The 57,384-nt window shown below is 41.8% G+C and carries 61 protein-coding genes (1 of these 61 only partly in view); 5 read left to right on the plus strand and 56 right to left on the minus strand.

Annotated elements, in window-relative coordinates:
* The 12 genes from BUA79_RS05070 to BUA79_RS05125 form a co-directional block, all read right to left on the minus strand.
* Window positions 1-209 (minus strand): ATP-binding cassette domain-containing protein (locus BUA79_RS05070; RefSeq protein ID WP_143147875.1); only part of this gene is annotated, 209 nt, incomplete at its 3' end.
* Window positions 209-949 carry an ABC transporter ATP-binding protein gene (locus BUA79_RS05075; RefSeq protein WP_094757319.1) on the minus strand — a complete coding sequence of 247 codons (741 nt, stop codon included), beginning with the start codon at window positions 947-949 and terminating at the stop codon, window positions 209-211. The genes BUA79_RS05070 and BUA79_RS05075, both read right to left, overlap by 1 nt.
* A 187-nt stretch (window positions 950-1,136) precedes the next feature.
* Window positions 1,137-2,357: a threonine ammonia-lyase gene (gene ilvA, locus BUA79_RS05080; protein WP_073993287.1), complete on the minus strand. Its 1,221-nt coding sequence runs from the start codon at window positions 2,355-2,357 to the stop codon at window positions 1,137-1,139.
* A 29-nt stretch (window positions 2,358-2,386) separates the two neighbouring features.
* Entirely contained in the window at window positions 2,387-3,322 is a 936-nt protein-coding gene (ftsY, locus tag BUA79_RS05085) for a signal recognition particle-docking protein FtsY (RefSeq protein ID WP_073993288.1), read from the minus strand.
* A 14-nt stretch (window positions 3,323-3,336) separates the two neighbouring features.
* Entirely contained in the window at window positions 3,337-6,897 is a 3,561-nt protein-coding gene (smc, locus tag BUA79_RS05090) for a chromosome segregation protein SMC (protein WP_073993289.1), read from the minus strand.
* Between the two features lie 10 nt (window positions 6,898-6,907).
* Window positions 6,908-7,579 (minus strand): ribonuclease III, encoded by a 672-nt coding sequence (gene rnc, locus BUA79_RS05095; protein WP_242941644.1) that lies wholly within the window; start codon window positions 7,577-7,579, stop codon window positions 6,908-6,910.
* A 79-nt stretch (window positions 7,580-7,658) separates the two neighbouring features.
* Window positions 7,659-7,892 carry an acyl carrier protein gene (gene acpP / locus BUA79_RS05100; RefSeq protein ID WP_073993291.1) on the minus strand — a complete coding sequence of 78 codons (234 nt, stop codon included), beginning with the start codon at window positions 7,890-7,892 and terminating at the stop codon, window positions 7,659-7,661.
* Window positions 7,893-7,909: 17 nt separating this feature from the next.
* A complete protein-coding gene (plsX, locus tag BUA79_RS05105; protein WP_073993292.1) occupies window positions 7,910-8,923 on the minus strand; it encodes a phosphate acyltransferase PlsX in 1,014 nt (337 codons plus the stop codon).
* A 175-nt stretch (window positions 8,924-9,098) separates the two neighbouring features.
* Window positions 9,099-10,331: a tyrosine-type recombinase/integrase gene (locus tag BUA79_RS05110; protein ID WP_094757320.1), complete on the minus strand. Its 1,233-nt coding sequence runs from the start codon at window positions 10,329-10,331 to the stop codon at window positions 9,099-9,101.
* A 65-nt stretch (window positions 10,332-10,396) separates the two neighbouring features.
* Complete coding sequence (locus BUA79_RS05115) at window positions 10,397-10,990, minus strand: hypothetical protein (RefSeq protein WP_073993293.1); 594 nt, start codon at window positions 10,988-10,990, stop codon at window positions 10,397-10,399.
* Window positions 10,991-11,001: 11 nt separating this feature from the next.
* Window positions 11,002-11,289: a hypothetical protein gene (locus BUA79_RS05120; protein WP_073993294.1), complete on the minus strand. Its 288-nt coding sequence runs from the start codon at window positions 11,287-11,289 to the stop codon at window positions 11,002-11,004.
* 247 nt (window positions 11,290-11,536) lie between these two features.
* Window positions 11,537-11,752: a helix-turn-helix domain-containing protein gene (locus BUA79_RS05125; RefSeq protein WP_242941645.1), complete on the minus strand. Its 216-nt coding sequence runs from the start codon at window positions 11,750-11,752 to the stop codon at window positions 11,537-11,539.
* 81 nt (window positions 11,753-11,833) lie between these two features.
* Here BUA79_RS05125 and BUA79_RS05130 point away from each other — a divergent pair, with 81 nt between their 5' ends.
* Together BUA79_RS05130 and BUA79_RS12470 are read left to right on the plus strand one after the other, a co-directional pair.
* Window positions 11,834-12,073: a helix-turn-helix domain-containing protein gene (locus tag BUA79_RS05130; protein ID WP_073993296.1), complete on the plus strand. Its 240-nt coding sequence runs from the start codon at window positions 11,834-11,836 to the stop codon at window positions 12,071-12,073.
* Between the two features lie 28 nt (window positions 12,074-12,101).
* Entirely contained in the window at window positions 12,102-12,326 is a 225-nt protein-coding gene (locus tag BUA79_RS12470) for a hypothetical protein (RefSeq protein ID WP_207647316.1), read from the plus strand.
* 171 nt (window positions 12,327-12,497) lie between these two features.
* Here BUA79_RS12470 and BUA79_RS05140 read toward each other — a convergent pair whose 3' ends face one another.
* The 12 genes from BUA79_RS05140 to BUA79_RS05190 form a co-directional block, all read right to left on the minus strand.
* Window positions 12,498-13,382 (minus strand): sigma-70 family RNA polymerase sigma factor, encoded by an 885-nt coding sequence (locus BUA79_RS05140; RefSeq protein WP_073993298.1) that lies wholly within the window; start codon window positions 13,380-13,382, stop codon window positions 12,498-12,500.
* A gap of 116 nt (window positions 13,383-13,498) precedes the next feature.
* The gene (locus tag BUA79_RS05145; RefSeq protein WP_073993299.1) at window positions 13,499-13,723 is read right to left on the minus strand and encodes a hypothetical protein; all 225 of its coding nucleotides are present in this window, start codon (window positions 13,721-13,723) and stop codon (window positions 13,499-13,501) included.
* Between the two features lie 460 nt (window positions 13,724-14,183).
* A complete protein-coding gene (locus tag BUA79_RS05150) occupies window positions 14,184-14,678 on the minus strand; it encodes a hypothetical protein (RefSeq protein WP_073993300.1) in 495 nt (164 codons plus the stop codon).
* Window positions 14,679-14,711: 33 nt separating this feature from the next.
* Window positions 14,712-14,930: a cold-shock protein gene (locus BUA79_RS05155; protein WP_073993301.1), complete on the minus strand. Its 219-nt coding sequence runs from the start codon at window positions 14,928-14,930 to the stop codon at window positions 14,712-14,714.
* A gap of 17 nt (window positions 14,931-14,947) precedes the next feature.
* The gene (locus BUA79_RS05160) at window positions 14,948-15,160 is read right to left on the minus strand and encodes a hypothetical protein (RefSeq protein WP_073993302.1); all 213 of its coding nucleotides are present in this window, start codon (window positions 15,158-15,160) and stop codon (window positions 14,948-14,950) included.
* A complete protein-coding gene (locus BUA79_RS05165; protein WP_073993303.1) occupies window positions 15,150-15,638 on the minus strand; it encodes a cold-shock protein in 489 nt (162 codons plus the stop codon). Before BUA79_RS05165 ends, BUA79_RS05160 begins: the two co-directional genes overlap by 11 nt.
* A gap of 4 nt (window positions 15,639-15,642) precedes the next feature.
* Complete coding sequence (locus BUA79_RS12475) at window positions 15,643-15,810, minus strand: hypothetical protein (RefSeq protein WP_178138539.1); 168 nt, start codon at window positions 15,808-15,810, stop codon at window positions 15,643-15,645.
* A gap of 209 nt (window positions 15,811-16,019) precedes the next feature.
* On the minus strand, window positions 16,020-16,451 hold the full coding sequence (locus BUA79_RS05170; protein WP_073993304.1) for a hypothetical protein: 432 nt from the start codon (window positions 16,449-16,451) through the stop codon (window positions 16,020-16,022).
* 270 nt (window positions 16,452-16,721) lie between these two features.
* Window positions 16,722-18,260: a DNA primase family protein gene (locus tag BUA79_RS05175; protein ID WP_073993305.1), complete on the minus strand. Its 1,539-nt coding sequence runs from the start codon at window positions 18,258-18,260 to the stop codon at window positions 16,722-16,724.
* 7 nt (window positions 18,261-18,267) lie between these two features.
* Window positions 18,268-19,047, minus strand: a complete 780-nt coding sequence (locus BUA79_RS05180; RefSeq protein ID WP_207647317.1) for a bifunctional DNA primase/polymerase — start codon at window positions 19,045-19,047, stop codon at window positions 18,268-18,270.
* 39 nt (window positions 19,048-19,086) lie between these two features.
* Window positions 19,087-19,293: a DUF6462 family protein gene (locus tag BUA79_RS05185; protein ID WP_073993307.1), complete on the minus strand. Its 207-nt coding sequence runs from the start codon at window positions 19,291-19,293 to the stop codon at window positions 19,087-19,089.
* 40 nt (window positions 19,294-19,333) lie between these two features.
* Window positions 19,334-19,531, minus strand: a complete 198-nt coding sequence (locus BUA79_RS05190; RefSeq protein ID WP_073993308.1) for a helix-turn-helix domain-containing protein — start codon at window positions 19,529-19,531, stop codon at window positions 19,334-19,336.
* A 170-nt stretch (window positions 19,532-19,701) separates the two neighbouring features.
* On the opposite strand from BUA79_RS05190, the gene BUA79_RS05195 reads away from it, so the two are divergent.
* Window positions 19,702-20,304: a helix-turn-helix domain-containing protein gene (locus BUA79_RS05195; RefSeq protein WP_073993309.1), complete on the plus strand. Its 603-nt coding sequence runs from the start codon at window positions 19,702-19,704 to the stop codon at window positions 20,302-20,304.
* A 267-nt stretch (window positions 20,305-20,571) separates the two neighbouring features.
* Here the strand turns inward: BUA79_RS05195 and gdhA are convergent, their stop codons facing one another.
* The 5 genes from gdhA to pta all read right to left on the minus strand — a co-directional run bounded on the left by gdhA (window position 20,572) and on the right by pta (window position 24,966).
* Complete coding sequence (gdhA, locus tag BUA79_RS05200; RefSeq protein WP_073993310.1) at window positions 20,572-21,906, minus strand: NADP-specific glutamate dehydrogenase; 1,335 nt, start codon at window positions 21,904-21,906, stop codon at window positions 20,572-20,574.
* Window positions 21,907-21,995: 89 nt separating this feature from the next.
* The gene (gene rpmF, locus BUA79_RS05205) at window positions 21,996-22,175 is read right to left on the minus strand and encodes a 50S ribosomal protein L32 (RefSeq protein ID WP_073993311.1); all 180 of its coding nucleotides are present in this window, start codon (window positions 22,173-22,175) and stop codon (window positions 21,996-21,998) included.
* Window positions 22,176-22,177: 2 nt separating this feature from the next.
* Complete coding sequence (locus BUA79_RS05210) at window positions 22,178-22,696, minus strand: YceD family protein (RefSeq protein WP_073993312.1); 519 nt, start codon at window positions 22,694-22,696, stop codon at window positions 22,178-22,180.
* A gap of 62 nt (window positions 22,697-22,758) precedes the next feature.
* Complete coding sequence (locus tag BUA79_RS05215; protein WP_073993313.1) at window positions 22,759-23,955, minus strand: acetate kinase; 1,197 nt, start codon at window positions 23,953-23,955, stop codon at window positions 22,759-22,761.
* A gap of 15 nt (window positions 23,956-23,970) precedes the next feature.
* Window positions 23,971-24,966 carry a phosphate acetyltransferase gene (pta, locus tag BUA79_RS05220; RefSeq protein ID WP_073993314.1) on the minus strand — a complete coding sequence of 332 codons (996 nt, stop codon included), beginning with the start codon at window positions 24,964-24,966 and terminating at the stop codon, window positions 23,971-23,973.
* A gap of 204 nt (window positions 24,967-25,170) precedes the next feature.
* Between pta and BUA79_RS05225 the strand changes: the two genes are divergently transcribed.
* Window positions 25,171-26,412, plus strand: a complete 1,242-nt coding sequence (locus tag BUA79_RS05225; RefSeq protein ID WP_178138540.1) for a nucleotidyltransferase — start codon at window positions 25,171-25,173, stop codon at window positions 26,410-26,412.
* On the opposite strand, the gene BUA79_RS05230 is transcribed toward BUA79_RS05225, so the two are convergent.
* From BUA79_RS05230 to nifJ, 17 genes are all read right to left on the minus strand, one after another.
* Window positions 26,409-27,773, minus strand: a complete 1,365-nt coding sequence (locus BUA79_RS05230; RefSeq protein WP_073993316.1) for a PFL family protein — start codon at window positions 27,771-27,773, stop codon at window positions 26,409-26,411. The two genes, BUA79_RS05225 and BUA79_RS05230, sit on opposite strands and share 4 nt — an antisense overlap.
* An 11-nt stretch (window positions 27,774-27,784) precedes the next feature.
* Window positions 27,785-28,057 carry an ACT domain-containing protein gene (locus BUA79_RS05235; RefSeq protein ID WP_073993317.1) on the minus strand — a complete coding sequence of 91 codons (273 nt, stop codon included), beginning with the start codon at window positions 28,055-28,057 and terminating at the stop codon, window positions 27,785-27,787.
* Between the two features lie 16 nt (window positions 28,058-28,073).
* Window positions 28,074-28,874 (minus strand): MBL fold metallo-hydrolase, encoded by an 801-nt coding sequence (locus tag BUA79_RS05240; RefSeq protein WP_073993318.1) that lies wholly within the window; start codon window positions 28,872-28,874, stop codon window positions 28,074-28,076.
* Between the two features lie 32 nt (window positions 28,875-28,906).
* Window positions 28,907-30,748: an asparagine synthase (glutamine-hydrolyzing) gene (gene asnB / locus BUA79_RS05245; RefSeq protein WP_073993319.1), complete on the minus strand. Its 1,842-nt coding sequence runs from the start codon at window positions 30,746-30,748 to the stop codon at window positions 28,907-28,909.
* A 33-nt stretch (window positions 30,749-30,781) separates the two neighbouring features.
* Window positions 30,782-32,221, minus strand: a complete 1,440-nt coding sequence (locus BUA79_RS05250; protein WP_073993320.1) for an aminoacyl-histidine dipeptidase — start codon at window positions 32,219-32,221, stop codon at window positions 30,782-30,784.
* A 70-nt stretch (window positions 32,222-32,291) separates the two neighbouring features.
* Window positions 32,292-32,930, minus strand: a complete 639-nt coding sequence (locus BUA79_RS05255) for a FliH/SctL family protein (RefSeq protein ID WP_073993321.1) — start codon at window positions 32,928-32,930, stop codon at window positions 32,292-32,294.
* Window positions 32,931-32,940: 10 nt separating this feature from the next.
* Window positions 32,941-33,441 (minus strand): pantetheine-phosphate adenylyltransferase, encoded by a 501-nt coding sequence (coaD, locus tag BUA79_RS05260; protein ID WP_073993322.1) that lies wholly within the window; start codon window positions 33,439-33,441, stop codon window positions 32,941-32,943.
* Window positions 33,438-34,004 (minus strand): 16S rRNA (guanine(966)-N(2))-methyltransferase RsmD, encoded by a 567-nt coding sequence (rsmD, locus tag BUA79_RS05265; RefSeq protein WP_073993323.1) that lies wholly within the window; start codon window positions 34,002-34,004, stop codon window positions 33,438-33,440. Before rsmD ends, coaD begins: the two co-directional genes overlap by 4 nt.
* Window positions 34,005-34,083: 79 nt before the next feature.
* The gene (gene rpsA / locus BUA79_RS05270; protein WP_073993324.1) at window positions 34,084-35,187 is read right to left on the minus strand and encodes a 30S ribosomal protein S1; all 1,104 of its coding nucleotides are present in this window, start codon (window positions 35,185-35,187) and stop codon (window positions 34,084-34,086) included.
* Window positions 35,168-36,022, minus strand: a complete 855-nt coding sequence (ispH, locus tag BUA79_RS05275; RefSeq protein ID WP_073993325.1) for a 4-hydroxy-3-methylbut-2-enyl diphosphate reductase — start codon at window positions 36,020-36,022, stop codon at window positions 35,168-35,170. Before ispH ends, rpsA begins: the two co-directional genes overlap by 20 nt.
* A 5-nt stretch (window positions 36,023-36,027) precedes the next feature.
* Complete coding sequence (gene cmk, locus BUA79_RS05280) at window positions 36,028-36,693, minus strand: (d)CMP kinase (RefSeq protein ID WP_330389192.1); 666 nt, start codon at window positions 36,691-36,693, stop codon at window positions 36,028-36,030.
* Window positions 36,694-36,709: 16 nt separating this feature from the next.
* The gene (locus BUA79_RS05285; protein WP_073993327.1) at window positions 36,710-37,939 is read right to left on the minus strand and encodes a BaiN/RdsA family NAD(P)/FAD-dependent oxidoreductase; all 1,230 of its coding nucleotides are present in this window, start codon (window positions 37,937-37,939) and stop codon (window positions 36,710-36,712) included.
* A gap of 19 nt (window positions 37,940-37,958) precedes the next feature.
* Window positions 37,959-38,528, minus strand: a complete 570-nt coding sequence (scpB, locus tag BUA79_RS05290; protein ID WP_330389193.1) for an SMC-Scp complex subunit ScpB — start codon at window positions 38,526-38,528, stop codon at window positions 37,959-37,961.
* A 16-nt stretch (window positions 38,529-38,544) separates the two neighbouring features.
* Window positions 38,545-39,279 carry a segregation and condensation protein A gene (locus BUA79_RS05295; RefSeq protein ID WP_073993329.1) on the minus strand — a complete coding sequence of 245 codons (735 nt, stop codon included), beginning with the start codon at window positions 39,277-39,279 and terminating at the stop codon, window positions 38,545-38,547.
* Window positions 39,280-39,282: 3 nt separating this feature from the next.
* The gene (locus BUA79_RS05300) at window positions 39,283-40,143 is read right to left on the minus strand and encodes a metallophosphoesterase (protein ID WP_073993330.1); all 861 of its coding nucleotides are present in this window, start codon (window positions 40,141-40,143) and stop codon (window positions 39,283-39,285) included.
* Complete coding sequence (locus BUA79_RS05305) at window positions 40,140-41,966, minus strand: LTA synthase family protein (protein ID WP_207647318.1); 1,827 nt, start codon at window positions 41,964-41,966, stop codon at window positions 40,140-40,142. The genes BUA79_RS05300 and BUA79_RS05305 overlap by 4 nt, the downstream gene beginning before the upstream one ends.
* Before the next feature lie 281 nt (window positions 41,967-42,247).
* Window positions 42,248-45,772, minus strand: a complete 3,525-nt coding sequence (gene nifJ, locus BUA79_RS05310) for a pyruvate:ferredoxin (flavodoxin) oxidoreductase (protein WP_073993332.1) — start codon at window positions 45,770-45,772, stop codon at window positions 42,248-42,250.
* 194 nt (window positions 45,773-45,966) lie between these two features.
* Here nifJ and BUA79_RS05315 point away from each other — a divergent pair, with 194 nt between their 5' ends.
* Window positions 45,967-46,704 carry a DNA alkylation repair protein gene (locus BUA79_RS05315; protein WP_073993333.1) on the plus strand — a complete coding sequence of 246 codons (738 nt, stop codon included), beginning with the start codon at window positions 45,967-45,969 and terminating at the stop codon, window positions 46,702-46,704.
* Here BUA79_RS05315 and BUA79_RS05320 read toward each other — a convergent pair.
* The 10 genes from BUA79_RS05320 to BUA79_RS05365 form a co-directional block, all read right to left on the minus strand.
* Window positions 46,686-48,017 carry a pyrimidine-nucleoside phosphorylase gene (locus BUA79_RS05320; RefSeq protein ID WP_073993380.1) on the minus strand — a complete coding sequence of 444 codons (1,332 nt, stop codon included), beginning with the start codon at window positions 48,015-48,017 and terminating at the stop codon, window positions 46,686-46,688. The genes BUA79_RS05315 and BUA79_RS05320 overlap by 19 nt on opposite strands.
* 16 nt (window positions 48,018-48,033) lie before the next feature.
* Window positions 48,034-49,209, minus strand: coding sequence for a phosphopentomutase (locus BUA79_RS05325; RefSeq protein WP_073993334.1), 1,176 nt, complete (start codon window positions 49,207-49,209; stop codon window positions 48,034-48,036).
* A 42-nt stretch (window positions 49,210-49,251) separates the two neighbouring features.
* Window positions 49,252-50,136: a site-specific tyrosine recombinase XerD gene (gene xerD / locus BUA79_RS05330; protein WP_073993335.1), complete on the minus strand. Its 885-nt coding sequence runs from the start codon at window positions 50,134-50,136 to the stop codon at window positions 49,252-49,254.
* Between the two features lie 148 nt (window positions 50,137-50,284).
* Window positions 50,285-50,860, minus strand: coding sequence for an NUDIX domain-containing protein (locus tag BUA79_RS05335; protein ID WP_242941646.1), 576 nt, complete (start codon window positions 50,858-50,860; stop codon window positions 50,285-50,287).
* On the minus strand, window positions 50,829-51,632 hold the full coding sequence (gene proC, locus BUA79_RS05340; RefSeq protein ID WP_073993336.1) for a pyrroline-5-carboxylate reductase: 804 nt from the start codon (window positions 51,630-51,632) through the stop codon (window positions 50,829-50,831). The genes BUA79_RS05335 and proC overlap by 32 nt, the downstream gene beginning before the upstream one ends.
* 18 nt (window positions 51,633-51,650) lie before the next feature.
* A complete protein-coding gene (locus BUA79_RS05345; RefSeq protein ID WP_073993337.1) occupies window positions 51,651-52,853 on the minus strand; it encodes a pyridoxal phosphate-dependent aminotransferase in 1,203 nt (400 codons plus the stop codon).
* Window positions 52,854-52,925: 72 nt separating this feature from the next.
* A complete protein-coding gene (gene rny / locus BUA79_RS05350) occupies window positions 52,926-54,434 on the minus strand; it encodes a ribonuclease Y (protein ID WP_408633825.1) in 1,509 nt (502 codons plus the stop codon).
* 131 nt (window positions 54,435-54,565) lie between these two features.
* Complete coding sequence (locus BUA79_RS05355; protein ID WP_073993338.1) at window positions 54,566-55,042, minus strand: regulatory protein RecX; 477 nt, start codon at window positions 55,040-55,042, stop codon at window positions 54,566-54,568.
* Window positions 55,029-56,072: a recombinase RecA gene (gene recA, locus BUA79_RS05360; protein ID WP_073993339.1), complete on the minus strand. Its 1,044-nt coding sequence runs from the start codon at window positions 56,070-56,072 to the stop codon at window positions 55,029-55,031. Before recA ends, BUA79_RS05355 begins: the two co-directional genes overlap by 14 nt.
* A gap of 216 nt (window positions 56,073-56,288) precedes the next feature.
* Window positions 56,289-57,384, minus strand: partial view of a competence/damage-inducible protein A gene (locus tag BUA79_RS05365; protein ID WP_073993340.1) — the 3' portion only. The gene runs 137 nt beyond the window's last position; 1,096 of the gene's 1,233 nt are visible here — the last part of the coding sequence; its start codon lies off the right edge, out of view — the gene reads right to left on this strand; the stop codon is at window positions 56,289-56,291.

Genomic DNA, 57,384 nt, shown 5'->3' on the forward strand with positions numbered 1-57,384 from the left:
TTTCCGGTGATGTCATGGCCATCAAACAGGATCTGTCCGCTTTTGGGCTTGTGGATCCCGCTTATAGTGTTCATGATGGTGGACTTTCCGGCTCCGTTGGCTCCGATCAGGGAGACGATGGAGCCCTCTTCTATATTTAAGCTGATGTCCTTCACGGCCTTGAAATCCCCGTAATTCACATCCAGGTTCTTAATCTCCAATAATGACATTATTCCTCATCTCCTCCCATGTATACTGCCGACACTTCCTTGGACTGCATGACCTCCAGCGGCTTTCCGCAGATGACGTTCTCCCCTTCCGCAAGCAGCAGAACCCGGTCCGTTCCTTCCAGCATCGTACGGATGATATGCTCGATCCAGATGACGCTTACGCCCCTTTCCTTGATGTGCTTTACCAAATCGATGACATAGCCTACTTCCGTTTCCGTCAGGCCACCGCCTACTTCGTCCAGAAGCAGGATTTTGGGATTCGTGGCAAGGCCTCTTCCAATCTCCAGACGCTTACGGTCCAGAAGTCCCAGCTTGGAGGCAAACAGAGGCAGCTTGTCCTGCAGGCCGATGGTCTCCGCTATCTCCACGGCCTTTTCCTTGGCCTGCTTTTCTGTAAGCTTCGCACCGAATACTCCGCCGACCATGATATTTTCCAATACGGTCATTTTCTCAAAGGGCCTGGGCACCTGGAAGGTACGCCCGATCCCCTCATGGCACCTCCGGGGAACGCTGTGGTGGGAGATATCTTTTCCCTCATACAGGATAACGCCCTTGGTGGGCTTAAGGATTCCTGTAAGGATGTTCAGCATAACTGTCTTGCCGGCTCCGTTTGGTCCGATGACCCCCAGCACTTCATTTTTATATAACTCGAAGTTCACGCATTTCAGAACATGGTTATTTCCAAATGAAATGCCCAGATTCTTAGCTTCCAATATTACGTTATCATTTATTTCACTCAATTATAGTTCCTCCTGACTGACTTTCATTCACATCGCTGCTGGCACTGTCTGTGATTATATCATGAGCGACAGAATATATTTATCCATAAGGGTGATAGATTTATTGTGATTAAGGATAGGTTGATTTATGGGACTGCAACCATATTGCCTTATAAAAAAAACAAGCCGGAACAAAACCGGCTTGTTTTTAGAGATTAGGTCTGACAAGTTTGGGACTGAATCCATTTTCTTTCAGTGCCTGGATGATTCTTTCCTTATGTTCATGGCCAAAGGCTTCCATCGTTACGGTAAGCTCAACGGCATCGTTTCTGTTGATGCTGACAAACTGGTTGTGTTCCAGCTTAATTACATTGCCTTGTTCTTTGGCTATGACGTCTGCCACCCGCACCAGTTCACCCGGTTTGTCCGGCAAAAGCACAGATATGGTGAAGATTCTGCTTCGGGCAATCAGACCGTGCTGTACCACGGAAGACATTGTTATCACATCCATGTTTCCGCCGCTCAATACAGACACGATTTTTTTGTTTTTGCAATCGAGCTGCTTAAGGGCAGCTACGGTAAGCAGTCCTGAATTTTCCACAATCATTTTATGGTTTTCGACAATATCAAGGAAAGCCACAATGAGTTCATCGTCTTCGACGGTGATTACCTCGTCGATGTTCTTCTGAAGATACGGAAAAATTTTTGATCCGGGTGTTTTAACAGCGGTGCCGTCTGCAATGGTATTTGCCGTGGGCAAGGTCACAACCCGGCCCTGTCTGATAGACTGCTGCAGGCAGTTTGCACGTGCGGGCTCTACTGCAATAATCTTAATATTGGGATTCAGCATTTTTGCAAAGGTGCTTACACCCGCCGCCAGACCGCCTCCTCCTACTGGGACAAGAATGTAGTCGACCGTTGGAAGCTCCTTGATGATTTCTATGGCAATGGAACCTTGGCCGGCCGCAACATCCAGATCATCAAAGGGATGAATAAAAGTATACCCTTTTTCACTGGCAAGTTTCATGGCATACTCAGAGGCATCATCAAAAGTGGATCCGTAAAGGATGACCTCTGCCCCATAATTTTTGGTACGGTTCACCTTCATCAGCGGAGTTGTGGTAGGCATAACGACGATAGACCTTGCATGGAAAAGACCAGCTGCATAGGCCACGCCCTGGGCATGGTTTCCAGCCGAGGCTGTAATAAGCCCCTTGTCTTTTTCCTCCTGTGTAAGCGTGCTGATTTTATAGTATGCGCCCCTGACTTTATATGCACCGGTAAACTGCATGTTTTCGGGTTTCAAGTAAACACTGTTGCCGGTTTGAGCGCTCAGATAATCACTGTATATAAGTCTCGTATTTACCGTGACTTTTTTTACCCTCTCAGCAGCTTCTTCAAATACTTCCATTGTGAGTTCCTTTGTCATATCCACATCCTCTTTCCTGCGTTTGAATTTCAGCTGGCATCAGTTGAAAATAACGCATCTACAAATGCATCAGAGTCAAATTTCTGCAAATCTTCTATTTTTTCTCCGATACCGATATATTTTACTGGTATTCCCAGTTCTGCCTGGATGGCGATGGCGATTCCGCCTTTCGCAGTTCCATCCAGTTTGGTAAGTATGATTCCAGTAACATCCATAACTTCTTTAAACTGTCTGGCCTGGGCCAGGGCGTTCTGACCCGTGGTCCCGTCGAGTACAACCATATTTTCACGGGTGGCACCGGGATATTCTCTTTCTATAACCCTGTCAATTTTACGCAGTTCTTCCATCAGATTTTTTTTGTTGTGAAGCCTTCCGGCTGTGTCGCAGATAAGAATATCCACATTTCTGGATTTTGCCGCGGAAAGAGCGTCAAATATTACGGCAGCCGGGTCAGAACCTTCCTGACCGGACACTATTTCCACCCCTGCTCTTCCAGCCCATTCGGTAAGCTGTTCCACTGCGGCAGCCCTGAATGTATCCGCAGCAGCAATGAGAACTCTTTTGCCCTGACTTTTATATATTCCTGCCAACTTGCCCACGGAAGTGGTTTTTCCCACACCGTTCACTCCAATGACCAGGAGTACCGTTTTTTTGTCTTCAAAGTCATAAGCATTTTCATCCGGCCGCATCTGATTCTTGATGCTGCTGATGAGCATCTCTTTGCATTGGGAAGGTTCCTTTATCTTATTTTCTTTGATGTTTGCTTTCAATTCTTCGATGATTTTTGCGGTCGCATTGATGCCGATATCACCCATTATAAGTATTTCTTCGATTTCTTCAAAAAATTCCTCATCAATAGATGTGAATCTGCTGAAAATCGAATCCATGCCCGATACTATATTGTTCCTAGTTTTCGACAGTCCAGCTGCCAGTTTACTGAAAAAACCTTTTTTTTCTTCTTTCATAATGCTCCCTCTCCTTATGTGACCAGTTGAAATTCTTCTAAATTGACAGAAACCTGAGTCGACACCCCTTTTTCCTGCATGGTGATTCCATACAGGCGGTCGGCTGATGCCATGGTGCCTTTCCTATGGGTGATAACGATAAACTGGGTATTCACACACAGTTTATGAAGATATTGCGAGAAGCGGTCAATATTGGGATCGTCCAGTGCGGCTTCAATTTCATCCAGCAAACAGAACGGGGAAGGTTTCAGGTTCTGGATGGCAAAGAGCAGGGATATTGCTGTTAGCGCCTTTTCACCACCGGACATGAGCTGGACATTCTGAAGTTTTTTGCCCGGAGGCTGGGCGGTTATGACGATACCCGCATCCAGAATATCCTCATTTTCAACCATTTCAAGAGTTCCGTATCCGCCTCCGAAAAGCTCCTGAAAGACTTTCCCGAATTCACTGCGGATCACATCAAACTGCTCTGAAAACTGCCTGCGCATCCCTTTATCCAGTTCCACTATGACTTTCACAAGTGACTCCTCAGCCTCAGCAAGATCATCGTGCTGGCCTTTCAGAAAGCTGTATCTTTCACCCACATTCTTATATTCATCAATAGCGTTTATATTGATATCTCCAAGACTTCGGATTTCTGTACGGATGCTGTCCAGTTCCCTTTTTGCCTGGACAAGGCTGATTAATTCCTCAAGAGGATATTTTTGCGCCTCATTAAATGTGATTTCATATTCATTCCAGATATAATCCGCCCTGTTATCAAAGGATTCCTGCAGTTTTTCAAGTTGCCCGTCAAGACGGAGCAGTTCTTTGTCCAATTCGTTGATCCTGTCTGAAAATGCATCCCGTTTGTCAAGGAAGTCTTTATGCCCGGCAGACAGGGACTTTTTCTCGTTTTCGAGGTTTTCTGTTTCAGCCTTAAGAAGACACGCTTCATCCTCGATCTTTTGGATGCAGCGTTTCAGTTCTTCTGTTTTGGTCAGCTTGTCGTGAAGTTCCAGAGCGGAATTCGAATGTTCCCTGTTGATGGCTGCCATCTCTTCCCCGAGGATTTTGATTTCATTTTCAATCCTTCGGATATTGCTCGCGATAAAATCCTTTTTCTGCTTAATACCGGCATGGGAAAGACGGATTTCCTCATTTCCCCGGGCCTGCAGTGAAAGTGCATCCTGAAGTCCGTCCAGTTCACCGGATTTAAGGGTTATTTCATCTTCGATGGATGCACTTCGGGCATCCATAATACTCAGTTTTTGGGAAAGCTTGTTTTTTTCTTCTTCTATTTCTTCAATCTGTTTTTTGAGTTCCGAATTTTCAAAATAAGAATTCTTCTGCTTGTCCTCGAGATCACGGATGCGTTCTTCTTTGAGTTTGAGATTCATTTCTAATTTATTTATGAGAAGGAAATGCTCTTGCATGGTTTTTTTGTACATTTCGTAGGCTGACTCCAAATGAGCCAGTTTCTCATTAACCAGTTTGGTTTCCGAAAGTAATTCCTCGGAGCGGGATTTATGAACACGTACAGATTCTTCCAGCTCCTCCATTTCTCTTCGTCTTCCAAGAAGGCTTCCTGTATTTCTGAAAGCACCTCCTGAAATAGATCCCCCTGGATTGAGCTGTTCTCCTTCCAAAGTGACAATTCTAAGGCTGTATTTATATTTTGAGGCAATCTTCAGAGCATTGTCGATATTATCAACTACAATGATTCTTCCAAGAAGAAATCTGGCAATATTCGAATATTTATCTTCTGTCCGAACCAGAGTGCTGGCAATACCAATAAATCCAGGTTCTGATATAAGCTTCGAGTTGAAATTTTCAGATTTACCTTCAATGCTCTCCAATGGAAGAAAAGTGGCACGACCGAACTTGTTGCGCTTCAAAAATTCCACCATGGTTTTTGCTGTTTTTTCGGTATCTGTCACGATATTTCTAAGACTGCCACCCAGAGCCGTTTCGATAGCTGTTTCGTATTCCCTGTCTGCCTGGATGATGTCTGCCACAACTCCTATGATGCCAGAGGCGTGTTCTTTCTGTTCCATGACCTTTTGTATGCTGTTCCCGTATCCGTCGTATCTTTCTATGATATTTTTCAGTGATTCCAGCCTTGATTTTTCCCTGTGGTATGAATTTTGTATATCCTGAAGGTTTTTGCCCAGGTTGTTCAATTGATTCTTGAGAGACGCGATTTCCTCGTGGGCAGTTTCGGCTTCTTCCGTGGTCCGTTTCAGTGCAGAACCTTCTTTTTCATATTCTGAACGCAGCAGTTCTTTTGCTGCAATCGTATCTTCAAGATCGATGCTGCCTTTTTGTGCCAGGGAATTCAGTTCTGCTTTTCTTGCCAGAACTTGTTCAAGCATAGTGTCAAACCGCTGGATTTTTGATCGCAAATTCGATTTTTCATTGAGATTTTCAATAATCTCGCCTTTCAGTTCATCCGTGCCTGAGCTTACTGCTGCTATAAGAGAACTGATTTTTGCGAAGTTTTCCTCAGCATTCTGCAGGCTGGCTGAGGCCTCGCTTAATTCCAGTTCTAATTCGTCCCTTTGCTGGTTAAATTCCCGCTTTTGATCCTCCAACAGACCCATTTTTTTTGAAATACCGTTTAATCTCTCGTTTACATGTAAATCACTGGATCGAATGGAATTTATCTGTTCGTTTATGACATTGATTTCACCCTCGAATTTTTCTTTTTCCAGGGTCTTGTCATGATGCAGCTTACGCTTTTCCTCGAGATGTATTGTAAGTTCTTCGATAAGACTGCAGGACTGCTCATATTCGGATTTTGTTTTATCAAGGTTGCTTCTTGATTCTTCGATGTCTCCGCTTACTGCATCAAATTTTTCTGTCAGTCTTTCTTTTTTCTTTTGAATATCTGTGGCTTCACTCAAAAATATCTGAATATCCGCAATCTTTAGCCGGTCTTTCAGTTTCAGATAACTTTTGGCTGCTTCCGACTGTTTTCTTAAAGGTTCAAGCTGTCCACCCAGCTCATTAAGGATATCCCGGACACGTACCAGATTTTGTCTCTCTTCTTCAAGTTTTTTTATGGTAACTGCTTTTCTTCTTTTGAATTTCACAATCCCGGCGGCTTCATCAAAAAGTTCTCTCCGGTCTTCCGGCTTTTCGCTTAAGATTTTCTCAATCTGCCCCTGTCCAATAATGGAATAACCTTCTTTGCCGATACCTGTGTCATAAAAAAGTTCGCTGATATCCTTCAGTCTGCATGTAGATCCATTGATTTTATATTCACTTTCGCCCGAGCGGAATATCCGACGGGAAATCTTCACCTCGTCGAAATCTATCTGAAGCTGAGAATCCGAATTATCCAGGGTGATTGCGACATACGCAAAACCGAGAGGCTTCCTGGATTCCGTACCGGAAAAAATAACATCCTCCATTTTGCTGCCTCTCAACTGTTTCACTTTTTGTTCCCCCAAAACCCAGCGGACTGCATCAGCCACGTTGCTCTTTCCGCTTCCATTTGGTCCCACGATTGCAGTTATGCCGTTATGAAATTCAAATGACATCTTGTTGGCGAACGATTTAAACCCCTGTATTTCAATGCTTTTTAAATACATACTTTCCCCTTTAGTCCCTTGCCTTAAGCCTGTTTATGGCATCATAAGCAGCAGCCTGTTCAGCCCCCTTTTTTGACTTGCCAGAACCATGACCGATTGGGTTGTCGCCCAGCATGGCTCTTACGTTGAATATTTTGCTGTGTTCCGGTCCTTCGCTGCTCACCAACTCATAGTTCAGTTTTTCAGCATGACGAGCCTGGATATATTCCTGAAGAACTGTCTTAGAATCAAAAAAAAGCTGCTTTTGTTCAATGTTATTCAGTATATTTTCTAAAATAAACTTTTTCGCATTGTCCATGCCTCCGTCAAGATATACAGCCCCGATAAAAGCCTCCAGTGCGTCAGAAATCAGGGAATCTTTATCTCTTCCCCCACAGTGTTCTTCACCCTTTCCAAGAAGGATATGCTCGCCCAGGTTGATTTTACGTGCACATTCCGCAAGAGACTGTTCACATACTAAACCGGCCCTGAATTTTGAGAGTTCCCCTTCAGGCATTTCCGGAAAATTGAGATATAAAAATTCACTGCATACGACTTCCAGAACTGCATCCCCCAGAAATTCAAGCCTTTCATTATCATTTAATCTGTTGATTCTGTGTTCATTGGCGTACGAGCTGTGCGTCATCGCCATAGTAAGATACTTCTGGTTTTTAAATGAATATAGCTTATCTAATGCGTCCATATTACCTCTTTCGGTTGTCATTTAGTGAAAAAAGCCCTTAACGCAGGGCTTTTGGATAATCACAAAGGAATTGAAGTGATTAATTGTTAATTTTACTTTTTATCTGATCCACCGCGTCACTGACAGTATTAATATTTTCGACCTCATCATTATCTATCTGAACATCAAATTCTTCCTCGATGGCCATGATAATCTGAAAAATATCCAACGAATCGGCTCCCAGATCATCTACAAAAGCAGTATCCGCTTTGATTTCAGAAATATCCACGTTCAGTACCTCTGCAATAATTTTTTGTATTTTTTCAAATTCCATTGTATCTCTCCCTCTCGTTACACTTCATTTTCAAATAAGCTTTCCTTGATTTTATCGCTAATACGCTGCTCGCAGAAGGTAACACATTGCAATATTGAATTAGATACTTCTTTTGCCTTGGAACTTCCATGGGTTTTTACCACAAGACCGTTCAGACCAAGCAGTGGAGCTCCTCCGTGTTCTTCCGAGCTGAATTTTTTGAAAGAATTTTTAAGAGGCTTCATAATCAGCATGGCACCCAGTTTACTCTTTAATGAAGATTTGAGGACGTTTTTAAGGGTTCCCATGAACAGTGTTCCCATTCCTTCGTATAATTTCAGGATTACGTTGCCCACAAAAGCTTCGCATACAATTACATCTGCATAACCGGTTGGTATATCTCTGGCTTCAATACTGCCGATAAAGTTAATGTCTTTCATTTCCTTCAAAAGGGGATAAGTTTCCCTCACCAGCGCGTTCCCTTTTTCTTCTTCAACGCCAATATTCACGATAGCGACTCTTGGATTTTCTATGCCGATGACATTTTCCATATATATGGAACCCATTTTTGCAAATTGAAGCAGATGGGCAGGACGCGCATCCACGTTAGCGCCGCAGTCTATAAGCAGAGACACGCCTTTTGACGTTGGGACGAGGGGAGCCAGAGGTGCCCTGTCTATACCCTTGATTCGTCCGACTATGATCTGCCCCCCTACCAGCAGAGCGCCGGAGTTTCCGGCGGAAACCAAAGCATCTGCCTGCTTATTCTTCACCAGCTTCATACCAACTACAATTGAAGAATCTTTCTTTGACCGGATTGTCTGCGCCGGATGTTCTCCTGTATGTATGATCTCAGTCGCATGAATGATTTCAATCTGTTCTGGGTTATATTTATATTTAGACAGTTCATCCTTGATGGCTGATTCAAGTCCGACTAAAACAACCTTAATCTCCGAAGATCTGGAAACGGCGTCTACGGCACCTTTTACGATTTCACCCGGTGCATTGTCACCACCCATTGCATCAACTGCTACTGTTATTTTGTTTAACATTCTTGTCTCCTCCGGTCAATATATAGTTAATATATCACAGCCCACATTAGGTGTCATTACTCTTCTTTACTTTCCCGTAAAATCGAGCTTTCTTGAAGAATTGATTTTATCATTACCTGTCATTCTTGCTGATTATCTCATTTTTTTGTATCAGATTTTGTATCAAATTCAGCCATCAGCATATCTTGATTTTTCCGCTCAGGTTCTGCATTACCTCTTCCGCTTTTTCCTTCGTGACGTGGCTGTATATATCCATTGTTGTACTAATTTTAGCATGCCCCATAATCTGCTGGATCGCCTTGATATTGTTTTCGTTCTCACAGAACCTAGTGCAGAATGTATGTCTGAGTGTGTGTGAGGTAAATTTAGGCAGCAGGACCGGTGTCCTTTTCTCTTCACTTGCCTTTTTCTGCTCTTGTCTATTATGGGCTTCAACGATACTAATAATAGTTCTATTTAGGCCGCTAATAGTAAATGGCCTCCCTACATGAGAAGTGAATACAAAGCCACTGTACCCATCTATCTTATAGCTCCTATCAATTCCCATCATGAACTGAGCTTCCTTCTGTTGTATAAGCTGCTTTCTCAGGTCTTCAATAATTGGGATATATCTATTACTGGATTCCGTTTTAGGTGTAGTGATATAAAAATCATATTTTCCAGTAATCTTTAAATATGAAAGTGTATGATTTACATATACAGTGTTATTTTTCAAGTCAACATCATCCCACGTCAACCCTGTTGCTTCTCCAATTCTACACCCAGTCCCCAGCATAAATGAGAAAAATGGAAGATATGTTTTATAATAATTACTATTCGAAATAAAGTCAATAAATTTTGCTTGTTCTTCCAGAGTTAATGATATTCTTTTTTGACAATCATTCTTTTTAATCTTCTTTAAGGCTCCAGTGCATGGGTTATCAATAATAAGCTTGTCTTCAACCGCATCCTTTAGACAGGTATTCATAATCGCATTGATATATTTTAATGTATTATAAGACAAGTTGTGTTTTTTTACTAGTGTTTCATATGTCTGGACTATGTTCGGTCTCTTTATCTTACTTATCTGAAGATTACCGATTTCGCTATCCTTGATATATAAATCCCAATAATTTTGATAAGTTGTCCTTGTGGAAATTTTAATACGAGCCTTGTAAAGCGTCAACCACTTTTCAAACCAATCATTTAAGGTTATCTTCTCGTAATTCCGGACTACGCCATTCTGTATATCGGCTTCCTTCTGGATCACTCTCTTTTTCAGTTCCCCCAGGTTGCTATCGACTAATACATGAGACTTTCCATCAACGCTCTTTCTCCAAATATACCGTAAATCTGTAAGCTGACTAATGTTCTGAGGTAATACAACGCCCCTTTGATCCTTTCTACTTGCTTTTTTGTTGGTAGCCATGATATCCACTCCATTCCCTTATTGTGGCAGGCAGTAAGTGTTACCTACCGCCCACCAATTAATTATCACAGTAACTTCAAGTACTCCGGAAGCTTCTTTTCTTTCTGCTCTGGCTCCATATTCATAATATAATCCATGAAGCTCTGTTTCCCCTGATACATTCTCATTAGCTCCATATTTGACATAAGCTCCACCAGGAAGCGAGAAACGTCCATGTTTCGATAATCCCACAAGAAAGAGAACGAATCACTTCCGATTGGTTTATCTGTGCCCAGCTCCTTAATTGCCTCCATTGTACTGAAATAATCCTTTACACCGTACCTCTCGCCATCGTATTCCTTGCATATAGGGAAAATCTCCATCAATTCCGCTGGTGTTAGCAGTCCCATTAAGTCAAGTGTAGCATTCAGTATATCAAGCCGCTTTATGGGGCTTTTTTCGTAAAATGAAATATCATATTCTTCACGCTTTGCCCGGTTGACCGCTCCGACATATTTGACATTAAGATATACCAGTTTTTTAATATTATCCTTTGTGAGCTCTCCTGATCCGGAATAATTGGCCGCAAATCTCACTATGGCTCTTTCGTATATCTCGCATCTCATTTTTGAACTGGAAGGAATAACTTTCTTTTTTGGTCTAAATGCTACTATACCCATAATTACGCTCCCTATCTTGCTTCTCGTATCTGCTCGTGTCTTATACTCATATCATTTTTGAGTTCAGCAATATCTTTTTTAAGTGCAATCATATAATCTGTCGATATATCCAGAGCGCTTATGATTCTGCCTACTTCAAATTTCATCCGGTCACCAACTTCTAAATAGTTCCCCTGATATTCATCAAACAAGTTTGAAATCATAAAATATGCCTTTTCGGCCTTATCCTCTATTAATGTCACTTTGTCAATTGTCTGTGCTAATTCTTTCACTGTCGCTTCTGTTGTTATGCTTTCCATTGTTTTATATTCTCCCTTATTAATTGTGCCGGAGCTTAATTTATGTTATAATGTTATTTAAGAATTATCGGCTTGGTTGTCTGGTTGCGATTGCCTTTTACTTATGCAGAAGTAGGAGGCTTTTTTATGTTCCTTCCTGCTGCTCCATACGCAGATCTTCCAGTAATTCAATCTGTTCTTTTGTCATAGCATTCTCCTTTCGTGTCTTTTTTGTCTTTTTTTGTCTTGCATTATGTGATAAAATTAATCAATTATCTACTTCAGACAAGAGATTAGTTATATCCTGTTTAAATATGTCCTGGAGCTTGATAATTACGTCATAAGAAGGTTTTCTTTTTCCATGTTCGATATACTGATATGTTCTTACCGTAACACCCAACATATCGGCTAATTCATCTTGCGTGAGATTCCTTCCCAAACGTGCTTTTTTAAGATTTAGCATTGTATCACTTCCTTTCTCCATGTACTATAGTTCATATGCACATATTATCATGTACTTTAGTTCATGTCAACTATATAAATAAAATTGTGAGGTATTGTATTTATGAGCGATTTTGTATCACGTTTAAATGAATTAAGAGCTTCGTCTGCCTCTACAAATAAAGAAATTGCTGATAGTATTGGTATATCTGTTCGGGGCTTTCAATTCTATCTTAGTGGAACGAAAGAACCCACATTGTCAAAATTGATTGCCTTGGCTGATTTTTTTAACGTATCTCTGGAATACCTAACTGGTAGATCAGATAATCCAGAAATAATTAACAGGGTCACAAGTAGAGATTAGCAACGTTTCAGAATATTACATGCCTCAGATGAAAGGAGTTGCTTTTATAGACTATCCAAAACCGCTAATGAGTATCCGGGAGTTGACTGACATGGGATTTCCGCGCAACACATTACAAGAGTGGGCAAGGGTTAAAGATGCACCAGTGATCTACTCGGCTGGGGGCGGAAAAGTGTTTTTTAAGACAGCCCAGCTTGACGAATTCGCCAAAGTAATGGCTATAAGGACCCGCCGTGGAAAATTTGTGTACTAAGGAATATCCTAGATGTGATTTCAAATCGCACCTATTGCCAAGCATCCGATAATATGATAAAATCTATAACTGGTATCGGCTTGCTGATTACCACATTCGCCCGGTTGGTACTGCCTCAAATCTCCTAGAAATTTTTGTGGCTTGCCTCTGGGCGTTTTGCTATCTACTAATCTATTCGCCCATCTGCTTCCGCTCTAATTCAAATAACATGAATGCAGTTCTCTCTGTGCTGCTTGTCCATGTGTTACCGCCTCGCCATGCACTTGCCATAATCTCCTGGTACTTCTCTTTAAGCTTCCGTGTTGATTTATCCTTGCGGATTTTATTCAATGCCCTGCTCTCTTCTCCCCTGGCTTGTCCGGTAGTCATGCCGACTGATTCTCCTGCTGCCTTTAAGGATATATCGCTAAAATATCTCAATATCAATATTTCCTTTTCCGTATCGGTGCAGGCCGTGTCGATTATTGCCATTAAATCGGCTTTTAATTCTTCATTAAACAAAGTATCAATCACATTGTCTTCAAGGCTGAAATGGTCGCTCAGAGTGTCACAGAGGCACATATCATCCCCTTCGACTTGCAGTGGTGCATCAAGGTAAGCTATTTGTATACGCATAGCAGTATCTTTGATGTTGTCAAGCTGTGCCTGGTTAATATCCAAGTGGCCTTTATATTCTGCATCTATGGGCTTACGATTGTATTCCCTGAGATAGGCCGCTGTCACTTTGTTATACTTCTGTATGGAGCTGTTCAGGTATCGAGGAATTTTAACATCATTGCAATTTTCCAAATAAGAGAATAATGCCTGCCGAATCCACCAGATCGCATAAGTCATAAATAGGCATCCGCTCCCGGCATCGTATTTATCTACTGCACTGTGGATTCCCAGAAAGGCCTCCTGCATCAGGTCATCCATTTCAGAATATCCCTGAAATCGTGAGCAGATTTTATATAATAGCTTTTCATTCTGCCTATAAAGAGTTTCCATGTTATCCCTTACATTTATGCCCTGCTGAATTTCTGCCACTAGCTCCTCATTTGTTGCCACACGTTCCATAAACACCCCCTTAAAGTAATTTTATAATGTTCCCTTATAACTTTGCTTGCCTATACACAAAAAGCCTTAAATGGGCAAATTATGACGTTGCTATGTACCCACAGTGATTAGGTTGATTATAAGCCTGCTTCTGCTTCTGCCCTCTTCTTCGCTCTGTACTTGCGAACACGCTCCCTATTTTTGGCTTTGGCAATTTCCTCGGCACACTCTGGGCAATGGTCGGATGCATAGACGTTTCCGTTTGTATACACCTTATTGCACACCGGGCAGACTGCATGAGGCATATTTATAAATCCATACTTTTCACTTGGTACCTTCTTCCAAAAAACGCTATTTGCCATGAAATATCGCTTCCTTTCTGTAAAAAATCCTTTATGTTGCAAAATGTTTTTATATCCTTCTAAGTATCGTTGTAATGCTTACCTCGTAGGGGAGCTTGAAAATTGGCTGTGTGTTATAAAAAGGTTGACCGCCGGAAAGCCTACCTAGGATAAGCCATTCAAGGGCTGGGGGAGTATGTATTACCATGTTCACACCCTTCCAAAAAATTCTTATGTTGCCTATGCGACATATTTAAACCCCACCACCGGTACCACGTTCAGCCATCAGCCTTCACATGACAGGGGGCTGTAGTGTTTGCACTATCGACACGAACATAAAAATATTTCTGCAATAAATTATTATTATCTGTTGAATAAATCTGTAACGATATCCGCAATGCATCAAGGCTCCTGCCTCTGCTCTGCCTTTAAGATAAGGCGGCTGCTAGTCTACCCAACACGCCGCCCATTGTCCTATTGATTAATAAGTGTAACTCTTAGCTACCATCTTCAAGCGTGTAGCCTGTGAGTATGGGTGTCTGTTCAGCTCCTGCCTGAGTTCCTGCACTCTGTCTTCTGCATCCTTCTCTATGGCTTTGATTTCATCGTGTAACATGCGCTGGTAGTTGGTGTACTCCTTGCCTGCTTCAAGTGCTTCCGGGCTTGCGTTCACATCATCCAGGGATGCTTTGATAATCCCTTTGAGGTTGGTGTTGTCAATGCTGCGTTCCAGTTTGATTTCCTTCTCGATTGCATCCGCTTTAAGTGTAAGTTCTTTGGTGGCTTCCGGGTCCAGCTCCATCATGATCTGGTACTGTACCTGTTCGAGATTGAATGAAAGTTCTTCGATTCTCCGGTGTACGATATCCCTTTTATCATCATAGGCTTTCTTTGTTTCAATAATCTTTTCCAATCTCTTTACATACACCTCGGCGTTGCTTGCTTTGTCCATGTTGAATACTAATTCTTTTTTCATTTGTGTTATCCTCATTCTTTCTATTTGGTGTGGTTAGTTTATTGCAACTACGTTAACGGCTTCATTTCCTCGAATGGTTGTTGTCGTGTCATACTCAACGATCATGCCCTCTCTCAGGTCTTTCCAATCCGGGGTTAATACGTTGGCTGCCTGGAAGCTATAAGCCATAATATACCGGCCTTCTCTTCCTCTCGCTATCAGTCCGAATCCCTTATCTGTTAGCTTTATGATTCTGCCTATTTCCTTCTGCATTGCCGCCCTCTTCTCTCTTATACAGTTTTCTTTTTGAGTTCTTCGAGTTGCGCCCATGCCTCGTCCATTGCGGAAGCTGTGCAGCCTTCCCACTTATCAGACTTCATTTTATTAATTGATTCAATCATAACGGCTTCATTTTCTGTGATATAGCCGCCGGCCTTCTTAACCTTTGCCCAGGCTTCAAGCTTAGATATTTCCTGTTTGGTCAATTTCTTTTTAAGATTCATTGTCTTCACTCCTTTCTGATTTTATTAACTTTATAGCAATGGCTTCAGGTCCTTTTCTACCTTCCACGATATAAAATTGCATTATGTCGCCCTTGCACAGCTCCCTAAATTCGATATCAAGCAAGCTGTCTTGATGGAAGAACAGCGTTATAGGCCGTTCAGTCCTGTAATCTGCCTTTATAAAGCCGTATTTCCCTTCTGGCGATAGAAAGATAACCATGCCATGCTTTAAGCGTTCTTCTGGCTCTCTTCCTCGGACTATGTTTACGGCTATGGTGCCCTTCTCGGTATCCATAAGGTTAAATTCAACCGGGCATCCCCTGTAAAGAGTGTCAAAGTCCTGTGTGTCGCATGAGTGGAAGAAAGCCGATATAAAACCCTCTTCCGGTGTGATATCTGTTACGGCAATAAAGCCATATCCACCTGTTTCCTTTAGTGTCCGTATCAGTCCGCATCTGACTTCTGTCTGCATCTCCATTTCATTAATTTCCTTTCGTATTTAATCGTTTCCACAGTGGTTGTTTGTGTCTGCGCATCGCATCCATGTTCATATGTCGCAGAAAATCCCTTAATACCTTGCTGTCGGTGGTTTCTTTTGTAAAGCGTGTGATTAGTTCGTCCAGGCTCTCGCCATCTTTTCGATAAACCATGCTGCCCCTTCTCCCATCTGTCCATTTTTGTTTAAGTTTGAATCACTATATATATTTAAGCCGTACGGCATAATTCAATTATTTTGTTGCATTCATTCAGGTAATCCGATTTGGATGCCCTGTTATAATAATCCTGTAATACCCTCCTAAAATATTACAAGCTTTGTTTCCTCCTCGATTCGTGCAGCGGATCTGCAATAGTTGTTTTTCTATTCGCCTTTAGTACTGTCTACGATTTTTATTTTTTCAGGGCCTATCTTGTTTTTCAGCTCTTCTATCACATCATCCGATACATCCCAGTCACAACGCATAACCCTTTTCTGCGCTTCATTTTGTAAATATACAATGATTTCGTTTTTTTCATTGGCATCTCCCCAATCTCTGTGGTTATTATTATGAGAAATACCATCAAGATAATTCAAATGCTCTTCGGCTGCTTCCATGTCTTTGAACATTACCCATATTTGCCTTGTCCTTCTTATCACCGGTTCGGCTAATTCAACTAACACTTCTGCCAATGTCATGTTTCTTAACATGCATTTTTTGTTTTCCATTTTTAAAATACATCTGTCACAACTATCATATGAATCACAGTGCTCCATGAGGTCCATGACCGTTGAGATTACTTGTTTATTCGTCATTCTAAATAGCTCCTTTCGTTTTTACATTCTACATTTTCTCTGATTCTACATTTGTCTACATTTGTGTTTTTCACAATGTAGCCGCTATAACCATTGATTTTACTAGCTTTTTAGCAATTTTCTACATTCTACATTTACGGTTCCAAATCTAGTATATATACACATAATTATTTATATATTTTCTATTTATTAATGGGTATAAAGAATGTAGATTGTAGATTATTCATTTAATCAACGTATTTATAAGGCTTTGCGGCTCTACATTGTGCTCTACATTTGTACTTTTTCTACATTTGTAAATGTAGAATTATGAAATTTCCCCTGGATAACCTTATTCTCCTGGTTAAGGACTGGCTCAGATTCTACATTAATCCTTATATTGATAAACACATCTGCTTTTGAATCAAGGGCATTTAATTGTTTTCCGTATGACAGGTTTCGCTTGTAATTCTCTTCCCCTATATATTTTTTCATTTCCGAGGTGAAAATATACTGTGTTATCTTGAAATTCGTTAGATCAGGAAGGTCTCCGTAGCCTGTCCTAAGATGCCCTTCCTTGACCAGGTAACTTGTATATTCGGTATATAGGTCCCGGTTGCTGATTCTATCCTCTTTGTTATCCGTGAAAACAATACACTCTTTGAAAAATTTATAAATTGTATCGGATGACATAAGCATTTCTTCCTGGTTGCTATAAATTTCGTCCGGGACCGTGAACTCCTGGTTGTTATCGATAAATATTTGCAGCTGTTCAATTGCCCTCTGAATCACATACTCCATATTGATTTTCTTTTCCAGGCCCTTCACCTGTTTGCTTTTTGGAATCGCATTCTTAAATTTATAGATAAGCATCCGTTCGCTGATTGATGATTTATCACTTACAAAGAAGTTTGGTACTGTGTTCCCAGAAAATATCAGCATAGCCTTGTTAACAAACTCAACGGAAGCTTTAAACTTCATGCTAGCGTTTACGGTATCGCCTCCGCTGAGCTGTTTTAGAAGTGTATCATTTGATACGTTCATAGCTGGTGTTTCTGCACAGATATTTGCTCTCTTTCCAATAATCCCGGCAAATTCTTTTGATAGCTCATCGGTTAATACTCTTAGTCCTACGTTGCTATAATCCCTGCTGCCATCTGAATTCGTTAATAAGTTTTCTGCCAGATGCATGAATACGCTCTTTCCGGAATCCTTTACGCCGCTAAAATAAAATATATTCTTGAAGCTTCTGTACCCTGATATCAGCACTCCTAATATTTGATAGAGGAAGTTAATATCTTCTATGGAACCATTTGTTACACAGTCAAAATAGGAATCTGCAAACTTGCACCTTGCTGCATTCGGGTTATAGTTGTATCCAACTTGATTGATAAAAATCAGCTTGTCGGCTTCCTCATCATCATATGCCTTGAAGTCCATCTTTCTGGTATCCAAAACACCATTGGCAAAACTGATGTAATTTTCCGGTGCTAAATCCTCATCATTTATGATTAAATCGTAATCCATGCATAGCAGCTCTTCACAGTCTCGAATATTTGAAGGAATCCGATATTCTTCTGGAATCGCTTTGCTTATCAGCAACTTGATATCATCAATCTGTGAATAATAATGATTTTTGCGAATTCTGAATTGCCCTTTATAAACCTTGATGTCATATTCGCTCTTCATAAACATCGATAACTGTGGAACTGAAACTTTATAGCCTTTTTCGGGCCGCTGCGGATCCTTTGGAATTATGAATGTTTTTCCATACGGTTGTTCTATATTCGTTTTTCCAATCTGTTCATTTAGTTCTTGTTGCGTTATCACTTTTTTCTCACCTACCTTTCTCTCGTAGTCTTAATGCACTTTTCAGTTTTTTTCTAATTGTGTGTTCTGGTAATGGTGGTAAACAATTTTCCTGATTAACTTGGAACATAAGCATTAATGCCTTTTCATCATCAACTCCCTTTGCCAACAGTGAGCAGGCAAGCCTGAACATCACATCATCTCGTTCGCCCTGGAGTATCTGCTCCGGAAGTGTGAATCTGTTACCATTTGCTATCTTTTGTTCCTTTTTGTACTGCATTCCATCAATGATGAATTTGAACACTTGATCATCAGCCCTTGCCAGTCCATTGTCATATGAGGAACACTCAAAAATATATCTTTTTCCGCTTGGGCCAATGCTTGGCGGTGCGATTATGCATCCACCTTCGCCCCGGATGTCAACTCCTGAAGTCGAATCAAATAACCCTTGCGTACTATCTACCACCAAATCACTCTGATAATATAAATGTGTTCCCCCAGAGGCTGATATAACTTCGATAGTCGGCGGCAGCTCTCCGTTTTGTCTTTCCCATTCTCTGAGATAATCAAGGCCGTTTATGTCCAGGTCCGGCTTTAAATCAAAATCTAGCACTATCAGCCCCTTAGACTTTTCTCCGGTTGCTATTGCAATGTTTGCATTAGGCCATCTCTGAAACCACTTTATTACCTGCTCCCGGTCCTTTGAAGCATCATTGAAACCATGCTCCGTCAAGAATCGGCTCTTGCTCCGGCTTTCAAGTGGTACAATGGAAAAACCTTGCTCAATATAAGATAATGCAAATTTCATCATGTAAACCACTTCAACTCCTGCCTTTAAGAGATCTCGTTATACAGATAATTCATCCAGGAGGAATTTATCAATCTTTTCCCGGTGAAATCTCCGGACCTTCCCGAATCTTATGTTTCCTTCACACATATCAGCGATCTTGGAGATTGAATTGGCTCCCATTGAATAACGCTGCTTTGCCTGCTCCAATGTTAATGCTATAACTTGATCTAAATTAACTTCCTGAGTTTCTAGTGCTCGTCCCATACTTACTCCCTTCTCCCCTGGTTAAGTCCAGGATAAATGCTTATGATTTAATTAAATCTTCAACTTGTACATTTAACGCTCTTGCTAATTTACCAATTGTCTGTATTCTTGGTTCCTGGGACCCTTTTAAAATTCTTGAGATTGTAACAGTATCAACACCAGATAACTTCGATATCTCAATCATTGATAAGCAAGATTTAGCTGCCAATATATTTAGCTTGTTGCTATCTATTCTCATAGTTTCACCTCCCCTTCATGCTTCATTTGTTATCTTAAGTATACGCTTCATTTGTTGTCATGTCAAGTCATAAAAAACAATAAAGTTACACTTGTTGTCTTAATTGATTTGTGTTAATATTAGGTTGAACCTTAAACATATTTATATACCGGAAATTCGGAGGGAATATTATGAATCTAGGAGAAAAAATAAAAACCATTAGATTATATAAAGGAATGAAACAATCTGAATTAGCTGACAAAGCCTCTATTTCAAGAGTTTCAATTGGTAATTATGAGAGGGGAGATAGAATTCCAAGTACGGAAATTTTATTTAAGATTGCTGCAGCTCTAGAAGTACCTGTATGGGATTTACTTGGAATAGATAAACAGCAAGCGATTAATGAAATCGATTCCCCTGATGAAAACAATGGATTGAATTATAAAAGTCTGCTGGATCAGGAAGAAAGACAGAAAAAAGATAAACTTAGGGAGAAACTCAAAGAAGGCGATAAAGGAATGGCTCAAGATGAATTATTTGATATTGTCGACAATCTTAGTCATTTTAATGTTCGTGAAGGTTTATCTGAAAGTGAACTAAAAAGGATAACTTGTTTTTTTAACAGCTATAATTGTGACTTTTCATATAACTATGCCAGTGAAAGATATATATTGAAAAACAATAAAACCGACAAGGAAATACTTATTTCCGCAAGTGAATTGATTGACTTTGTAAGTGAGGTAATGTTCACGATTGAAGAGAAGATAAAGGAACTATTCTTCACATATGAATAAGGCCGCCCGGAAGAGCATCCAGAAGATATAAAGAAAGCCCCTGCATCTCTGCAAGGGCTATTTTTTTTGGAATTTTGTATCAAAGTTGTATCAAAATCAATATTGAACGCTTGAAAACCTCGCAAAATAAGGGTTTCTTGCTCTAAATTTAGTATATAGTTAATATACTAAATAATAAAATATAAATCAATATAAAGTTTTCCCAAAACCACGATAAAAAGGGGAAAGTAACGGTACTTTCCCCCTCAATCTGTTGTATTGAAATTATCAAACGATACCCTGTGCATTCATTGCATCAACTATTTTTTCAAAGCCTGCAATGTTCGCTCCGGCAACATAATTGTTTTCCAGCCCATATCTTCTTGCCGCATCATCAATATTGTGGAAAATATTCACCATTATAGTCTGCAGCTTAGAATCAACTTCCTCAAAGGACCAGGACAGTCTTTCACTGTTTTGCGTCATTTCCAGGGCCGAAGTGGCAACTCCGCCGGCATTGGCAGCCTTGCCCGGGGCAAAAAGGACACCATGCTGTAAAAAATATTCCGTTGCATCGGCTGTGGTCGGCATGTTGGCACCTTCTGCCACGGCAATACATCCATTGGAAACGAGTGCCTCTGCATCTTCCAAAAATAGTTCATTTTGCGTTGCACAAGGAAGTGCGATGTCACATTTGACGGTCCAGACGCCTCTGCCTTCATGGTATTCGGAATTTGGTCTGTGCTTTTTGTATTCAGTCAGGCGCTGCCTTTTGATTTCCTTGATTTCTTTCAAAACAGAAATATCAATTCCGTCCGGATCGAAAATCCATCCTGTGGAATCGGAAGCCGTAACCGCTTTTGCACCCAGTTGATGTGCCTTCTGAATGGCGTAGATCGCTACGTTTCCGGAACCGGATACGACAACGGTCATCCCGTTAATATCCTTTCCGTTTTTCTTTAACATTTCTTCCGTCAGATACAAAACACCATAGCCAGTTGCTTCGGTACGCGCGAGAGATCCTCCATATGACAGTCCTTTTCCAGTGAGAACGCCTTCATAAAGTCCGCGGATTCTTTTGTACTGACCGAACATATATCCGATCTCTCTCGCTCCAGTTCCAATGTCTCCAGCCGGAACGTCAGTATCTGCTCCGATATGCTTGCACAGCTCTGTCATGAAACTCTGACAGAATGACATTACTTCCCTGTCGGATTTGCCTTTCGGATCAAAATCCGATCCACCCTTTCCGCCGCCAATAGGAAGACCGGTCAGAGAATTTTTGAAAATCTGCTCAAATCCGAGAAATTTAACAATTCCGCTATTAACAGAAGGATGAAGGCGTATGCCTCCTTTATATGGGCCGATTGCACTGTTGAACTGTATGCGATATCCGGTATTGACGTGGGCCTGTCCGTTATCATCCACCCAGGGAACCCTGAACTTAAGCTGCCTTTCCGGATTCACGATTCTTTCCAGAAGGGCATCCCTTCTGAACTGTTCTTCATTCTGCTCCACTACAGGCTTCAGAGACCCAAAGACCTCCCTGACAGCCTGATGGAACTCCAGTTCTCCGGGATTCTGCATTACAACTAAGTCAATTACCTCGTCTACATACGCCATTTTTCAGCCTCCTACAAATAATATTTTTCTTAAAAAAACGGGGCATATAAATATGCCCCGTCAGATTTTGTTGGAAATAATCTTACAGACTAGTCAACGCTGATAATCTCTTTTTTATTGTATGAGCCACAAGCCTTGCACACTCTGTGGGGCATCATTAAAGTACCGCACTTGCTACATTTTACAAGGTTAGGAGCTGACATTTTCCAATTAGCCCTGCGCTTGTCCCTTCTGGCTTTTGAACTTTTATTCTTTGGACATATAGACATGGTTACACCTCCTTATATTCATTAAAAACATCAAGAATCTTGGACATCCTGGGGTCTAATGCAGCTGAATCGCATCCGCAGTCCGTAAAGTTACGGTTAGCGCCGCATTTTTTGCATATTCCCAAACAGTCCGGCTTGCAAAGGACTTTCATGGGAACATCCGCCAAAATCTCTTCATGAATAAGCCGATCTAAATCCAGAGACTCTCCGACGATGAAATCTTTCTCGTCTAAAGGATCCGGTTCCGTCTCACTCAAGTCAATTTCCTTGGAAATGTTTACTTGAAATTTTGTTATAACTTCCTCTAGACATCTGTCACAAGGAATTGCCAAAGAGATATCTGCCTGGACCTCCATAAGAATTTTCCTGATTCCGATATTCGTCAATTTCAGAACAAACGGACTCTTATGGTTAATTCTATACGAAGAATGACCGGTGTCAATATGATCCGTTTCAATTTCAACCGTTAATTCTTCAATTCTGGCATTTTCTGACAGAACACGTGAAAGGTCAATCAGCATGTTATCCTCTTTTCTATAGCACTTAAGTATTATAACTACGTAACCAATTTTTGTCAATAATATTATTTTGTTACGAGTTTAACTGTATCTCTTGCAATCATTACCTCTTCGTTGGTTGGGATAACCATTGCTGTAACGGTCGAATCATCGGTTGTTACAATTGCCTCAACGCCTCTTACGTTGTTTTTGACTGGATCCAGCTTCACGCCAGCGCAGGTTAAACCGTCGCACACAACCTGTCGGATATAAGAGTCATTTTCACCAAGTCCGGCCGTAAAGATAATTACATCCACGCCGTTTAATGCAGCTATGTAGGAACCAACATATTTAATCAGGTGGTATGCAAATACTTCCATTGCCCTAAGAGCATTTGGATCGCCTTTTTTCATGCCTTCTTCAAGATCCCTGAAATCGCTTGTAAATGTCGAAATACCAAGAACTCCTGATTCCTTATTCAGTACATTCATTACGCCTTGAAGGTCCAGGTTTTCTTTCTGCGCAATGAAATCAATGATGGCAGGATCGATGTCGCCGCTGCGGGTTCCCATGATAAGCCCTTCCAGAGGTGTAAGACCCATGCTTGTATCGATGGATTTGCCTCCTTCGATAGCACAGACACTGGCTCCGTTTCCAAGGTGGCATACGATTATTTTAAGATCTTCAATTGGCTTGCCAAGAATTTCCGCCGCGCGATGTGAAACATAGCTATGGGAAGTTCCGTGGAAACCATATCTTCTAACTTTATATTTCTCATAATATTTGTAAGGGATGCCATAAATGAATGCTTTTTCTGGCATAGTCTGATGGAATGCAGTATCGAATACAGCAACCATTGGTGTTCCCGGCATTAATTCCTGGCAGGCATTGATACCGATTAAGTTAGCCGGATTATGCAGAGGAGCAAGGTCGTTGCATTCTTCAATTGCTTTAAGTACTTCTTCATTTATGATAGTGGATGATTTAAACTTTTCTCCGCCATGTACAACTCTGTGGCCGACTGCATCGATTTCTTTCAGGGATGTGATGACACCGTTCTGTGCATCTGTTAAGGAGGAAAGAACCAGTGCTATTGCTTCCTTATGCGTAGGCATAGGGGTTTCTGTTGTAATCTTAGCCTGACCTTCTTTATTATATACGATTCTGCTTCCTTCTATTCCGATTCTTTCACACAATCCTTTTGCGGTTACATTTTCCGTACCGGAATCGATAAGCTGGAATTTAAGTGATGAGCTTCCGCAATTAATTACTAATATATTCATGATTTTCCTCCAATATTATTCTGCCTGTGCCTGAACTACTGTTATTGCAATAACTCCAACGATATCAGCTGAGCTGCATCCTCTTGACAAGTCATTTATAGGACTTGCGATACCCTGCAATACAGGTCCGAAAGCTTCTGCTTTGGCAAGTCTCTGTACAAGTTTATATCCGATATTTCCTGCATCAAGGTCGGGGAACACTAAAACATTCGCCTGTCCGGCCACTCTGCTTCCCGGAGCTTTCATGTCAGCTACAGAAGGAACTATTGCGGCATCCAGCTGTAATTCACCGTCAATTAAATATTCTGGATGATTCTCTTTTGCAAGCTTAACGGCTTCAGCAACTTTCGTTACATCTGCATGTTTAGCACTTCCCATAGTTGAATGGGACAGCATGGCAACTTTAGCTTCTGAACCCATAAGGTGCTGGAAAGATGCTGCAGTGCTTGCAGCAATTTCAGAAAGTTCTTCAGATGTAGGGTTTTGAACAAGCCCGCAGTCTGAGAACATGAAAATTCCGTTATCCCCAAATTCGCAATCAGGAACTTCAAGGAGTATATATGAAGACACCAGTTTTGTACCAGGTTTTGTCTTAATAATCTGTAATGCAGGACGTAACGTATTTGCCGTAGAATGGCAAGCGCCGGACACAACACCATCAGCAGCCCCATCTTTTACCATAAGGCAGGCATAAAACATATAATCTTCCATTATAAGTTTTCTGGCTTCTTCCGGAGTCATACCTTTGCTCTTTCTGAGCTCTACTAAAAGATCAATATATCTTTCAGTATCTTTTGATGTGGCAGGATCAATGATTTCCGCTTTTGAAAAATCAAGTCCCTCCCCATATTTTTTAATGTCCGCATCTGTTCCGATAATTACGATATCGGCAAAATCCTCTTTTAATGCGACAGCAGCAGCTTCAAAGGTCCTTCTGTCCATAGACTCAGGTAATACGATTCTTTTCTTATTTGCTTTGGCTTTTTGTTTCAGACTTTCTATGCAATTCATCTTAACAAATTCCTTTCCATATTAATATAGTAATGCGCAACACACATTATAACGCAGATTTAAATTGTATACAAGTTTACATTCGCCATTTCATTGTACTAAATTAAAAACAATGTGACTTTTATTCAAAATTTGGTAATATATTGTCCTTTTCGTGATTAACATGGTAGAATGTATTCATTACATTTTTTTGGGGGTTACGCCTTGAGCTGTGTCGGTATAGTAGTTGAATTCAATCCGTTCCATAACGGACATTTGTATCTGATAGATAAGGCCCGCGAAGTGACGGGGGCTGATTTTGTAGTGGTAGTAATGAGTGGAAACTATGTCCAGAGGGGGGGGCCGGCATTTATTGACAAATACAGCCGTGCCCGAGCCTGCCTCGAAAACGGTGTGGATCTTGTCATAGAGCTGCCGGTTTATTATGCAACGGCCAGTGCGGAATATTTTGCTTCCGGAGCCATAAGCCTTTTAGATAATTTGGGAATAGTTGATTATATCGCGTTCGGGAGTGAATGCGGCAATCAGGAAGATCTTCACGACATATCTGCCATCCTCTCCGGAGAGCCGGAAGAATTCAAACGCACGCTGAAAGAATGTTTAAGCAGGGGCATGACTTTTCCTTCTGCCCGGGTTCAAGCCCTTCTGCACTGTGCTGCAACGGAGAAGAAAGCATCCTTTGCAGAGATTCTTTCCAGTCCCAACAACATCCTGTCTATCGAATATCTGAAGGCATTAAGTAAACGAAATAGCAAAATCACACCGGTCAGCATTCCAAGAATAGGGGCAGGCTACCATGATGAAGCACTTTCCTCATGCTATTCCAGCGCCACATCTATCCGCCGTCATATTCTGTCTGGATCCGATACGCACATTCTGAAAGATTGTATGCCTCCTGTTTCCTATAATATACTTTCAGAAAGTATGAAAAGGACTGGGCCAATCGTGGAAAATGACTTCTCCTCCATTTTGGGAGAAAAAATACTCCTGACCTCCGCCGCCTGGCTTTCTGACTATTTCGATGTTTCCGATGAGATTGCCAGGCGCATGGAAAACAACCGCTACAGCTTCATCAACTATAATCAGTTTACATCCCTGCTGAAAACCAGGGACATAACCGAAGCACATGTTCGAAGGGCGCTTCTTCACATCCTGCTTGGGATCAGAAGGAATAAGGTGGAGGCCTGCATACAGGAGGATTATGTGTCCTATATCCGAATTCTAGGATTCAAAAAAGCCTCGTCCTCCCTTTTAACCTTGTTAAAAGAAAAAACGAAGCTCCCGATTATAACTAAAACAGCGGATGCTTTTGAATACCTGGGACCAAACGGCCGAATCATGTTTGAGGACGGACTTAATGCAGATCATCTGTACCGTCTCATAGCCATGGACAGGTCTGAAACACTCCTGCCTAACGAGTTCACGAACGGGCTGGTTATACTTTAATTTTTAAAGCTGTGTATTGGAGCGGGAATCCTTCCGGCACGGTTCACGAATGCATCGCAGGAAAACGGATTCACCTGCATAATTGGTGCATATCCAAGAAGACCGCCAAAATGAGCCACCTCTCCTACCCCTTTTCCTATAACCGGAATCAATCTGACCGCGGTTGTTTTTTGGTTGATCATCCCAATTGCAGACTCGTCAGCTATAATGCCGGAAATAGTGGATGCTTTTGTATCGCCAGGGATGGCAATCATGTCCAATCCAACCGAACACACACAGGTCATGGCCTCAAGCTTCTCGATTGTGAGGGCACCTGCCTGCACGGCGTCAATCATACCCTGGTCCTCACTGACGGGAATGAATGCACCGCTCAATCCTCCGACGTAGGAAGATGCCATTACGCCGCCCTTTTTGACCTGGTCATTAAGCAAGGCAAGTGCAGCTGTTGTTCCCGGGGCACCAACCCTTTCCAGTCCGATTTCCTGAAGGATATCGGCAACACTATCACCGATAGCCGGAGTCGGAGCCAGTGATAAATCAACAATCCCAAAAGGTATATTGAGTCTGCGAGACGCTTCCCTGGCAACCAGCTGACCTACCCTGGTAACCTTGAAGGATGTTTTCTTAATCGTTTCACACAAAACCTCAAAACTTTCTCCCCTGACTTTTTCCAGAGCTTTTTTTACAACGCCGGGACCGCTTACACCCACATTAATAACGGCATCCGCTTCAGTTACACCGTGGAAAGCACCTGCCATAAAAGGATTGTCATCTGGCGCATTGCAGAACACTACCAGTTTGGCACAGCCGATGGAATCCTCATCTTTAGTAAGCTGGGCTGTTTCAAGTATGATTTCGCCCATCAGACGTACTGCGTCCATGTTAATACCGGTTCTGGTGGAACCCAGATTCACGGAGCTGCACACTCTTTCCGTAACGGATAAAGCCTCTGGTATGGATTTCATAAGCAACTCATCGGCTTTGGTCGACCCTTTTGATACCAGAGCTGAATATCCGCCAATGAAATTTACACCCGTCTGCTTTGCGGCCTTATCAAGCACTCTGGCAATTTCTACGAAGTCCTGTGTTGTTTTGCATGCCGAGGCACCGATTATAGCAATCGGTGTAATTGAAATTCGTTTGTTGACAATGGGTACGCCAAATTCTTTACCGATTTCATCGCCAGTTGCCACGAGGTTTTCAGCGATTCTTGTTATTTTTTCATAAATATTTGTCTTAAGAGTCTCCAGATTACCATCGATACAATCCAGAAGACTAATTCCCAGGGTGATTGTCCGGACGTCCAGATTCTCCTGGTCAATCATTTTGTTCGTTTCATTGACTTCAAAAATATTAAGCATATATCCTCCGATTATATCCTGTGCATTGAATTAAAGATTTTTTCGCTCTGCATTCTTATCTGAACACCGATTTCTTCTCCAACATGTGAAATTTCCTCTGACAGTTCTAAGATAGATTTAGCTGAACCGGATATGTCCGCAATCATCATCATGTTGAAATAACCTTCCACAATTGTCTGTGAAATGTCCAGTACATTTACATTGTTGTCTGCCAGATATGTGCAGACCTTCGCGATAATTCCGACAGTATCCCTGCCGATAACGGTAATAATTGTTTTTTCCATTTTTCATTCCCTCACTTTAAAATTCGATTAATTCAGATACACAGTTATATTTTGCAATATGAATCGGAAAATCATCCGCTTTATATTCGTTGTCTGCGGACATAATCTCTGTGCGCACAGTTTCATAAGCCAGCATGTCATAGTTGTTTTCCCGGCTCAGATGCCCCAGAACTATATGTCTCACTTTATCATGCAAAAATCCGGACAGAAGTTTTCCGGCATTTTCATTGGATAAATGTCCTTTGTCACTAAGTATTCTCTGTTTCAGGTAATACGGATAGCTTCCGGTCTGCACCATATTGACATCATGATTTGCCTCCAGAAGGATGGCATCCGCACCAGCTATATTCTCCATGATGTAATCATCATATCGGCCCAGATCCGTGAGTACAGCCAGGGTCCTGTCCTTATCTTCCAGACGGAATGCTACTGGATTTGCGGCATCATGGGAAATCATAAAAGGCTTTATTCGTAGGTCATCCACGTGGAAAAACTCATCGGGCCGTATGGTGTTGAAATGTTCGCTCTGCATTTTCCCCAGAGATCCGATTGTTAATATTTCCTGGACAGTTTCCTGCGTGGCATAAACAGGGATGTCGTATTTACGCAAAACAACCCCCAGACCATTTGTATGGTCAATGTGTTCATGCGTTATTAGAATGGCGCTGATATCCTTCAAAGAAATCCCTACAGAGTTCATGAGCCCTTCTTCGATTCTCTTCTTGCTGATTCCGGCGTCAATCAGTATATGAGTGTCACCTGAACCCACATATATACAGTTTCCGGTACTGCCGCTCGCTATGGTCGTAATATTCATAAGTCCCTGCCTTTAAATCAGATTTAGCTCCATTATGCTTCTGACTGGAAATGTTTCTCGTACCACAATAGAAAAGCGTAAACAGTCCAGATTCTTCTTGCATTGTCACATTTTCCCTCATAATGGTCCCTTAACAGCTTATCCAGCTCCGAAATATTGAATATGCCGGCGGAAGTCCCCGAGAGGAGGGTTGCACGTATCATATCATAGTATTGCTTTTCGCGGAGCCAATGCTTTACAGGAACCGGGAATCCCAGTTTCTTCCGGTCAGCCGTAATTTCCGGCATGAACTTGCGGGCTGCTTTTCTGAAATAGGCTTTGGTTTCTGTTTTTGTAATCCGATACCGTACCGGTACAGAAAAAGCAAATTTCGCAACCTCTCTGTCCAAAAACGGTACTCGTACTTCCAGCGAATGAGCCATGCTCATCGTATCAGCCTTGTTCAATATATCCCCCCAGAGCCAGGTGTTAATATCGATATACTGCATTTTAGTAACATCATCTTTGTTCTTGACTTTTTCGTATAATGGCCTGGTGATATCAAATGGGGTACGTTTCTTAAGCGGGTTACGTACCAACCGGTTAACTTCTTTTGTCGAAAACATAAAAGCATTTCCGATGAACCTTTCAGATATGTCCTTGCCTGCTCTGATTAAATATTGCTTTCCCTTGAAAGATACGGGAACCGCCTCCAACATTTTTGCAACTGCCCGCCGTACCCCTTTTGGTACAGCGCCCATAGGGCCTAAGGCCATAGGGGTCCTGTAAATATTATATCCCCCAAAAAGCTCGTCTGAACCCTCCCCCGAAAGAACAACCTTAACCTGTTTTGCAGCAAGCCTGCATACAAAATACAAAGCAATAGCGGAAGGGTCTGCTATTGGTTCATCCGCATGTGCCATGATACGCGGAAGTTCTTCGAAATACTCCTCTGTGGATATCAGATGTTCATAATTCTTCACACCGACATATTCAGACAGTTTCTTTGCTTTATCTATTTCGGAATAATCCTGATAATCAAAACCAACACTGAAGGTTTTATCGAGATTGCTTCTCGCCACGATATATCCTGAGTCGACTCCGCCGGATAAGAATCCGCCTACTTCTGTATCACTGATCTTATGAGCTTCTATGGAATCTTTCATCACCTCATTGACGCCTTCGATGCATTCTTCAAAGGTACGGCTGTCATCCTCATTAAATACGGCCTCCCAGTATCTGTGGATTTTCACATCGCCATTCTTTAGGAGCAGGTAGTGAGCTGGGGGCAGACGAAAGATATTTTTGTAGAAGGTTTCTTCCAATACGGAATACTGAAAGGAGAGATAGCTTTCCAATGCTTCCTGGTTCAATTCTTTTTTTATGGTCGGGAATTTGAGAATGGCCTTTATCTCGGAACCAAAAACAAATTCGTTTCCTGTATTGCTGTAATATAAAGGCTTGATGCCAAAAATATCCCGTGCAATGAACAGCTGGTTTTGCTTGACATCCCTAATTGCAAAGGCATACATGCCCCTGAGACGGCTCAATATTTTTATGCCGTACTCTTCATATCCATGCACTAAGACTTCCGTATCCGCATCCGTTTTAAATATATGCCCCTTTTCAACAAGATCGCTTTTTATGTCCATATAATTATAAATTTCCCCATTGAAAACAACTGTAATGGTTCCATCCTCATTGCACATGGGCTGCTTGCCGTTTGTAATGCCGATGATGGATAGTCTTCTGAAGCCAAGACCGCACACATCATCCATATATCTTCCTTCATCATCAGGGCCTCTGTGCCTGATGGAATCCATCATTGCCGTTAGATTTTCACTGAACATCTCCGCTCTGGGGCCGACAGTGACATATCCCGTAAATCCACACATAATGATTTCTCCTTTAATTATTTCTAAATTATTCTACTTAATACGTCTTAATATTTCAATCAGATAATCATACATCCTGTCCACAGAGGAGATGCTCATGCGTTCTTCTGTTGTATGGATATCATACATCTGGGGACCGAATGAAACTATATCCAGTCCTGGTTTCTTTTCGAGAATGTAACCACATTCTAAACCGGCATGAATCGAGGTGACCTCCGGCTTCTTATTGAACATTTCCTGATAAATATCGGACATGACGGATAGAAGCTTTGATCCGGGCGAAAGCCGCCATGCAGGATAATCTCCCTGCACCCGGATGGAACCACCCAGGAATGTAGTTAAAGATTCCAATCTTTCCTTCAATCCCATTTTTCTTTCCGGCAGAGAACTTCTGACGGAAAAGGTGAAGGCGACCATGTCCCCTTCCATGTGCATAATCCCAAGATTCAGTGATGTTTCAACCACTTCGGGAATATTCAAATCATGAAAATATACGCCATTGGGACAGTTCATCAGGAAGAATATAATTCTGTCCCTGCCGTCCCTGTTCATGACTTCTCCATCTTCACTGGAGCATTTTTCATCAATATATATTTCAATAATTATATCCGGATCCGCCAACGCATATTCAGTTTGAAATGATATGTTTGACTCTTTCACCAGCGATTTCAGTTTTTGTATATCCTGTGGATGAACCAAAAGTACAGCTTCCGCTTTTCGAGGTATAGCATTGTCTTTCGTACCGCCCTCTAAATGCTTGAGGCTGAAAACAACATCCTTTGTCAATCTGAATAAGATTCTTCCCAGAAGGATATCGGCGTTTGCTCTTTCCTTGTCGATTTCAGCACCTGAATGACCACCTTTCAGGCCCTCCACAGAAATGCGGACAGGGACTCCTGAAGCTGATATCATCTGCGTTTTCAAAGTGCAGATGACCGTAAGGCCTCCGGCGCATCCCCCCAGCAGTATGTCCTCCTCATCCGAGTCAATATTAAGCAGGTACTTCCCTGTCAGGGCACTTAAATCTATTGCTTTTGCTCCAAGCATTCCGATTTCTTCATCAACCGTAAATACAGCTTCTAAAGCGGGGTGGGAAATCGTGTCATCATCCAAAACAGCCAGAGCGTATGCGATGGCTATTCCATTATCTCCGCCAAGGGTTGTTCCTTCTGCCCCAATAAAATCACCATTTTTCACGAGCTTAATGCCATCTTTTGAGAAATCGTGTTCCGACTCAGGCTTTTTTTCAGCTACCATATCAAGGTGGCCCTGGATGATTACACCGCCATCATTTTCCCGTCCCGGCGAAGCAGGCTTTCGTATTATTATATTATTCCATTCATCCTGGCAGTATTCAAATGCTCTTTTTCTTGCAAAAGATGCACAATAATCACTGATTCGTTTTGTGTTGCCAGATCCTCTCGGAATCGCGGAAATTTCTTCAAAATATTTAAATACCTTTACGCTGTTCATTCTGAGTATCAACCCTTCTTTTTTATAAAAAAGACATCAGGTTATAGAGATACTAACCTGACGTCTTATATTAGTCAAGATTTATTGAGATATCCTCGTCTTCATATTCTTCAAGATCTTCGATGTCTTCATCCAATATTGCGAGGTTATCATAATCATCTTCTTCCACTTCATCTTCCGGATATAATTCTTCCCGGTTGGATGTTACGATGGAAAGATTTTCGTTGAGGGATCTCATTAGTTCTTCATATCTGCCCCCCACGCCGTTGAGCATATGCGTCATAAGATTCTGAAGATTGGCGAGCATGTCGTCCGTATACTGCATGGCAGCCACCTTTACACTGTTCGCCTCATGTGTGGCATCATCAAGAATTTCCTGTGCCTGGTTCGTGGCATTCTGAACAATTTCATTAGCCTGGATATAGGCCTTCTGCATAATTTCATGTTCACTTACAAGCTCTGCAGTCATTGAATTTGCCTGTCTGATTATTTCATCAGCTTTTTCGTTTGCATCGTTCAAAATTGCGTTTTTATTTACAATGATTTTCTGGTATTTCTTGATCTCGTCAGGAATCTTTAGCCTCAGTTCGGCCAGCAGTTCCTCGATTTCATCTTTGTTTACTGTAATTTTGGTGCTTGATAATGGCTGATACTTGCAACCGTCAATGTACTCTTCGATTTCTGTTATTATCTGCTCAATTTTACTCATTCATCTCACCTCATACTTTAGAAAATTCCTGCCCATCTTCAAGTTTCCTGTATACCATTTCTGCAACGGCCGGAGGAACAAATTTTTCAATTTTACCACCAAACATAGCCACTTCCTTGACCGTACTGGAACTTAAATATGCATATTCCAGACTCGTCGTTAGAAAAACAGTATCAATTTCACTGTTGATCACACGGTTTGTCTGAGACAGCATCAGCTCGTATTCAAAATCCGTGACCGCCCTCAGCCCTCGCACTACTGCCTTGGCTCCCATTTCCTTGGCAAAATCCACCGAAAATCCCTCAAAGGATCTCACCGTTACGTTAGGAAGATGTGTAGTTGCATCTATGAGCATTTTAACACGTTCCTCTGCAGAAAACAACGGAGTTTTAAGGCGGTTTATCAGGACTGCAACGATAATTTCATCAAATATTTTCGCAGCTCGTTCAATGACATCCAGGTGACCGTATGTCACTGGATCAAAGCTTCCTGGGTAGATTGCTCTTATCATTTCCTCTCCTGTTCCAAGCTTATAAATACGTGCTTATTTGTTTTGTATTTTTTTTCTCTGATGATTTCAAAACCAAGATCTGAAAGATAAGTAAACTCTGTCTTCAAATCGGCTTCAACGATAATAAGGCTATCCGTGTGTATGATTCCTGATTCTGACAACGCCTCAAGCACTTTCACCTCCGCGCCCGTTTTATAGGGTGGGTCCATGAAGACAATATCAAACTGTAAATCTGAGCTGCTCAGCCGTTTAATGGCCGCTGAAGCATCGGATCTCAGGATTACTGCCCTGTCTTTTAATTTTGTGAAAATCAGATTTTCCTCTATACATTTGGCTGCCTGGGCAGATTCATCAACAAAATAACAGGAATCGGCGCCTCTGCTTAAGGCTTCAATTCCTATTGCGCCACTTCCGGCAAATACATCCAGAAAACGGCATCCATATATATCATTATGAATCATATTAAATAATGTTTCTTTAATTCTGTCTGTCGTAGGTCTTACGTCTGGTCCATCCAGAGTTTTCAACCTAAGGCTTCTCGCGCTTCCTGCAATGACCCTCATGTAATTGTCTCCAAAGTATTAATCCCTAAAAATAAGATTTTGAATGCATTTGTGTGCATTCAAAATCTAAATTCAGGTCTTATTCCTGATTTTCTGTATTTTGGTAATTTTCGTAATCTTCCTGTTCAGCTCTTATTTCCAGTGCTTTTGTGCTTAAGCTGATTTTCTTTTCGTCTGCGTTGAAATCAACAACTTCTGCTTCAATTTCCTGTCCGATTTGAAGAACATCTGAAGGCTTATTTACATGAGTTTTGGAAATCTGGGAAACATGCAGAAGTGCATCTATTCCTGGTTCCAACTCAATGAATGCGCCAAAATCTGTCATCCTGGCAACACTTCCTTTAACAATATTTCCCACAGCATATTTTTCGGAAGCGTCTTTCCAAGGATTTGTATCATCGAATTTTAAACTTAAGGCAATTTTGTTGCCGTTTACTTCTTTGATAAGAACTCTTATGGCATCACCTACATTAAATAATTTCTTGGAGTTATCAATTCTTCCCCAGGACATTTCTGAAATGTGAAGTAGTCCGTCCAATCCGCCAAGATCAACGAAGGCACCAAAATCTGTGATGTTTTTAATGGTACCATCTACAATCATTCCAGGCTCGATTTTTTCAAGAAGATCTTTTTGTTTTCCTCTTTTCGCTTCGATGATCAGGTGTTTTCTGTCTCCGATGACTCTTCTCTTCTTCGGATTGTATTCTGTAATGGTGAATTCGATTTCCTGGCCTTCATATTTTGCAAGGTCTTTCTCATATACATCTGACACGAGGCTTGCAGGAATGAATACTCTGCTTTCTTCTACGGCAACTGTAAGTCCGCCGGACATTACTTTTACAACTTTTCCTTTGAGCACTTCCTTGTTGTTAAATGCATCTTCCAGTTCCTTGAATCCTTTTTCTGCCTGAAGTCTTTTATAAGACAGAAGAACCTGCCCGTCGCCATCGTTGACTTTCAGGATTTTAACATCCATTTTGTCACCTAAGGTAACAAGAGTTCTGAGATCGACATTTGATTCGTTAGTGTATTCGCTTCTTGTGATGATGCCGTCTGATTTATAACCTATATTTAAAACGATTTCGTCCTCTTTAACACTTATAACCGTGCCTTCTACAACCTCTCCTGTACGTATAGTTTTTAATGAATCTTCAAGCATTTGTTCAAAACTTAATTCTGACATTAGTATGAACCTCCTCAATAATATTATTTGGGGTCGATGCCCCCGCTGTTATACCTACGCAACTAGTGGATTGCAGTGAACTTAAATCCAAATCTTCCAGTGTCTGTATATGGTAAGTATCCTTACATCTTTCTTTGCATATCTCATATAGCTTTCTGGTGTTCGAACTTTCTTTGCCACCAATCACAATCATGGCATCCACCTCGGAAGCTATCTGTTCTGCCTCAGTCTGTCTGTCATGAGTTGCATTGCAGATGGTGTTTAAAACAGTTATATCATAACCTTTTTTTGAAATTATTTCAACCAAATCTTTAAATTTTGCCTGATTAAATGTCGTTTGGGCGACTATGAACAGAGGTTTCCCAGAATTATTCACATATTTCAGTGCCTCATCCTTCGTTTCGATAATAACAGGAGGCGTTTTTGACCATCCGGCTATGCCAACAATCTCCGGGTGATTGCGATCACCGATTATGATTATTTCCTTCTCCTGGCTTTCCTTATCCACTTCTTTTTGTATCCTTCTGACATATGGACAGGTGGCATCAACCATCGTTGCTCCGGAAGATTCAATGATATCATAAGCTGATTTAGGTGCTCCATGAGAGCGGATGATTATGATACCACCTTTAATGCTTTTCAATTCCTCTTCGTCATTAATCACTTTTACGCCCAATTTGGAAAATTCATCTACAACCTGTTCATTGTGAATAATCGGTCCATACGTGTAAACCTGTTTTCCATCCGGATTATTTTTTATTTGTTCCCAGACGCAATCCACGGCACGTTTTACACCGAAACAAAAGCCGGCAGTCTTTGCTAATTTAACTTTCATCTTTTTCACCTCACTCTGTCATGGATTATTTCTGTGATAGTGCTGATGGCTTCTTCTATGGATAAATTGGACGTATCAACCAGAACAGCATTTTCTGCTATCTTTAAAGGTGCGATTTTTCGGTTCATGTCTCTATTATCCCTTTCAATTATCTCCTTTTCAATCGCATCGATGGATAGTTCCGAGTCTTTGTTTCGCAGCTGTTCGAAACGTCTTTTTGCCCGGATTTCTGTTCTCGCTGTCAGATAGATTTTCACATCCGCATCCGGCAGAACCGCCGTCCCAATGTCCCTGCCATCCATAATGACGTTATTGTTTCTGGCCAGATTCCGCTGGAGGTTCAAAAGCATACTTCGAATTTCCCCGTATGCGGATATGGAGGATGACATTTTACTCACCTCTTCTGAACGAATGTAGGGGTTAACGTTTTCACCATTCAACTGGACACACTGTTCACCATTGACATATTCGATGGTGACCGAAGCGTTTTCACATGATTTGACGACCCCTTCTTTATCCTCGGCAGACACGCCATCACGTATGCACGCCAAAGCCAGTGCTCTGTACATCGCGCCTGTGTCTACGTATATGAACGAAAGCCTGTGAGCCACTTCTTTTGCAATCGTACTTTTGCCGGCTCCCGCAGGACCGTCTATAGCGATATTAATCATGATTTACCCCGTCTTTTTATTTTATGCTTATGCCGGCCAGCCAGCCTGTCGACCAGGCCAGCTGCAGATTATATCCTCCGGTCATAGCGTCTATGTCGATGACTTCACCGGCAAAATAAACACCTTCAACTCTTTTTGACTGCATGGTCGAGGGGTTTATCTCCCTGACGCTGACTCCGCCCTTTGTAATCACAGCCTCCGAGTACCCTCTTTTTCCCGTAACCGTCATTGGGAAGGACTTAAGAAGGACTGCCAGTCCGAGCCTTTGGGCTTTCGTTATTTCATTGATTTTTTTGTCTGCAGGAATACCAGACAGCTCGATCATAACCGGAATCAGTTTTTTGGGAAGCAGCCTGTCCAAAGCATTTTTAAATGATTTGTTCACATTTTCACTGAAATCCTTTAAGATTCTATGATCCAGCTGCTCCATGTCCAGGGCTGGTTTTAAATCGATTTTCAATGTCAGTTTTTTGTCGGCATTCTTTTCGACAAGAAATGCACTTGCCGAAAGAATCAACGGACCGCTTACTCCAAAATGGGTGAAAAGCATTTCTCCGAAATCGCTGAATATCAGCTTCTCATCCGCATATAAAGATGCCCGCACATTTTTCAGTGACAGACCCTGCAGGTCTTTTACGAACTCTTCCTGGATAAGAAGAGGTACCAGGGAAGGCTGTGTCGAAATGATGGTATGCCCCATTTTTCCGGCAAACTCGAATCCGTCGCCGGTTGAGCCGGTGGTCGGATACGAGAGTCCTCCCGTGGCAATAACCAGAGCATCCCCATGAAGTTTGGATTTATCCCCCAGCACGACATAACGGAATTTGCCGTCATCACAGACAACTTTATCAATCCTTGTGTTCAGTATAACGTGTATGTTCAGCCTGTTGATTTCCCTTGAAAGGGCCTGTATCAGATCGGAGGACTTATCCGACGCGGGAAAAACGCGATTGCCGCGTTCCACCTTCGTCCGCATTCCAATATTTTCAAAAAAATTGATTACATCCTGATTGTTCATGCAGTTTAATGCAGCATAAAGAAATTTCGGATTGGAATTGATATTGGAAAAGACTACGTCCATATCGGACGAATTCGTCAGGTTACACCTTCCTTTTCCCGTAATATAAAGCTTTTTACCAAGCTTCTCGTTTCTTTCTACCAGAAAAACATTATGGCCGTTTCCGGCTGCGGCGATAGCGGCAAACATTCCTGCCGCTCCACCTCCGGCAACTATCACATTACTCATTCTTTTTATCCCTCTTAAATCAGGTATCCAGTTTCAGCTGTAACTCCTTCTGAAATTCCTGTTTAATATCCTCTTCTTTATCTTGATGGATACTGGGCAAATCGTCGACTGACCGTATCCCGAACTGCCGCAAAAACTCTTCAGTCGTTCCAAATAAAATTGGTTTTCCCGGAGCATCCAGTCTTCCTGTTTCTCTTACAAGGTCATATTCAATCAGTTTGTTGATGGCATGGTCAGATTTCACACCCCTGATTTTTTCAATATCCAGTCTGGTCACCGGCTGTTTATATGCAATGATGGACAACGTCTCCAGCATAACATTGGTCATTGTGTGGTTTTTCCTACTGCTTACAAGATTAATCAGATATGGGTAATATTCATTTTTTGTGCACATCTGAAAGGAAGTATCTATTTCCATAATTCGGATACCGCGGTCCTCGGAATCATATTTATCCATAAGATTATTAATTATTTTGCGGGTAGTTCCTTCATCGTGTTCTATGGCCGCCGCAATCTGTTTCAATTCAACCGAACCGCCCATTGTAAATAATATCGCTTCAATAACTGCTTCCAGTCTTTGTATCTCCAAAACCGTTCTCCCCTTTTTAAGCTGCTGAAATAATGATGTCATCGAAAACCTGTTCCTGAACAGCACTGATTTTCCCGGTTTTAATCAGCTCCAGTATTGCCAGAAAACTCACTATAAGATGCGATTTCCCAGACTGCCGGGAAAGAAACTTTCTAAAACTGAATTTAGTGTGATTATTGGTAAAGCACAATATCTCTTTGATTTTATCATCTATAGTGACTTCATCTTTTTCAATTCGTCCAAATCCCGAACGGACCGTATCTACTTTGTTGCTCTGTCTGCGTAATACCTGGCTGTAGATTTCTGACAATTTGTCCAGTGTCAGCTTGTCCATCAGCTTGTCCAGATCAACTGGCGGTTCATAGCTTTTAACTTCTTCCGGAATGGAAGGCTCCTTATAATAGGTTTTTTGTGCTTGCGTTTGACGATTCCTGAGTTCGGAGGACACACACTTGAACATCTTATATTCCAGAAGCTGTTCAACCAGTTCGGCGCGGGGGTCCGTCTCTTCCGTTTCTTCCTCCTTTGGCAAAAGCATTCTGGACTTAATATCCAAAAGGGTGGCCGCCATTACAAGGAATTCACTCATTATATTGAGGTCTTTTTTTTCCATGGAACCAATATACGCTAAATACTGATTCGTAATCTCAACAATAGGTATATCATAAATATTCACTTTGTTTCGTTCAATCAGATGCAGCAGTAAATTCAAAGGACCCTCAAATGCTTCCAGTTTGACGGACAGTGCCATAGTTTACCCTCTTTTATTCTTGATTTCCAATTCCAGTACTTCCGGATGATTACAAACCCTTATATTCAGTGTATGGGATCCGGTTCCTCTGCTTACAGCCATATTCGAACCATTCTTTTGATACAGACCAGCATCATACTTCGGGAACAAAACACATTGGGGGGATATTACACCGCCTAGAAACGGCAGTCGTATTAGACCGCCATGCAGATGGCCTGATACAGTCAAATCCGCACCCCAATCCGCATAACTATCAAAATATACGGGAGTGTGTGACAGCAGGATATTATATTTACTTCTGTCCGGGGCACCAAGCCGGTCGCTGACATAGGAGTCCCCTATTTTATTGCCATAGGAAAACCTTCTGTATACTTCCACTGCTGTCTCGAATCCATAGATGTCTACTTCGTCATTCCAAGTGAACATTCCATTTTCCAAATAGCTTATGCCATGATTTTCCAGGTTTTTTTTGTATTCCTGAAAATAAGCATTTCCGTCAGGTTTCGATTTCAGGAACTGCTCGTGGTTGCCATTGACACAAAAAACCTTATATTCCCGTGAAAGCGCAATCAAAAGATTCTGTGCGTTGTCGGAAACCATAGGTTTTTCATTATTGATTGTATCTCCAGCAACCAGCACCAGATCCGGAGAAATTTTGGCCACTGCATCAATCAGTACCCGATTGTTTTTTCCACATAATCTGTTGTGCAGATCAGAGATGACGGCGATTTTCAGTCCGGATGAAATTTTTTCACTCTCGATATAATATTTCGTGATTCTCAAACCACGGTTTTCCCTGGCACTTTCCAGCAATACGAATACCAATATGAGTACCAGAAGAATGATTATCAGTTTTATAATCATTGGTTATATACATACTCCTCCGTAAATCCCAGAGGAACTCCATCTGAACCCTGCTGGCTGACCTTGAATATGTCCTGATATTGAAGGTTGGAGTAATAAACCCGTAGATGATTCGGGTCAATGTATTCTGTTTTCTGTTTTTTGTCGTTAACGTAGGCAACACTGGAGTCCGTAAAGTTTTCACCGGTTATGATGAGTGTGTCGTCCCTGCCCTCTTCAGTCAGAAGACCAGTAATGCTGATTTTGTCGATTCCATACTGAATATTCGTAGCAACGTATGGATTGAGGCCGCCGTAAGCAGTCCTTCCTCCATAAAGAATATCATATTCCAGGTTCTGGAGGCCATTCAAATACTCCTCGCTGCCGCTATAAGTCTGGTGATAGTTGTTAATCACGCCCGTGCTAATGTTCAGGGAGTCCAGAATCTTAGATGAGAGCTGAAAAGCTTCCACATCCCCAAAATCAAAGTTCATCCCCATATTGTTCCAGATTATATAATCCGTCTGCATGCTCGTACCTGAAGATAAATCCGAATCACTATAGCCCAGACTTGGAAGATGGTCACCATAAAAAACCAAAATGGTATCTTCATCACGGGAAGATACTGCACTAACCATTTCGCCGATGGTCTGATCCATGGAATGCAAAAGATTAACGTAATATTGTGTTGCATTCAGTTTGCCCGGATCGGAACAGGACAATACTGAAACTGCAGAATTTTCCGGCAACTGATCGTTCGGATAACTTCCATGACCTTCGACGGAAACTGTAAATACATAATCCTGGCCTGGCGAAGAATCCAGGCATTTCAATATTTCTCCAGTCAGAATCTTGTCCGTCGCCCAATTTTTCGGTGTAAAGTCTGTCACGTGCATATATTCGATTGGTGTGAATGTATCAAATCCCAACTGGGAAAACACTGTATGCCGCTGGTAGAAAGTACCGTCATTGTTGTGGATTGCATGTGTGCTCCAGCCGTTTGCTTTAAGATTATAGGCAACACTTTCACAAGTTGTAGACTGCAATACTGTTTTGTATGGGTATTCACCCGGACCGAAATCATCCAGATTCATTCCGGTTAGAACTTCGAATTCGGTATTTGCTGTACCCGCACCTATAACAGGTACATTAAAAAATCCAGAAGAACACTCTTCCTTCAGCTTCGTGAAATTTGGAATTGGATTTTCGGACAATACCAGACTGCTGATTCTGTTGATGTCAAAAAACGACTCCAGCTGTACATAGATAATGTTGGGTGTTTTTATCGGCACATTAGTGTCGGCTTCTGTTTCGGACTGTGTTACTTCATTTTGAATTATTTCACTGATCTTCTCCGGAGAATAATTTTCCGGCTTGCTTACACCCATGTTGAAAACACTGTTTGCAAAACAGTATGCGAATCCATAGGATTTATATGCATTTGCCAGGTTATCGAAATTTTTTGCCAGCACACCTGTATTAATTCCCAGATTGACCGTTCCGAGAGTCATGAAAACTACGACTGCCGTAATGCAGGCATTTCTTATATACTTAATTTTATAACGAAGCTTTGGAGCTTTGAACCAAAGAGAAACAATGAATAAAAGCACCACTACGAAGAAGGCCACAACTCCGGCAATTGCAAGAGAAGAGTAATATTTTTGGATGACCGCAATAGCTGGTTTCATCAATAAAATATCAGTTGCATTGAACGGAGTAACACGATTGCTGAGAAGTATGAAATTGGCAAATCCAAGCATCAGCCAGGCAAAGGATACAAGAGAGAGCCAGAAAATACGCCTTCTTGAAAATACCGTAATCATAAATGTTAGCAGGATTATCATTGCGTTGATAAAAAAAGCATTCGGGTGGGCAAAAATATATTTTAAGCCTTTAGCCAAAGATTTTCTGTTAAAAATCTCAATTACAATATTAAGGAGGAACGGCAGACATATATATGTTATAAGTGTAATCCTCTTTGTTTTGTTTATAAACAAGTCCACAATCCACGCCTTGATGTTTTTGATGTATTCCATTTTAAGACCTTTCTGAAACTTTTGAATTTATTTGAAGCTGGCTCATTCGAGCCAGCTCCATCAAGTTTGAAGTTATTATATTACTTTTCTTACATATTTGCAAGTTTTTCTAAATGTGAATATTTCTCCATTGCATTCTTTTCTGCTTCCGCAAATAATCTTTCTGCCTTCTCAGGATCTTTCCTCATAAGAGAGCTGAATCGAACTTCGTTGGTAAGGAAGTCTCTGTAGGGAGTAGAAGGCTGCTTGCTGTCTACAACCAGAGGATTCAGTCCTTCCTCTTTACGTCTTGGATCAAACCTGAAAAGATTCCAGTATCCGCTGGTAACTGCAGTCTTTTCAACAAGCTGTGCATTTTTCATGCCGCCTCTGATGCCGTGATTAATACAAGGAGCATATGCAATAACCAAAGATGGTCCGTTATAGCTTTCTGCTTCTGCCAATGCCTTGATACACTGGTTGTAATCTGCACCCTGTGAAATCTGGGCTACATATACGTATCCGTAGCTCATCGCAATAGCAGCAAGATCTTTTTGCTTAATCGGTTTTCCGCCTGCCGCAAACTGTGCAACCGCTCCGAGAGGTGTTGCCTTAGAAGACTGTCCGCCTGTGTTTGAGTATACCTCGGTATCCATAACAAGAATGTTCACATCCTGTCCGCTGGCGATTACATGATCCACTCCGCCAAAACCGATATCGTATGCCCAACCGTCTCCACCGAAAATCCATTGTGATTTTTTGGAGATGAAATCTTTATTTTTAAGGATGTCTTTTCCTTCACTGCATCCACAAGCTTCAAGTGCTTTAATAAGTCTGTTGGAAGCTTTCCTGTTAAGGGATCCTTCATTGTATGTATCGAAATATTCAGTAATAGCAGCTTTGACATCAGTGTTGTCAGTTCCTGCCGCTAATGTTTCCAGTTTTTTGCTGATGCCTTTTCTCAAAGCGTCCTGTGCCAGCTTCATACCAAAACCGAATTCCGCATTATCCTCAAATAATGAGTTTGACCATGCTGGACCTTTACCTTCGCTGTTGCATGTGTATGGAGTGGAAGGTGATGAGTTGCCCCAGATAGAAGAACATCCGGTTGCATTTGCAATGTACATTCTGTCACCGAACAGCTGGGTAACAAGCTTGGCGTAAGGAGTTTCACCACATCCGGCACATGCGCCCGAAAATTCTAAAAGCGGCTGTTTAAACTGGCTTCCCTTAACGGTGGTTTCTTTGAATTTATCAGTAACATCTTCCTTGGCAGGAATAGTCTGTGCATAAGCAAATACTTCCTGTTGCGCCATCTGTGATTCCAGTGGCTGCAGCTTCAGAGTCTGGGCTTTTTTGTTGCCTGGACATACAGCTACACAGGATCCACATCCGGTACAATCCATTGGTGTAATAGTAATAGCAAATTTATACCCCGGCATTCCTGTCATATCTTTTGCTTTCATTGCAGCAGGAGCTGACGCATATTCTGCTTCCGTCATTACAACCGGACGGATACAGGCATGAGGACACACATAGGAACATTGGTTGCACTGGATGCAGGTTTCCGCATCCCATTCAGGAACATCCACGGCAATACCACGTTTCTCGTAAGCAGCCGTTCCTAATGGAGTGTTTCCTTCTGCGTATTCTGTAAATGCTGAAACAGGGAGACTGTTTCCATTCTGACTGTTTACTGCACTCTGGATATTATTTACAAAATCAATAACGTCTTTTCTGCCACTTGCAACTTTGTTTCCAAGTTCTTCATCTGCGGCATTTTTCCAGGATGCTGGAATCTCTATTTTATGAACATCCTGAGCGCCTCTTTCGATGGCTTTGTAGTTCATGTTAACGATATCCTCACCTTTGTTTCCGTAGCTGGACAGAGCGGCGGCCTTCATAAGTTCAATCGCTTTTTCTTCCGGTATGATATTAGAAAGTTTAAAGAATGCGGACTGAAGCACTGTGTTAATACGTCCTCCCAGACCGATTTCCTTACCAACTTTAATTCCATCAATTGTATAGAACTGAATATTGTTTTCAGCCATGTATCTCTTTGCCTGACCTGGAAGATGCTCTTCGAGTTCGTTCATGTCCCAGCTGCAGTTTAAAAGGAATGCTCCTCCTTCTTTCAGATCCTGAACCATGTTGTACTTACGAACATAGGAAGGGTTATGGCATGCTACAAAGTTTGCCTTATCGATCAGATAGGTTGACTTAATAGGAACATTTCCAAATCTGAGATGGGAAATGGTGACTCCGCCTGATTTTTTAGAGTCATAATCAAAATATGCCTGTGCGTACATATCTGTATTATCCCCAATAATCTTGATGGAGTTTTTGTTTGCTCCTACGGTACCGTCAGCACCCAGTCCCCAGAATTTACAGTTGATAATGGAATCCGGAGCTGTCAGGGGAGCTTCCGTTATATCCAGGGAAAGCCCGGTAATATCGTCATTAATTCCAAGAGTGAACTGAGGCTTTTCGTTGTTTTTAAATACGGAAATTATCTGTGCAGAATTTGTATCTTTTGAACCAAGTCCATATCTGCCTCTGAATATAGTAAGATCATTGAATTTTGTTCCTTTGAGGGCGGTTACAACGTCCATGTAGAGAGGTTCGCCAACAGCACCAGGTTCTTTGGACTTGTCCAGAACGCTTATCTTTTTGACAGAATCCGGAATTGCATTCAACAAATGTTCTGCGCTGAACGGTCTGAAGACACGAACCTTGATTACACCTACTTTATGTCCTTGTTTTACAAGGTAGTCGATTGTTTCTTCTATGGTTTCACAAACAGACCCCATAGCAATTATCACATGCTCTGCATCTTCTGCACCGTAATAATTAAAGAATTTATAGTCTGTTCCAATTTTCTCGTTTACTTTTTTCATCTGATCTTCAATAACAGGAATCAGGTTGGAATAATGTGTGTTTGCAGCTTCCCTGACCTGGAAGAAAATATCAGGATTCTGTGCAGATCCCATCTGAACCGGATGATTTGGATTTAATGCACCGTTTCTAAACGCTTCAACTGCTTCCATATCCATCATGTCTTTTAACTGCTCGTAATCCCATACCTGAATTTTCTGGAGTTCATGGGATGTCCTGAAACCGTCAAAAAAGTTGATGAAAGGCATTCTTCCCTTGATTGCAGAGAGATGGGATACAGGTGTCAAATCCATTACTTCCTGTACGCTTGAACAGCAAAGAATCGCACTTCCGGTCTGACGGCAAGCATAAATATCCGACTGATCTCCAAATATTGACAAGGCATGTGTTGCAATTGCTCTGGCTGAAACATCAAAAACTGCCGGCAGTCTTTCACCAGCCATTTTATAAAGATTTGGAATCATAAGAAGCAGACCCTGGGAACAGGTAAATGTTGTTGTCAATGCGCCGGCTGTCAATGAACCGTGTACCGCTCCTGCGGCTCCCGCCTCTGATTGCATTTCCGTAACTGCTACTTCCTGGCCGAATATGTTCTCTCTTTCTTCAGTTGACCACTTGTCGGCTAATTCAGCCATTACTGAAGATGGTGTGATTGGATAGATAGCCGCAACGTCTGAATAAGCATACGATACGTGAGCTGCCGCTGTGTTTCCATCCATGGTTTTCATTTTTCTTGCCATTATATTTCCTCCTAAAATCATTCATAAATGTTGTGTACTAAAATCAGTACAAAAGACAATGGTAGTATTATAACACCATATTTTTTTAAAAACAAGAACTAATGTATGAATTATAATATTTTTTTTAAACTGTATAAGTATTATGGCATATGATATAATAGTTTTAATGATTTTATATAAAATAGGAGTTAATTATGAACTTTATATGTAAAAAATGGACAAATGATAATTATAATGTATTTTTGGCTTTCCTATTGAACAAACAGGACAGTCAATACCGTCAGTTTATGGAAAAACTTCTGCCAGGTGTTTCAAACTTGATTGGAATACGCATGCCGGTTCTGCATGAAGCTGCAAAACAAATCGCAAAAGGAGATGTGCTGTCATTCCTTAGTGTAGCCCGGGACACAAATTATGAGGAAGTTCTTGTGCAGGGATTGGTAATCGGCCGCTATAAAACAGATTACCAGGAATTTATGGTTTTGTTTGCCAATCATATCGACAAAATAAACAGCTGGGGTGCATGTGATTCGTTCTGTTCTGGTCTGAAGAATTTCGGAAATCATAAAGAGGATTTTTTTGGAGAAATACCCGGATTTCTAAAATCTGAAAATGTCTGGCACATACGTATTGGTCTGGTTATGATGATTTATTACTATTTGGATGATATTTATATAGAAGAAGTGCTTCGTCTCTGCGACCATGTTTCAGACGAAAATTATTATGTAAAGATGGCGCAGGCATGGCTTATCAGCTCTGCCTGCACAAAATATCCGTCTCAGACACTCATGTACCTGGAAAATTCTACAGGTTTGGACATATGGACATATAATAAATCATTGCAGAAGATACGTGAATCCAGGAAGGTTTCTGATGAAACCAAATCCCGGATTAGGATGCTCAAAAAGCTGAATCAACGGGAAATCTCATGAATCCCATCTTTTGTCAGTATCCATTTAATCAGAGACGGTTTTTCCACCGGTAAATCGCTGAAGGAATAAGCATCCAAAAGTTTTCTGGCCGCCTGACTGACTTTGTCAGGATCGTTTCCATGCATGACGGCAATAGTCTCACCGGATTCTGTCCAGTCGCCTATCTTTTTGCTCAGGACTACTCCTACAGAAAGGTCAATCACGCTTTCCTTTGTCTCTCTACCTCCGCCCAAGGCAAGGGAAACCAGACCGATTTCACTTGTTTTGATTCCGCATACATATCCAGAAACCTCTGACTTGATTTCCTGGATTATGGATGCACTTGGCAATCTTGCAGTATCAAAAACCGGAGATGAATCTCCTCCCTGGGCCTCGATAAATTGAGCCAGCTTTCGAAGGGCGCTTTTATCTCTGATTGAATTTTCTAATTTCACTCTGGCCTCTTCGGTTGTATCTGCTTTCCTGGCGAGAAGCAGCATGTACGAACCAAGAGTCAGGCACAATTCCCTTAGCTCTTTATCGCCCTCTCCAGCAAGAGTCTCAATGGCCTCCCGGACTTCCAGTGCGTTGCCGACTGCGCGCCCCAGGGGCTGGTTCATATCGGATATTATGGCGATTGTGTTTCTGCCAGCCCCATTTCCGATTTCGACCATTTCCCTGGCAAGAGCAATGGCATCATCTTCCTTTTCCATAAACGCTCCATTGCCGACCTTAACATCCAGCACGATGGCATCTGCACCTGCCGCCAGTTTTTTACTCATTATGCTGCTTGCAATCAATGATATCTGATCGACTGTAGCCGTCACATCCCGGAGGGCATAAATCTTCTTGTCCGCCGGAGCAAGATCCTTGCTTTGGCCGATGATGGATATTTTGATTTCATTAACATTTTTTACAAATTGTGCCGGCGACATTTCTGTAGAAAAACCTCGGAAACTCTCCAATTTGTCTATCGTACCTCCCGTATGTCCCAATCCCCGGCCTGACATTTTTGCCACAGGAACACCGCAGGCTGCCACCATCGGTCCCAATGCCAGGGAAGTTTTATCCCCTACACCGCCTGTACTGTGTTTATCAACCTTAATGCCATCTATTCCTGACAGATCAACAATTTCACCGCTGTTAGCCATCGCCATCGTCAGATGGATTGTTTCGTCTTCAGTCATACCCCTGAAATAAACCGCCATCAGAAAAGCGGACATTTGATAGTCTGGTATCCGTCCCTCAGTATAGTCCGTAACGATAAAACCAATTTCTTCTTTGGACAAAATCTCTCCATCACGCTTTTTTTGAATCAAATCGATCATCCGCATAAACAGCACCCCTTTTTTATTCAAATATTTCATTTTTGAAGCTTTTCCCAATCCGAAGTGAACTTAATCCAAAAATATCCGCAATAGTCTGGCCTGCATCAGCAAAGGTAGCCCTGATCCCTAAATCAACCCCTTTTTTCAGGCCATGTCCGTACAAAAGAAGGGGAACGTATTCCCTTGTATGATCTGTTCCGGCAGTGGTCGGGTCACACCCGTGGTCGGCTGTTATCATCAAAATGTCTGTACTTTTCATGCGGTCAAGGATCTCAGTCAGGCGGGCATCGAAATCCTCCAGCCCCCTTCCGTAACCTTCATAATCATTCCGGTGTCCCCATTTTGAGTCAAATTCAACCAGATTGGTAAATATGAAGCCACTTTCAACTGTGTCCATCATGTCGAGAGTTTTGTCTATTCCGTCCATATTATCTTTCGTGTGGACCGCTTTCGTCAGTCCGACACCAGCAAATATATCTTCGATTTTCCCTACTCCAGCAACTTCTCGTCCGCTTTCTGATATTCTCACCATCAGATTGTCTTTATCCGGCGCAATGGAATAATCCCTCCTTCTGTATGTTCTTTCAAAATGTCCTTCTGATCCAATAAATGGCCTTGCTATTACACGCCCTACATTATATTCACCCGTAAGGATTTCTCTGGCCTTCCTGCACATTTCATAAATTTCTTCAATTGGATAAATTTCTTCATGACAGGCAATCTGAAATACACTGTCCGCAGAAGTATAGATGATTGGCTTGCGGGTTTCCATATGCTCTTTTCCCAACAGCTCTATTATCTCTGTCCCGGAGGCTGGGTAGTTCCCCAGAATTCCTGGAAGATTGCATTCCTTTATAAATCTTTCGATGATTTCTTCCGGGAAACCATTTGGATAAACTGGAAACTGAGTTTTTGTATGTATACCCATCAGCTCCCAATGGCCGGTCGTCGTATCCTTTCCTGCAGATAATTCAGCCATTTTCCCAAAACAGCCTGCAGGTGAAACAGCCTGTTGGAGTACGTCAACTCCTTCGATATTTCCGATGCCCAATTTAATCAGATTAGGTATATTAAGTCCGTTTCTTGCTTTCGCGACATGGCTGAGAGTATTAGCACCCACATCGCCATATTTTTCGGCATCCGGGAGATATCCGGCTCCAACGCTGTCAAGGATTATCATTATTATTCGGCTTGTCATAATTATATACCTCCATTTTATTTGAGTAAATCAAAGCCCATCCTACCCTCTAGGATGGGCTTTCGCATATACATCGCGTATTTTGTTGTTGGTCAGGTTGGCGTAGATTTGAGTCGTGGAAATGTCTGAATGCCCCATCATTTCCTGTACCGCTTTTAAATCGGCTCCATTTGCCACTAAATGAGCAGCAAAGGAGTGTCTAAGCGTATGGGGGGTAATATCCGAAGATATCCCGGCTTTTTCCCCATAATGTTTGATCAGTTTCCAGAATCCCTGTCTGCTCATCGGTTTTCCTGAACAGTTCACAAAAAGAGCATCAATGGACTGGTCTTTAACCATGGAACTCCTCGTATTATAAATATATTTTGTAAGAGCCTGCTTGGCAGCCCTCCCGAAAGGGACGGCCCTTTCCCCATTGTTCTCGTGACAGGAAATATACCCAAGCTGCATGTTGACATCGTTTACCTTTAAATTAATCAGTTCGCTGACCCGCATTCCGGTCGCATACAAAAGTTCGAGCATTGCCTTGTCCCTATGGTCTTTCAGAGACTTTCCAGATGGCTGGCTCAGAAGAAGATCTACTTCCTCAATGCTGAGGATGCCCGGTAATTGTTTGACAACCTTAGGCGGTTTAATCAGGTCCGTGGGTTCCCTGGCAATCTTACCTTCCTGATTCAGATAGTGAAAAAATGATTTCATAGATGCAATATTTCTCGAAATAGTGGAAGGTGCACTCCCTTTTCTCTCAAGATACAGGATGTAGGAATTCACATTTGTGCCGACCGCACCGCTGAAATTCCTTATGTCCATCCCTTCAAAATATTCTGCCATTTTATACAAATCCCTTTTGTATGAAATGACTGTGTTTTCCGATTTCTTCTTAACCCCTCGTAAATAAGAAATGAAATTGTCAATTTCTGTCCTCATATAACCCCTCATTCTTTGTAAACATAATCCGTCCTTATCAATCATGACTACCTACCATTATATATGTAAACTCAAAGAAAATCAAATATAAATAGGTTACATAAAATACAAGATATTGTTACATGGTTATACGAAGTCCCGTATATTGTTATGCGTTATATGCATAGGCAAAAATTGAGCTGATTGTCTTGGCATCTTCTATTTGTCCTTCATAAATCATCTGAATGATATCCTTTAATCTGAACTCCTCGATTTCTATGAATTCATCCGGATCCAGATTCTGGTGGGTTCTGGTAAGGTTCCGGGCAACATACACATCAATGTTTTCGTTCGTAAAGGCTACAGCGGTTTTTAACCGGATCAGAAACTCCATGCTTCCGGCTGTAAATCCTGTTTCTTCTTCTAACTCCCGTGCAGCGCAGATCATTGTTGAGGTATCTCCTGGGTTGATGCCGCCGGCAGGTATTTCCAGCGTTGCCCTGTCCAGGGAATTTCTGTACTGCCTCACTAAAAGAATATTATTATCATCATTGACCGGAACAACGGCGGCTGCTCCGTTGTGAGTGACATGATCCCATTTTGCAGTCCTCCCGTCCGGCAGCTGAATCGTATCTGTGTAAAAATCGATGATGGAACCTCTGTGGACCAGTTCTCTTTTTAATCGCTTGAAATTAATCATCCCTATATCCTTCTCATTCTCCCTGAAGCTTTTGATTTTTTTCATAACATGCATCTGTAGCTTTGAATACGGCATTTCTGAACCCATATTCCTCCAAGGCCGCCACTCCTGCAATCGTAGTCCCGCCCGGAGAACAGACCCTGTCTTTTAATATGCCCGGATGTTCACCTGTTTCCAGCACCATCTTTGCGGAACCCAATACGGATGAAGCCGCAAATTTATAGGCCATATCCCTTGGCATTCCATATTTAACGACACTATCCGCCAATGCCTCAATAAACATATAAACATAGGCAGGGGAACTTCCGCTGGCACATACGACTGCATTCATTAATGCTTCATCTACCCGAACCATTTCACCAATGGAACGGAATATATTTTCTATCAGTTTTTCTTCATCTGAGGAAAAACGATCTTTCTGATATGCGACACCTGTTATACCCGCGCCAACAAGGGCTGGTGTATTGGGCATCACCCGGACGATCCGGGGATTAAATTCTAGTTTGGAACTAAGATAATCAATACGGATACCAGGTGCAAGAGATATTACAATATCATCTTCCTTTACGATATTGCTTATGTCTTGCAGAACACTTTCATAGTATTGAGGCTTGACGGCAAGGATGATTACTTTGGCCAGCTTGGCACATTCAGCATTTGTATTGACATATTTTACATTTGTAATTTTTTCTACGTTTTCCATTCTTTCCTGAGATGCATCGGTAAACACGATACCGGATGCATCAAAACAGCTCAGCATTCCTTTAAGCATTGCATATCCCATGTTTCCCATTCCAATAAAACCAATATCAGCCATTATATGTTCTCCCTTGTATTATTTTTCCAGGCTTTTGACAAAATCTGCAATACGCCCCATACCTTTTTCTATCTGTTCCCGAGAAATGGCATATGAAAGGCGCATATACTCGGGTGCACCGAAGTCAGCACATGGAATGACTGCAAGCAGAAAATCTTCTATCAGAATTCGTGCCACTTTAGCAGCTGATTCCAGAGTCTCCCCTTTATATTTCATATCCAGTATGCCAGACAAATCTACAAAAAGATAAAAAGCTCCTTGCGGCTCTAATGCAGAAAGATAATCTATTTCCCCAAGAAGACGATAAATCAGTTTTTTCCTTTCTTCAAACTCATTTTTCATATCCAGTACTGGCTGCTGGTCGCCTTCTAAAGCAGCTATTGCCGCCTTCTGCGCAATGGAATTTGGATTTGAGGTCTGATGACTCTGAATGCCGGACATCAATTTTGCAATCGCCAGTGATGAACCAGTAAAGCCAATCCTCCACCCTGTCATGGCATAGCTCTTTGATAAACCATTTACTGTGATGGTTCTTTCATATATATCGTTTCCAAGCGAGGCAATGCTGATATGCTTATTATCCCCATATGTCAGTTTTTCATAAATTTCGTCGGAAATGACATAAATATTATTCTTTACAGCATAATCGGCAATAGCCTGCAGTTCATCTCTGGAGTACATCATTCCAGTAGGGTTATTCGGAGAATTGAGAACCAATACTTTCGTCTTGTCTGTCGTCACTGCCTGCAGTTTTTCGGGTGTCACTTTAAATCCGTCTAACTTTTCACCTTTCACAAATACTGGTACTCCTGAGGCCAGTCGAACAATTTCCGGATAGCTCAGCCAGTAAGGCACCGGAATGATCACCTCGTCACCGGGATTCAACAATGCCGTGAATATATTTGTCAGAGAGTGCTTTCCGCCATTGCTTATGACAATTTGGTCAGGCTTATATTCAAGATTATTATCGGCCTTGAATTTTTCGGAAATGGCAGCTTTAAGTTCAGGCATTCCTGAAGCATTTGTGTATTTTGTAAAGCCTTCACGAATAGACGTAATGGCTGCTTCGCATATATAGTCTGGTGTATTATAATCCGGTTCCCCCGCCACGAAACCTACTATATCCAATCCTTTTGACTTCAATTCTTTTGATTTTGCAGTTATAGCAAGGGTGGAAGATGGTTTTACCTCTAAAGCTTTTCTTGAAAATTCCAATGACATACAGTGCCTCCAATAAAATTATTATATTTTATATTAACAAAAAAGCGCGATATAATCACGCTTTTTTTGTTTTTATTTTGCATAATCGACTACTCTTGATTCTCTTATTACATTAATTTTAATATTACCAGGATATTCAAGCTCAGCTTCAACCTGTTTGGAAATGTCTCTCGCCAGCAATACCATGTCGGCATCGCTAATCTGCTCCGGAACAACCATAACTCTGATTTCCCTGCCCGCCTGAATAGCAAAAGATTTTTCAACGCCTTTAAATGAGGTGGCTATATCCTCCAACTGGGTCAGTCTCTTAGTATAAGTTTCAAGAGTCTCTCTTCTGGCTCCTGGTCTTGCCGCTGATATTGCATCAGCCGCCTGTACAAGGCATGCTATCAGAGATTCGGGCTCCACATCACCATGATGTGAGGCGACTGCGTTAATTACTATTGCAGATTCCTTGTATTTCTTACATAAATCGACGCCAATCTGAATGTGGGATCCTTCCATGTCATGATCAACCGATTTTCCAATGTCATGTAAAAGTCCCGCTCTTTTGGTCATCCTGATATCTTCGCCAACCTCTGAGGCTAAAAGCCCCGCAAGATATGCAACTTCAATCGAATGTTTCAATGCATTCTGACCGTAACTTGTACGATATCTCATCCTGCCCAGTAATCTGATTAATTCCGGATGAATACCATGCACGCCAACTTCCAGTGTGGCAGCCTCTCCTTCTTCACGTATCGTTGCATCGACTTCCTTCTGTGCCTTTTCAACCATCTCTTCAATCCTTGCCGGATGAATACGTCCGTCTACGATTAGTTTTTCCAGAGCAATTCTGGCTATTTCTCGTCTTATCGGATCAAACGATGATAAGATAACAGCTTCCGGTGTATCGTCAATAATGAGATCTACGCCGGTCAATGTCTCTAAGGTACGGATATTGCGTCCTTCCCTGCCAATGATTCTTCCCTTCATTTCATCATTAGGCAGCTGTACAACCGATATCGTTGTTTCAGATACGTGGTCAACAGCACATCGCTGTATCGCTGTAACAACGTATTCTTTGGCTTTTTTATTAGCCTCATCTTTAGCTTTGTTTTCAAGTTCTTTCACTAGTTTAGCAGTTTCAGTCTTCACTTCTTCTTCGACTGATTTTAACAGAATATCTTTTGCTTGTTCGGAGGTCAGACCAGAGATTCTCTCCAGTTCCTGTGTCAGCTGTTTTGCCTGTTCTTCAATTTCAGCCTGCTTTGTGACAATATCCTCTTCCCTTTTTGCGAATAATGTTTCTTTCTTCTCCAGGTTTTCGGATTTTTTGTCCAAAGACTCCTCTTTCTGAAGAACTCTGCGTTCGTAACGTTGTAATTCTGCCCGTCTTTCCTTGGTTTCCTTTTCCAGCTCATTTTTGGTTTTCAAAGATTCCTCTTTGGCTTCCAAAAGAGCCTCCCTCTTCTTAGTTTCAGCAGTTTTCAATGCCTCATCTATGATTTCTCTTGATTTCTCTTCCGCACTACCTATTTTCGTTTCGACATATTTCTTTCTGTAGTTTTGGGAAAGAAGCCAGGCAACAGGAGCAACAATACATACAGTTATCACAACTGCTATAATCGTTTCCAGCACAGGTGCACCCCCTTATCTAGTTTTCATTGTACAAATACAACATATTAATTTTATACCGTTTTATAAGTTATGTCAAGCGGATAAAGATGTTTTCACCTAGGTATTTCAAGCTTTTCAAGCCCTTTGATTACAAGGTTAATCTGTTCATATCGGAAGCCTTTTCTCATAAGAGAAGCAATAGATTTCTGCTTTGATTTTTCATCCGCTTCCTGCCATATAATTTTCTTTTTCAAAAGGAGGCTGAGTATTGTTTCCGTCTGGTCCGAATCGAACTGACATATCACCTCTCTGACGATATCCCGGTCTATCCCCTTGGCGATCAGTTCGAATTCAATCTGTTTATAACTCTTCTTTACAGACCTTCCATTGATATATATTTCTGCATATCTGAAGTCATCAATATATTTATATTCTTTAAGAAAGGAGATTATCGAATCGATAATCTCCCTCTCGTAGTCTTCCGCCATCAACTTGCTTCTCATTTCAAATTCCGTTTTGGCAGAATGCTGCAGTATAAAAAGAGCACGTTCCTTCCCGGTTTTAAGACTGTTGGTTTTATTCGTTTTCATTAGATTCTGCGACCGTATTCGCTGCATTGGTTCCGGAGGCAATACCATACTTTTCACGTACAGCCCGATCGATATTCTCGAGTATTTCCGGATTTGCCTGAAGGAAAGTTTTGGAATTCTCGCGTCCCTGTCCTATTTTTTCGCCATTGTATGCGTACCATGCGCCGCTTTTATTGATAATATCGACCTCGGCGGCAAGATCCAGAATCTCACCTACCTTGGAAATTCCTTTTCCGTACATAATATCAAATTCAGCTTCTTTGAAAGGAGGTGCAATCTTGTTCTTTACAATTTTAACCCTTGTCCTGTTGCCGATCATCTCACCGCCCTGCTTCAGCGTCTCGATTCTTCTGACGTCCATACGGATCGATGAATAAAACTTCAACGCCCTTCCACCAGTGGTCGTTTCCGGATTCCCGAACATCACGCCGATTTTTTCCCTGAGCTGATTGATAAATATGACGATGCAGTTTGTTTTTCCAACTACGGCTGTTAATTTCCTTAAAGCCTGGGACATAAGCCTTGCCTGCAGTCCCATGTGGGAATCACCCATTTCGCCGTCGATTTCTGCTTTTGGAACCAGGGCTGCTACTGAATCGATTACAACAATATCCACGGCACCAGATCGAACCAACGTCTCCGTGATTTCCAAGGCCTGTTCTCCGTAGTCCGGCTGTGAAATATAAAGATTATCAATATCTACGCCTATCGATTTTGCATACACAGGATCCAGGGCATGTTCCGCATCAATAAAGCCGGCTATTCCACCAAGTTTCTGAACCTCGGCAATCATATGCAGTGCGACCGTAGTCTTACCGCTGGATTCCGGTCCATATATTTCTATGATACGGCCTTTGGGTATTCCTCCAAGACCAAGTGCTATATCTAATCCAAGTGAACCTGTTGGAACTGTCGCTACATTCATGGAAGTTCTGTTTTCTCCCAGTTTCATAATAGAGCCTTTGCCGTGCTGTTTTTCAATCTGCGAAACCGCAGCATCCAATACTTTAATCTTATCGTTTTTCTCCATTATATCTCTCCTTTTCAATCGAACTTATGTTCGTTTTAATGATAAACTAATTTTGGATGAATGTCAATACAATTTAAATCATATAATAGTGGGAAAATGCCAGAATATCGGCAAAATAGAAGAATCGATAGAATCCTTTTAAATTATATCATTATAGATATTTCAATTCAAGAAAAAACGGCACATATCTATATCAAAAGATATGTGCCATCCACCTTATCCTAAAATCTTTCTTATAAGATCAAGGGCCCTGATTATTGTCTGCTCCCTTACCCTGTCTCTGCTTCCCTTGAAAAAATATTCTTCAACAACAGTATTGCCCCCGAATGAGCATGCTATATATACGAGACCAACTGGTTTATGGATGGTTCCGCCATCAGGACCTGCAATCCCTGTGGTTGCTATTGCCACATCCGTTCCAGTTGCTCTGGCGCAGCCCTGAGCCATGGCTTTGGCAGTCTCTACGCTTACGGCACCGAATTCTTCCAAGGTCGCAGTGGGAACGCCCAGCCTTTTCACTTTCGCTTCATTCGAGTACGTGACAAACCCTTCTTTGAAAATCTCCGAGACCCCTGATACGTTAATTATCCTGCCAGCCAGAAGACCTCCTGTGCAGGATTCAGCCGAAGACAGAGATAGACCCGCCTTTTTGAGGAGACCGACTACGATTTCTTCCAGCGATTCATCCGGATTCTCAGTCAGGATATATCCAGTAAAACGCTTTCTTGTTTCTTCCTGAAGAGGTTTCAGCATATCCATGGCATCTTCACGGGTCGTGGCCTTCGCTGTGAGACGGAGCATTACCTCTCCCTCTTTGGCGTAGGTGGCCATGGTTGGATTCTTGCCGTTTATCAGGTCATCCACCATTTCTGCAACTTTGCTCTCTCCGATTCCGATGAGTCTTATGACTGACGAAAATATTGTCCCGTCTGTTTTGCCTACCAGGTATGGATATGCTTTGTTCCTAAACATTTCCGTCATTTCTTTAGGTGGACCAGGCAGCAGTATGATGATTTTCCCCTCATGTTCGACAATCAGTCCAGGGGCTGTGCCATCATCATTATCTAAAACAATAGAACCTTCAATGATATCGGCCTGCTTGTAATTATTGCATGCAATATCCTTAATGTTTCTCCCCGAAAAGTAGGATTTAATCCTTTGGAAGGATCGTTCGTCACGGACCAGGTTTCTTTTCAGAAGCCCGGCGGTGGTCTCCTTGGTCAAATCATCCCGTGTGGGTCCCAATCCGCCCGTCAGTATCACTATATCCGATCTTTCAAGGGCCGTCTGCAGGGCGTCCGCAAGGCGGGGT

The sequence above is a fragment of the Parasporobacterium paucivorans DSM 15970 genome, assembly GCF_900141895.1.
GTDB lineage: Bacteria > Bacillota > Clostridia > Lachnospirales > Lachnospiraceae > Parasporobacterium > Parasporobacterium paucivorans.

Excerpts from the sequence above, each read along its gene's own strand:
- ilvA (WP_073993287.1), bottom strand. The coding sequence starts at position 2,357 with ATGACAAAGGAACTCACAATGGAAGTATTTGAAGAAGCTGCTGAGAGG.
- ftsY (WP_073993288.1), bottom strand. The coding sequence starts at position 3,322 with ATGAAAGAAGAAAAAAAAGGTTTTTTCAGTAAACTGGCAGCTGGACTG.
- smc (WP_073993289.1), bottom strand. The coding sequence starts at position 6,897 with ATGTATTTAAAAAGCATTGAAATACAGGGGTTTAAATCGTTCGCCAAC.
- rnc (WP_242941644.1), bottom strand. The coding sequence starts at position 7,579 with ATGGACGCATTAGATAAGCTATATTCATTTAAAAACCAGAAGTATCTT.
- acpP (WP_073993291.1), bottom strand. The coding sequence starts at position 7,892 with ATGGAATTTGAAAAAATACAAAAAATTATTGCAGAGGTACTGAACGTG.
- plsX (WP_073993292.1), bottom strand. The coding sequence starts at position 8,923 with ATGTTAAACAAAATAACAGTAGCAGTTGATGCAATGGGTGGTGACAAT.
- BUA79_RS05110 (WP_094757320.1), bottom strand. The coding sequence starts at position 10,331 with ATGGCTACCAACAAAAAAGCAAGTAGAAAGGATCAAAGGGGCGTTGTA.
- BUA79_RS05115 (WP_073993293.1), bottom strand. The coding sequence starts at position 10,990 with ATGGGTATAGTAGCATTTAGACCAAAAAAGAAAGTTATTCCTTCCAGT.
- BUA79_RS05120 (WP_073993294.1), bottom strand. The coding sequence starts at position 11,289 with ATGGAAAGCATAACAACAGAAGCGACAGTGAAAGAATTAGCACAGACA.
- BUA79_RS05125 (WP_242941645.1), bottom strand. The coding sequence starts at position 11,752 with ATGGAGAAAGGAAGTGATACAATGCTAAATCTTAAAAAAGCACGTTTG.
- BUA79_RS05130 (WP_073993296.1), top strand. The coding sequence starts at position 11,834 with ATGAGCGATTTTGTATCACGTTTAAATGAATTAAGAGCTTCGTCTGCC.
- BUA79_RS12470 (WP_207647316.1), top strand. The coding sequence starts at position 12,102 with ATGAAAGGAGTTGCTTTTATAGACTATCCAAAACCGCTAATGAGTATC.
- BUA79_RS05140 (WP_073993298.1), bottom strand. The coding sequence starts at position 13,382 with ATGGAACGTGTGGCAACAAATGAGGAGCTAGTGGCAGAAATTCAGCAG.
- BUA79_RS05145 (WP_073993299.1), bottom strand. The coding sequence starts at position 13,723 with ATGGCAAATAGCGTTTTTTGGAAGAAGGTACCAAGTGAAAAGTATGGA.
- BUA79_RS05150 (WP_073993300.1), bottom strand. The coding sequence starts at position 14,678 with ATGAAAAAAGAATTAGTATTCAACATGGACAAAGCAAGCAACGCCGAG.
- BUA79_RS05155 (WP_073993301.1), bottom strand. The coding sequence starts at position 14,930 with ATGCAGAAGGAAATAGGCAGAATCATAAAGCTAACAGATAAGGGATTC.
- BUA79_RS05160 (WP_073993302.1), bottom strand. The coding sequence starts at position 15,160 with ATGAATCTTAAAAAGAAATTGACCAAACAGGAAATATCTAAGCTTGAA.
- BUA79_RS05165 (WP_073993303.1), bottom strand. The coding sequence starts at position 15,638 with ATGGAGATGCAGACAGAAGTCAGATGCGGACTGATACGGACACTAAAG.
- BUA79_RS12475 (WP_178138539.1), bottom strand. The coding sequence starts at position 15,810 with ATGGTTTATCGAAAAGATGGCGAGAGCCTGGACGAACTAATCACACGC.
- BUA79_RS05170 (WP_073993304.1), bottom strand. The coding sequence starts at position 16,451 with ATGACGAATAAACAAGTAATCTCAACGGTCATGGACCTCATGGAGCAC.
- BUA79_RS05180 (WP_207647317.1), bottom strand. The coding sequence starts at position 19,047 with ATGAAATTTGCATTATCTTATATTGAGCAAGGTTTTTCCATTGTACCA.
- BUA79_RS05185 (WP_073993307.1), bottom strand. The coding sequence starts at position 19,293 with ATGGGACGAGCACTAGAAACTCAGGAAGTTAATTTAGATCAAGTTATA.
- BUA79_RS05190 (WP_073993308.1), bottom strand. The coding sequence starts at position 19,531 with ATGAGAATAGATAGCAACAAGCTAAATATATTGGCAGCTAAATCTTGC.
- BUA79_RS05195 (WP_073993309.1), top strand. The coding sequence starts at position 19,702 with ATGAATCTAGGAGAAAAAATAAAAACCATTAGATTATATAAAGGAATG.
- gdhA (WP_073993310.1), bottom strand. The coding sequence starts at position 21,906 with ATGGCGTATGTAGACGAGGTAATTGACTTAGTTGTAATGCAGAATCCC.
- rpmF (WP_073993311.1), bottom strand. The coding sequence starts at position 22,175 with ATGTCTATATGTCCAAAGAATAAAAGTTCAAAAGCCAGAAGGGACAAG.
- BUA79_RS05210 (WP_073993312.1), bottom strand. The coding sequence starts at position 22,696 with ATGCTGATTGACCTTTCACGTGTTCTGTCAGAAAATGCCAGAATTGAA.
- BUA79_RS05215 (WP_073993313.1), bottom strand. The coding sequence starts at position 23,955 with ATGAATATATTAGTAATTAATTGCGGAAGCTCATCACTTAAATTCCAG.
- pta (WP_073993314.1), bottom strand. The coding sequence starts at position 24,966 with ATGAATTGCATAGAAAGTCTGAAACAAAAAGCCAAAGCAAATAAGAAA.
- BUA79_RS05230 (WP_073993316.1), bottom strand. The coding sequence starts at position 27,773 with ATGCTTAATATTTTTGAAGTCAATGAAACGAACAAAATGATTGACCAG.
- BUA79_RS05235 (WP_073993317.1), bottom strand. The coding sequence starts at position 28,057 with ATGGAAAAAACAATTATTACCGTTATCGGCAGGGATACTGTCGGAATT.
- BUA79_RS05240 (WP_073993318.1), bottom strand. The coding sequence starts at position 28,874 with ATGAATATTACGACCATAGCGAGCGGCAGTACCGGAAACTGTATATAT.
- asnB (WP_073993319.1), bottom strand. The coding sequence starts at position 30,748 with ATGTGTGGATTTACGGGATATGTCACTGTCGGCCCCAGAGCGGAGATG.
- BUA79_RS05250 (WP_073993320.1), bottom strand. The coding sequence starts at position 32,221 with ATGAACAGCGTAAAGGTATTTAAATATTTTGAAGAAATTTCCGCGATT.
- BUA79_RS05255 (WP_073993321.1), bottom strand. The coding sequence starts at position 32,930 with ATGAGTAAAATTGAGCAGATAATAACAGAAATCGAAGAGTACATTGAC.
- coaD (WP_073993322.1), bottom strand. The coding sequence starts at position 33,441 with ATGATAAGAGCAATCTACCCAGGAAGCTTTGATCCAGTGACATACGGT.
- rsmD (WP_073993323.1), bottom strand. The coding sequence starts at position 34,004 with ATGAGGGTCATTGCAGGAAGCGCGAGAAGCCTTAGGTTGAAAACTCTG.
- rpsA (WP_073993324.1), bottom strand. The coding sequence starts at position 35,187 with ATGTCAGAATTAAGTTTTGAACAAATGCTTGAAGATTCATTAAAAACT.
- ispH (WP_073993325.1), bottom strand. The coding sequence starts at position 36,022 with ATGAAAGTTAAATTAGCAAAGACTGCCGGCTTTTGTTTCGGTGTAAAA.
- cmk (WP_330389192.1), bottom strand. The coding sequence starts at position 36,693 with ATGATTAATATCGCTATAGACGGTCCTGCGGGAGCCGGCAAAAGTACG.
- BUA79_RS05285 (WP_073993327.1), bottom strand. The coding sequence starts at position 37,939 with ATGAGTAATGTGATAGTTGCCGGAGGTGGAGCGGCAGGAATGTTTGCC.
- BUA79_RS05295 (WP_073993329.1), bottom strand. The coding sequence starts at position 39,279 with ATGGCACTGTCCGTCAAACTGGAAGCATTTGAGGGTCCTTTGAATTTA.
- BUA79_RS05300 (WP_073993330.1), bottom strand. The coding sequence starts at position 40,143 with ATGATTATAAAACTGATAATCATTCTTCTGGTACTCATATTGGTATTC.
- BUA79_RS05305 (WP_207647318.1), bottom strand. The coding sequence starts at position 41,966 with ATGATAATCCTGCTAACATTTATGATTACGGTATTTTCAAGAAGGCGT.
- nifJ (WP_073993332.1), bottom strand. The coding sequence starts at position 45,772 with ATGGCAAGAAAAATGAAAACCATGGATGGAAACACAGCGGCAGCTCAC.
- BUA79_RS05315 (WP_073993333.1), top strand. The coding sequence starts at position 45,967 with ATGAACTTTATATGTAAAAAATGGACAAATGATAATTATAATGTATTT.
- BUA79_RS05320 (WP_073993380.1), bottom strand. The coding sequence starts at position 48,017 with ATGCGGATGATCGATTTGATTCAAAAAAAGCGTGATGGAGAGATTTTG.
- BUA79_RS05325 (WP_073993334.1), bottom strand. The coding sequence starts at position 49,209 with ATGACAAGCCGAATAATAATGATAATCCTTGACAGCGTTGGAGCCGGA.
- xerD (WP_073993335.1), bottom strand. The coding sequence starts at position 50,136 with ATGAGGACAGAAATTGACAATTTCATTTCTTATTTACGAGGGGTTAAG.
- BUA79_RS05335 (WP_242941646.1), bottom strand. The coding sequence starts at position 50,860 with ATGAAAAAAATCAAAAGCTTCAGGGAGAATGAGAAGGATATAGGGATG.
- proC (WP_073993336.1), bottom strand. The coding sequence starts at position 51,632 with ATGGCTGATATTGGTTTTATTGGAATGGGAAACATGGGATATGCAATG.
- BUA79_RS05345 (WP_073993337.1), bottom strand. The coding sequence starts at position 52,853 with ATGTCATTGGAATTTTCAAGAAAAGCTTTAGAGGTAAAACCATCTTCC.
- BUA79_RS05355 (WP_073993338.1), bottom strand. The coding sequence starts at position 55,042 with ATGAAAACGAATAAAACCAACAGTCTTAAAACCGGGAAGGAACGTGCT.
- recA (WP_073993339.1), bottom strand. The coding sequence starts at position 56,072 with ATGGAGAAAAACGATAAGATTAAAGTATTGGATGCTGCGGTTTCGCAG.